The organism is Rhizobium altiplani (assembly GCF_001542405.1).
Classification (GTDB): Bacteria; Pseudomonadota; Alphaproteobacteria; order Rhizobiales; family Rhizobiaceae; genus Rhizobium; species Rhizobium altiplani.
The window spans coordinates 1-57,228 of the sequence record NZ_LNCD01000093.1 but is presented as its reverse complement, the minus strand read 5'-3'; the positions used below and the strand labels follow the sequence as shown (position 1 = coordinate 57,228).

Genomic DNA, 57,228 nt, shown 5'->3' with positions numbered 1-57,228 from the left:
CGGGTTTACGCTGAAGATGCGCGGCGTCGCCGCATCAGTGATCCGGGAGAAGGTCCAGAAACTTGCAGCCTCTCTGGAACTCGACCATGTACTTGAGAGATTTCCAGCGCAGCTCTCCGGGGGGCAGCAACAAAGAGTAGCGATCGGCCGCGCCCTCATTCGAGAGCCGCGTATCTTCTTGTTCGATGAGCCATTCTCGAACCTTGATGCTTCGCTCCGAGTAAAGATGCGCACGGAAGTCAAGCAACTACATGTGCAGCAGAACGTGACTTCGATTTTCGTGACCCATGACCAGGAAGAGGCGATGTCGATATCGGACAGGATCGCCGTCATGTATCGCGGGCGCGTTGAGCAGTTTGGCACCCCCGAGGAAATCTATGCACGACCGGCCACCCGTTACGTCGCTTCGTTTATCGGGAGCCCGCAGATCGAGCTCCTCGATGGGGTTTTAGCCGAAGCAAACGGATCTATGTTCATTCGTGCCGGCGAGCAGACGCTTCCGGTGAACGTTGCTCCACGCAATTTCAAGGTCGGCAGACCAGTGGAGTTCGGCGTTCGGCCGGAGCACGTTCGCCTCGGTGAAACCGGACTTGAAGGCCGGGTGCATATGCTTCAGCCGGTCGGGCCGGCGACCCATGTAAACATCGATACAGCGGCTGGCAAGTTCACTGCAAGCGTGCCGGGCTTCCTCCAGGCTAAAACAGGTGATGCAGTCAAAATCGATATTCAGGCGCCGCATGTGCATGTATTCGACAAGGAAACAGGTGTTCGACTTTGAAGGTCCGTTAGTTATAGATGGCGGTGGTGTCTGCGTTTCCTCGTTAACAGGAGGCCACCGGTTCTGCCCTATGTATACGCAGGCAACCGGTTGCCGCATCGGATCGTGCCGCACGCACGACTGGCCACCCCGGCGAGATCTTCGAAAGGCTTCCCGTTGGACGGAAACGTTCCGCACGCCAACGTCGATGGATTTCCTGCGTCTGCATCATCGTCGCTCACCGTCCGATCAGGAGGTCATCCAGCTTATCTCCGCTTTGCATATCAGTGACAAGCCTCCGGAAATCAATCGTGTGATTGTGGGCATGACAGGCGCCCGACGGATCGGAGCTAACGCGCCTTTCGCGTTCGTGAGGTGATCTTGCGATGATGCCAGCTATCGAGCAGCATCAACGGTTCTATAATGGAACCAGCCGGAAACGAAATCTCACCGCCATTCGGACCCCGGAGAATAGCCGAAAGTCCAACGTGGCTCCTGGCCTGGGAGGGGCATCAACGCCTGCCATTAGGTTCACTCGGCTGTTGTCGATCCCTGCTCGACGACGGCCGTTTCCCTCTCGGCTTTCTATACCGGTCGTGCCGCAGCTCGGCTTAGCGCCCATCCTCCTCGCCGGCCACGGGGTAAATCTCTAGTGGCCATTCTTCATCCCAACGCTTCGCGCGCCATAGCGAAAGTCATGAACATGCGCAGCCGCGGTCGAGAGCGAGGCCACGTGGTAGCGGCGCGAGACCTCCATGAATTCTTATAAATTGCTTGGAGAGGATGATGGCGAACACATTGCCCCTTTGCCCCCTGCAAATGAACTCGCTTCGGCGGCTGAAACAGGGCCGCACGCTTGAAGAGGTTGCCATAATCGAGGGCCGAAGTATCGGTGACATAGAGCGTTGTTTGGCCGATGCATTGGTGCTGCTCGGCGTGGCGTCGATCGAGGAAGCCATTCTCAAGATCGAACACGCTCAATCGGAGTAAGCATAATGATGCAGCTCCTAACCTGCTAAGGCTCCTGCATCACCTGCAAGAGGCTTGAACCTGCCAACGTTCGGAGGCTAATCAAACGTTCGTTCGAGGCAACTCACAGTATTGCCGTGACCGCCTGGGATTCTCAGTTGCGGCCGGAGCCACTTGCTGGCAGCCCCGGCGATGACGCATGGCTACTGGCCCGCCCCGCTTTGATCAAACGCGACCGCCTCCCCACGGCAACGTGACATCGCCTATGCACCGGCCGCTGGACGATTACGAGAACCTCAATGGTGCCATGTGCCGCAAGGAAGCCCGTACCCTGTCGCAGTCATTGACGCTGCGACAGGTGCGTCGGCTGCTGAAGCGGATACGAGCTGGAGGCGCAGCGTCAACCCGGCACAAGGCGATAGGCCGACCGTCGAACACCGGATCATGCAAAGGATTTTCGCGGCCTAACCGCGGTTTCCCGACGCGGGAACCTGAACAAGCGGAAGCGACGCAGCAACTGGAGGCTTGGCGCGCGAACCCGCCCAAGCATCCTGCGATCAGACAAAGGTGAAGTCGGAGGGGGTAAGGTGCATGTTAGCCAGGTCTGAGACGCTACCTACTTCCGACAAGTGGGCGAAGACATCCACGTGATTAGGCGAAGTAACATACGCTAAATCGACGGTCCTGGTATCGGCGTTGTGGTAGACGATGATGTCGCCGGCGCTCTCTCCGGATATAGCGCTCGTTGCGTCAGACCCGCTGGCGAAACTCTGGTCTGTGATTACCACGACGTGTTCACCGCTCGCACCCGAGGCCTTGCCCTCATAGAAGGTATCAACGGTGGAACCCGCCTGAAGGTCGGCGTGATTGATAAAGTTCGCACCACTATTATCGTTGCCCAATCCCTTCACATCGAAAGCGAAAGTATCTTGAGCCGGGTTAAAATCCAGGATCGTCGATACCGGTTCCGGGATTGGCCCAAAATAAAGCCCCGGCTCTGGAGTGCCCGGCGTCGGATTGTGGAACTGGAAAACGAACGTGTCGGAGCCTTCGCCTCCTGCCAACGAATCCCTACCGTCCCCCACGAAGAGTGTGTCATTGCCTCTTCCACCATCGATATAGTCGTCGTCGTGACTAATGATGCGCGGCTGGTCGTGCCCATTGTCGCCGGAGAGAATGTCGTTACCGTCATCGCCATGGATTTGATCGCCGCCCGGACCACCGATCACATGGTCGTCCCCCCTCCACTGAACACGCGGTCGGCGCCCGCACGAGCGTAGATCTTGTCATCGCCACCTTTGCCAACGATCATATCGTTACCATTGCTGCCCTCGATGATATCATTGGATTCTGTTCCCAAATACATGCTTCTAAAGCTCCTAATGTTACTAGGTTTGGTTATTACGGGACTCCCTATAACCGCGACCACCCACTCTGTGAAATTCTCTGTTTGAATACAAAGCATCGACGGAACGGATGATTAAGCGCACATCAAGAACAACGTTGGCCTCCCGTGGTGCCGATTAAAAAGCTCGATCCGATTCTACGGCTGGTTCTCAAATCGGGTTTGTCACGTTGGCACGATTTGTGGTCAGGTCGTGAATTGGCTCTTTGAATGCGAATGATTGTTAAGCGTCTTTTGCTCCACGCCCGGTTACTGTCTTTCCGAGGCCGTTAAGTGTGCGGCCGGGCACCCACTGGTCGACTGACAAGGTTACGGCAAATCACCGTCCGTCACTGGGACATCGGGGACTGTATTGATGGGGTTGTCTTCTCTGTTCGGCGTGGTGAGGTCAAACACCTTCTGACTGTCCGTAGCTACGGTTATTGATGTCTTCGCAGTATCGCGCTTCTCTCCGGGATCCACTGTGCGGCCCTCACACTATGGGACCAGAAGAATGAGGCGGAACAATTTAATCGGCGACCTGATCGCAAAAAACGACCGTACTAAACAACCACGCGAACTCACCATCCGTCGTCCTGCGAAGGACATCTTTCCACCGGCGGCGAAATCTTCTTGTCTCCTTTTTCTCGTTACCCTGATTGCTAACTACGCAGCAACAGGCAGCCTCTCCTGTGTCCAGCAGAATTCGGTTCCGTCACTCCACAATGCAATGCATGATCACCGCAAGCCGTCGGGCCAAGGCTACAACCGCCTTTTGCCTACCGCGGCGTTTGGCGATATTCATCGCCCACGCTTTTTAGCCACGACAATTTCTTAATGGTTACAAGCAGGACTTGCGCTGCTTCGTACAGCAGGGATCGCATCATCGCGTCACCGCAACAAGATACCCGCCCGCCCCGTTTGCTTTCACCAACTCGTTCAGTCTCGGCGCTATTATGGACGCGTCGAACGGCGGCTGGCTTTGGGTCGCCAGGTTGATGAGAGTGAGGTCGCCGCAAGGTTCAAGAACGGTCCTTTTACGAAGACCGAGAAGGAGCGAACCAACGTCAAGCGCCCATCGACAACACCGAATAGGACCGACCCCTGCAAGCTCGCCGGGTACAAACGCCCCCGACGAGCTTCGGCAACGGCGACGCTGTCTTACGGTCGATCGAAAATACCGTCCCGGGCGCTGCGCTTTTGGTCGTAGCGCTAATGGGCAGCTAGTGGGCAAGCAGAGGTGGAGCAGGGAAGTCCAGTACATTGCTCGTATAGCTTTCGACCAGCGCACTGAACGGAGTGCCGTCCTGAAGCTTCAGCACTGCATGATGTTCGAGAAGAAAGGGCGGTAGTACAAGAGATGATCCCGTTGCGGGTGTCGGTAGCTCCTTTTCTACGTCCCATCCTTCTGGAAGAGGGGACCACAGCAAATTGGAAGATAGATTTGTGCGGGTGAAATTAAGAGATTGGACGGCTCTGCCAAAGGCGACGTCGCTCGTATTCAACGCTTTATTCATGTCCATTGTCAGCCTTGCCGGAACATACCAATTGTCGGCCTCAGAAAGGACGCGATTGCCGCAAACGAGGCGGACATGTCGGTAGGCGATGGGCTCGTCGGGGCCGACCGCCAGAAGTTCTCGGATGCGGCTATCGACGGGCTTGTCTCGGCCGCGAACCCGCTGTGCAACGATCTTAGAACCTAGCGGTGCGAGCTTGTGTCCGGCACACCAGCGATCGAGCGTCAAAGTGGCGCTAGCATTACTCAGGAGATTTGCATTCAAGGTCTGCAGAATCGCAAGTGCCTCAATCCGTGCCGTTGGCGTGTTAGGCCATTGCACCGTGGTGAACGAATCCTGCGCCGATATGCTATGCGCGGCCAGCATGATCGCAGCAGCAGGTGCAAATGCGATAACCCGTATAAACTTCCAACAGTAAATTGACACGAAAAGTCATCCTTTGTGGCGAGTTTGATGAGCGTTGAGACGATTTTTATTGCCAGGGAGGCTTTCCCACAAGCCCCGCTCGAAGGGGACTCCTAGAACGCGGTGTGAGCGGACGCTAGGATGATGGGGGCCGCCTCGGACATAAACCGGCCGGTTTCCAAAGGCAGGAGTAACGTCCGTCATAATGCCTCAGCAGCCATCACTGGTGCCATGACAATCCATGACGTAAATGGGTGCGATCCAAAGAATCGATTTTTCCAATAAGTCGAGTGCCGTTAGAACGCGTTGAATTTTACTTAGCGCGACAACATGACGGTTTTGCCACGAAGTTCCGACGGAATTTTAGCTGTCATGGCGATCAAAGACTGATTGTAGCTTCGCTCACTCCAGACTGACGGGACTAGGTGAGCGCGTTGTGGCCGATATGCGAAAACGCGGAGAGTGTATGTGCGGGATTGTGGGTATTGTCGGCCATCATCCGGTTTCGGACCGGCTGATAGACGCATTGAAACGCCTTGAATATCGTGGCTACGATTCGGCGGGCGTCGCGACGATCGACGGTGGAGCGCTCCATCGCCGGCGCTGTGAGGGCAAGCTCTTCAATCTTGAGGCAAAGCTGAAAGAACAGCCTCTGGCGGGCACAATCGGCATTGCCCATACGCGCTGGGCAACCCATGGCGCGCCGACGGAACGCAATGCCCACCCCCATTTTAGCGACGGCATCGCGGTCGTCCACAATGGGATAATCGAGAATTTCACCGAATTGAAGGATGAGCTGACCGCGGCCGGCGCCGAGTTCCAAACCGACACCGACACGGAGGTCATCGCGCATCTCGTGGCAAGACTTCGCCGGGACGGCATGGGCCGGCGCGAAGCTATGCATGCGATGCTGAAGCGCGTCCGAGGCGCTTACTCGCTGGCTCTGCTTTTCGAGGAAGACCCTTCGACTATCATGGCTGCCCGTAATGGCCCGCCGCTCGCGATCGGTCACGGAAGCGGCGAAATGTTCCTCGGGTCGGACGCGATTGCGCTGGCGCCCTTAACCAACGAGATCACCTACCTGATCGACGGAGATTGGGCGGTCATCGACAAGACTGGCGTCCGTATCTTCGATATCGACGGCGAGGTCACCACCCGACCGCGGCAGATCTCGCTGGTGACGGCCCCTATGATCGACAAGGGCAACTATCGCCATTTCATGGAGAAGGAAATTTACGACCAGCCGGAGGCCATCTCCGATACCCTCAGCCATTACATCAACTTCAGCGACAATAAGGTAGTCGCGGTTTGGCGCGACACGGTCTTCGCCAACGTGCAAAGCTTGGCGATCTCCGCCTGCGGCACTGCGTACTTTGCCGGGCTGATCGGCAAATACTGGTTCGAGCACTACGCACGTCTGCCGGTCGAAATCGATGTCGCGTCAGAATTTCGGTACCGCGAAATCCCGTTCTCGCCACAGGTGGCAGCTCTCTTCATCTCACAATCGGGCGAGACGGCCGATACACTTGCTTGCCTACGCTATTGCAAGGAGCACGGCTTGAAGACCGGTGCAGTCGTCAACGCGCCCGAATCGACGATAGCACGGGAGTCCGACACTGTGTTCCCGATCTTCGCCGGTCCTGAGATTGGCGTTGCGTCTACGAAGGCCTTTACATGCCAGCTCGCCGTTTTGGCTGCGCTCGCGGTTGCTGCTGGCAGGGCGCGTGGCACCCTTACGGAGAAGGAGGAACAGACACTGGTCGGCCGGCTTGCCGAGGTGCCGCGCGTCATGGGGCAGGTGCTCAACAGCATCCGACCAAGGATCGAGCTTCTGTCGCGTGAATTGGCAAAGTGCCGCGCCGTACTCTATCTTGGCCGCGGCACGAGCTTCCCTTTGGCCATGGAAGGCGCCCTGAAATTAAAGGAGATTTCCTATATTCACGCGCAAGGTTATGCTGCCGGCGAACTGAAACACGGTCCGATTGCTCTCATCGACGAGAACATGCCGGTTGTCGTGATCGCACCGCACGACCGCTTTTTCGATAAGACCGTTTCCAACATGCAGGAGGTTGCGGCCCGCGGCGGACGGATCATCTTGATCACCGATGAGAAGGGCGCTAGCGCCTTGAAGCTCGACACGATGCAAACAATCGTTCTTCCAAATGTGGACGAGATCATAGCGCCGATGATCTTCTCGCTGCCGATCCAATTGCTCGCCTATCATACCGCCGTGTTTGCGGGCACTGACGTCGATCAGCCGCGCAACCTGGCGAAATCAGTCACCGTCGAATAGGCCGTGGTTTCCGTAAGGGACGAATGACAGAGTGTAGATGACTTATATCTGCTGAGCATTTGGAGATCGACATGCCGCAAACGAAGATAATTGGCTTCTCGGGCAACATAACACGACCGTCCACGACGCGCACATTCGTCGACCATATCGTCGGGCAATTGGCAATCAAAACGCAAGCGGTGGCGCAGTCCTTCGATGTCGATGACCTTGGACCTTCACTGTTGAAAGCCAAACGGATAGACGACCTCAGCGCTAAAGCGCGCGGGGTCGTAGACCAGATGCTAGAGGCAGACGTCCTGGTCGTAGGCTCACCCACCTACAAGGGCAGTTACACCGGCCTATTCAAGCACTATTTCGATTTGCTCGATCCAACATCGCTGAGGGGCAAGCCTATCATCATCGCTGCGACGGGCGGGGGCGAGCGTCATTCGCTTGTCGTCGAGCATCAGTTGCGTCCTCTGTTCGGGTTCTTTGAAGCGCTTGCGATGCCGACCGCAATCTATGCCACGCGTAATGACTTCGCCCACGGAGAGGTGATTTCCGAGACCATCCGCATGCGTGTAGGCCGGGCTGTCGAGGAAGCAGCATACGCAATAGGATGAGCAGACTCAGCAAACGGCGGCGCAACAGGCACTATTGTCCCACGCGAACCTTACGATGCGATTTAGCCGTATTCACCGCCTCGCAGCCGACGAAAAACTGCTGCCTTGGATGGCGCAATAGCCCGACATCACTGGTGTCCCGCTAAGATGTTTTGAATAGTTGAGTTTTGTCACCTTCGAGACCGTCAGGCATTTCAACTTTGCACCACAACAGCCGACATTTTTGACGCCACGGTTGAGCGCGGACACCCGTGAACTGCGAGGAATTGCCATTTGAGAAAACCGTGTATTCTATTCGCTGCCGTTCTTGTCTGTGCAGCACTCCAGTTTCCCTCCGCTAATAGCATGGCTGAACAGGCGGCCGCGCCTGCTCTGACCGTTTCTCTGACGGCGCCGGCAATACGGGACTGGCTGGAAACCGTTCCCGCGAGCGGCTGGCTGAAACCGTGGCAGGAAGCAATCATTGCGTCCGAAACGAGCGGCCTGCGCATCACCGACGTCCTGGTCGATGTCGGCTCGGTGGTCACGAAAGGGCAGACGCTGGCCCGGCTTTCGCAGGACAGCGTGCTGGCAGACCTTCGCAAACAGGAGGCGGCTGTCGTCATCGCCAAGGCAAAGCTGACAAAGGCCAAGGCAAATGCGGATCGTGCACGCCAGCTTCGTTCATCCGGCGCTCTTTCCGACGAGAAGATCACCGAATATTTCGCCGACGAGCAGACGGCGACGGCAAACCTGGCATCCGAGGAGGCCGCGCTCGACAGCGAAAAGATCAAGTTTGCGCAGACGACCATCACCGCCGCCGACGATGGCCTCATAACCTCGCGTTCGGGCGATCTCGGCGAAGTAGTCTCCACCGGCACCGAGCTCTTCCGCATGGTGCGCCAGCAGCGTGTCGAATGGCAGGCGGAAGTATCGGCGCGTTATCTGCCGCGGATTTCGGAGGGTTTGAGCGTTGCGATCAACGGACCGGACGGTCACGCCATTTCCGGCAAGGTGCGGCTGGTCGGCCCCTCGGTCAGCACCGACACCAGCCGTGCGATCGTCTATGTTGCGCTTCCGTCCGAGGTTCGTCCGCGCACCGGCCTTTATGTCACTGGCAATATCGAGCTGCAGACCACACCGGCGCTCACCGTCCCCGAGACGGCGATCGTGTTCCGGGATGGCATCAGCTACGTCTTCACCGCCGGCGAGGACAAGCGGGTGCGACGGGTCCGCGTGGAAACCGGCCGCCGCAACGATGGCGAGGTCGAAATCATCTCCGGCATCGACCGGTCGGCAAAGGTCGTCACGTCGGGCGGTGCATTTCTGTCGGACAATGACCTCGTGAAAATTGCGGAGAAAAACTGATGAATTTCTCCGCCTTCTCGATCCGCAATCCCATACCAGCGATATTGCTGTTTGTGATGTTTGGATTTGGCGGGCTTTGGGCATTCAAACAGCTGGCGGTTCAGTACTTTCCGGACATGGACCTTCCGACCATCAGCGTTACCGCCACGCTCGATGGGGCTGCGCCGACGCAGCTCGAGACGGAGGTTGCCCGCACCATCGAGAATAGCCTCACCTCCTTGAGCCATCTCGATCATATTCTCACAACGATTACCGATGGCACCGTCTCGACCAAGGTATCCTTCAAGCTGCAGAAAGACAGCGAAACGGCCCTCAATGAGGTCCGCAATGCCGTTGATAGCGTCAAGGCCGATCTCCCGGCACAGATGGCGACGCCGATCGTTACGAAGGCCACCGTCCAAAGCTCCGCAGTTGTCACCTATGCCGTCCGCTCGACCGCTCTCAACGAGACCGAACTGTCCTGGTTTGTCGATAACGATCTGACCAAGGCGCTGCTATCGGTCCCGGGCGTCGGCCAGGTCAACCGCATCGGCGGGATCGATCGCGAGATCCACGTCGATCTCGATCCTTCGACGATGTCGTCGTTCGGCGTCACCGCCGCGACCGTATCAGCGCAGTTGAAGGCCGTGCAAGGCGACAAGTCCGGCGGGCTCGGCGAGATCGGCGGCACGCGTCAGACATTGCGCACGCTCGGCGCCGTAGAGTCGGTCGAGGCCCTGAGGGAGCTCACTATACCGCTCGCTAACGGGCAGCAGGCCCGGCTCGACGACATCGCCTCGGTCGAGGACAGCTTCGCCGAGCGCTCCTCGATGGCCTATCTCGACGGTAAGCCGGTGATCGCCGTCGAAATCAAGCGTTCGAACGGGTTTTCCGATAGCAGTGTTTCGGCTGACGTTGACACGGCAATGAAAAATTTTGCAGCGGCGCATTCGAATGTGCAGATCCATGCAGTCTACAGCCTGATCGGATCAATTCTCGGCAATTATGACGGCTCGATGCACATGTTGTATGAGGGGGCCATCCTGGCGATTGTGGTCGTCTGGCTCTTCCTTCGGGACTGGCGCGCGACGATCCTGTCTGCTGTGGCACTGCCCTTGTCGGTCATCCCGACCTTCCTGTTCATGTATCTCGCCGGCTTTAGCCTGAACGTCGTCACCTTGCTGGCGCTGTCGCTGGTGGTCGGAATTCTCGTCGACGACGCGATCGTCGAGATCGAGAACATCGCCCGCCACCTGCAGATGGGCAAGCGGCCCCTCGATGCTGCAATGGAAGCCGCCAACGAACTCGGGCTCGCCGTCATCGCCACCACCTTCACGCTGGTCGCGGTCTTCCTACCGACGGCGTTCATGAGCGGCATACCAGGCCTCCTATTTCGTCAGTTCGGCATCACCGCCGCTGTTGCCGTCGTTGCCTCGCTTGTCGTTGCCCGTCTGCTCACCCCCATGATGGCCGCCTATTTCATGAAGGCTCATCCGTCGGAGCAGAAGGATGGCCGATTTATGCGCGCCTATATGGCGATGGCCAAGGCTGCCCTCAATCACAGGAAGACAACAGTGGCCGTGACTGCCGTCGTCGTTGCGCTTTCGCTTTCCGTTATCCCTCTCTTAAGAACGGGATACCTGCCGGCCGCTGACGACTCGCGGACGCAGATCACGCTCACCCTGCAGCCCGGCGCCACTGTCGAGCAAACCGACGCCGTAACCAGGAAGGCCGCAGATATTCTCAGTGAGTTTCCCGACGTGACGCATGTGTTTGCTGCTGTCGGCTCGGCATCCTCAGGCGGTGGTGCGACGGTCGCAAGGAGCAGTGTCGGGTCTGCCGCGATCGTCGCCACGCTGACGCCGATTGATGGGCGCGACCGCAAGCAGTCGGAGATCGAAAACGATATTCGGCAGGCGCTTTCCGTCCTCCCCGGAGTGCGTGTGGCGGTCGGTATCGGCTACGGTACCAAGCTCGAGTTCACTCTGGCCAGCGACGATGCCAATGCGCTCGATTGCGCCAGCACGGCGCTCGAGGAGCAGCTTCGGACGCTACAGGGCATCGGCGCCGTGACATCGACGGCGGCGAGGCAAGCGCCGGAAATCCAGATCACGCCCGATTTTGCCCGCGCAGCAGCGCTTGGCGTGACGTCGAATGCGATCGCCAGCGCCGTGCGTGTGGCGACGAACGGAGAATATTCTTCCGACTTGCCGAAGCTCAACCTGCCGCAGCGGCAGATACCGATCGTCGTTCGCTTCTCGCCAGAGGCGCGCACCAATCTCGACGACATTAAGAACATGCGCGTGGCCGGCACCAACGGCAATGTCGATCTCGGATCGATTGCCGATATCCGCATCGGCGGCAGTCCTTCGGAAATCGACCGTATCGACCGCATGCGCAATGTCACCGTTTCCGTCGAACTCAACGGCCGCATTCTGGGCGACGTCAACCGCGAGGCGAAGGCGCTGCCGGCTCTCCAGCATCTGCCGCCGGGCGTTACGCTGGTGGAACACGGCGAGCTTCAGCGCAGCTCCGAGCTGTTCCAGAGCTTCGCGCTTGCGATGGCAATCGGTGTGTTCTGCATCTATGCGGTGCTCGTCCTGCTGTTCCAAGATTTCCTGCAGCCGCTCACGCTTCTGATGGCCCTGCCGCTCTCGCTCGGCGGCGCGCTGGTGCCGCTGGTGGTGACGGGGACCAGCTTCTCGATGCCTGCCGTCATAGGCCTTCTCATGCTGATGGGCGTGGTAACGAAGAACTCCATCCTTCTCATCGAATACGCGATCATGTCACGTCGCCGAGGCATGTCCCGGTTCGAGGCGCTCCTCGATGCCTGCCATAAGCGCGCGCGACCGATCGTCATGACCACCCTTGCCATGGCCGCGGGCATGCTGCCGGCTGCGCTCAGCCTGATGGGCGGAGATTCGAGTTTCCGGCAGCCGATGGCGATCGTGGTGATCGGCGGCGTGATGATATCAACGCTGCTCAGCCTCATCATTATCCCGGTCATCTTCACCTTCGTCGATGACCTGCAAAATTTGCTCAAATCGTTCGGTCGCCGAGCGCTTCGACGCCACGCGACCTGCGGGCGAGAGACGGAGTTCAGTAATTTGCCAGGCGATCTCGGCGGCGATGCGGGGAAATCCCTAGAAATGGCTTCATCTCAGCACAAGGTCATCGAACCCACACCTTGATCGGGACTGCAGGCGTTTTTGACGTATGCTTTTCTTTGTCGATCAATCCCACATTGCCGCCAACCCGCGAATGGCATGTGTTCAGAATTCATCCGTTCAAGGCCCATCTTATCGTCTACCGTGTCGAGGAGGACGGAGCAATTTTCGTGATCCTAATACGCCATGGACATGAAGACTGGGCCGGCGAGAAATGAAACCCCGAATTTCCGCCGAGAACCAGCTTCTCAGTGCAAATCAAAACCTCATCCATAGATCGCGGGCGACATCATTTCCTCAATGCCTGCCCCTCCCCTACCCCGCCGCTGGTGGCGCCCGAGCACAGAACCGACCGCCTTTGAATGTGTAAACCGACCAGGAATATCGATGGTTGCCGTATAGTTGAGAGCGACCACGGGGCCGACACCATGGATCGTCGTCAATCGGCGACAAACTTCATCCTCGCGACCAAATCCAAAACCTTCTTGTGCAACTTGGTAAATTCGTCGCGCAGCATTTTGCGTGCAGCCAACAATGGCTGCATGATTTCGTGTAGATCAGGCCTGTGTTCGACCAGCTCATTGATCCGCTCCTCGAATTTGATCTTGCCGACCAATCCGACTTTCAGACTGAAGTTGCGCAACAATCCGCGAATGTCATTCGCGATGGGATGGCTTTTTCCTGCGGTCCGTCTTATTCGGTTGGCTTTCAAAAATGCTTTGGCCTGGATGCGGATCACCGGCAATCTTGCCTTGGCAAGTCCTCTGAAGCCATTGCAACGATGGTCCCTTCAAGACCGATACATTCAGTGCACAATATGTTTCATGCTGCGCTTCTCCCGTTGATGTTTGAGGCCGTTGAAAGACATGACCTCGTTTTATCATTAGACGCTGCCGGGTGATGGTGTTTCGCGGTCGACATTAGCCGCCGCATGATGGAGCTTCGCGGAACGAGCCTTCCGACTCATTCAGCTGAGACAGCGAGGCAATCCCATCAATGGAATGGCTTGGCTCACGTCCCGGCAGGGACGATTCGGATTTTCAGACGTTGAACGCTATGCGGATTTAGGTTGCGGCTCCCGCATTCGGATCAAAAACTCACCAGTCTTCAGCATTGTGTGCATGATCACCGCAAGTTTGCGCGCCACAGCCACGGCGGCTCTTTTGAAGCCTGCGTTCCCGGAGCTGAAGCCCCTATGTCCGCAGGTAACTCTCCTTTGAGATACGTGTCAGAATGACTGACGCAGCTACGTAGAGAAGCCCACGTAAATGACGGTCGCCGCGGCGACGTCACGTTGTCGGCACCTTAACGGTTGGCGGATAATTCGGTTGAGATGAACGCATCGTCCATCAGCTACAAGAACCACCGCTTTCCACCTACATTCATCGGCTCCGCGCCATGGCCCAGTGGAAAGCCGTGATCCGGCGCAGTTGCCTGAGTTCACCGGCAAGGCCCTAGTCAGCGCGTTCGCGAAACGACGTGACATCGCCCGCATCTTGAATCCGGTAGCGTTCTAAGGCTAAGTTCGGGGCCGGTTTGTCGTCGCCCGAAGACACGAACTAGATGGAGCCGCGGGTTGGTAAGCATTGGGGACGAGAAGCGCAACAGGGATCGGCAGACGATCCTATCGCGGTTGCACGAGGAGATCGATCAGCTTCCAAACGCACTCGCTCGGATCGCGAAGTACATCCTGGAAAACCCGGAGAAAGTGCTGCGCCAGTCCGTGGCAGAACTTGGCGAATTTGCGGGCAGTGGCGAAGCTAGTATCCTGCGGCTTTGCCGTCAGATCGGGTTTACCGGGTTTCGCGACTTCAAGCTTGCGCTTGCAGCGGAAGTCGGCCGACCCCAACTCGCCGTTGTCAGTTCTTCAGGTGCTGATCCCGCAATCGACAAACTGCAGCGAACACTGATCGAGAACCTGGAGGTCGCCCACAGCCATGTCGATCTTACGAGCTTGGACAGGATCGCCGAAGCGCTTGCGACCGCCCGCCGCATCGACATCTATGGTGCGGGAATGTCCGGTTTTGTCGCGGAGATGCTGGCATATCGTCTGCTTCGCGTGGGCTTGACTGCGCTCGCCTTCCGGAACTCGCATATGGCGCATGAAGTTGCTAATGGGCTTGGCGAAGGTTGCGTTGCGGTGGCATTCTCAGTCTCGGGCTTGACCGTCGAAACCGTCCAGTTCCTCAAAGGTGCGCGCGCCACTGGCGCAACGACCGTCGCGGTTACCAACCGAACGCAAAGCCCTCTGAGCAAGGCCGCGCATTATAGCCTTCAAGCCTCAGGCCTGCATGACAATCCTTTCGGCGGAACGCTGACGCCAGTGGCTGGCAAGATTTTCGTCATCGAATGTCTGATGCTTGCGCTCGACAAGCACCTGAACCGGCCAATGAAATAAAACTCCATATGTCACATTGGTGAAATAAAGCGCCAATAGAACGATGGCGTCCGCTTCTTCTCGAGGATGGCAGAATGGCGACCGTAAGAAGCCCCTTGGCGTGGCCCGTAAGCCGCACGCTTTCTTTCGAGAACGTGCACTTACGCTGGCGTTCAGCATGCTGCACCGCAGTCGAACACCTACAACATTATCCATGTGGAACCACCACGAGCTTTTCCGGAGGGCGGACGCTCTTCCCCCAAAACTCTTCCAAATAACCAGTTGCAAAAAATGAAATAAAACTCCATGATGTCATCAATGTGAAATAAAGCACCATTAAGAAAACTGCTAACCATGTGGATAGGGAATGGCAGCTTTGGAACTTCACATAGACAAAATCAGCAAGAAATTCGGCGAAGTAAATGTTCTGCGCGACGTGTCGATCAGCGTTGCCGCCGGCGAATTTGTGACCCTTCTTGGGCCTTCAGGCTGCGGTAAATCTACGCTTCTACGTATAATTGCCGGGCTCGAGCGAGCGGACCAGGGCCATGTGTTCGCGGGCGAAAAAAAGCTCGACGACGTCGCGGCAAAGGACCGAGACTTGGCATTTGTTTTTCAAAGCTATGCGCTCTATCCGCACCTTAGCGTGTACGACAATATCGCCGCGCCATTGGTAATGCGCGAACTAAGCAGCTTGGAGCGGTTGCCGATCCTTGGTGCTGCCCTGCCAGGTGCCGCCGGACGCTATCGCTCGATCGACGAGCGGGTTCGTGAAACCTCGGCGATTCTAAAACTCGATGCCCTTCTCGACAGGCGTCCACCGGCGCTTTCGGGCGGCCAGCGTCAGCGTGTGGCACTAGGACGGGCGATGGTCCGTGCACCGAGGATATTCCTCATGGATGAGCCCTTGGCAAACCTGGATGCGGCGCTGCGAATTCACACACGAGGTGAAATCGCCCGACTCCACAAGAAAATGGGAGCGACGACGGTGTTCGTCACTCACGATCAGGCTGAGGCAGCAGCAATATCTGACCGGGTCGCGGTGATGTTCCGGGGGCACGTTCGTCAGATCGCCAAGCCAGCCGATCTCTATCGTGATCCGGTCGATCTTGAGGTCGCCCGTTTTCTCGCGCAGCCTTTCCTGAATGAGGTCCGTGTTTCCGCCACAGTGGGCGGGATGGTCGCCATCGGGGGTGGCAAAATAGCACTCCGTGACGCGATCGGCTCCACCGGCCCCGGCACCTTGGCGTTTCGCCCCGAGCACGCAAGCATTGCTGCGCATGATGTGCCCGGTACCCTCCGCGTCTGCCTTTCGCGTATCGAACATTCCGGAACGGACGCAAACCTTTTTGTCGAGGCTGAGGCGGGCGCCGAATTCGTCGTTCGAGTGTCGGCGGATCAAGCGCGCTCGGTCCATCCTGGTGAGCACCTCGCTCTGACGATAGACGCGGAGAATGCCTGGTTCTTCCCCGAAAGTCGGTCTCGGCGAGAACGTGTCGAACGCGAGGCTGCTTAGATGGCTGTGCTCGACGATGTTTCTCTCGCAGCAGCCCCTGAGCGGTCAATCTACAAGTCGGACCGCGCGCAAGCCCGTGCCGGGCTGGTTCTTGCGTTGCCAGCCTCGCTGCTCCTGCTTGCCCTTTTGATCGGCCCAGCGATCCTGGTTCTGTTCCTTTCGTTTACCGACGCATCTTTGGGCCTGGTCGGTATCCGCTTTGTCGGTCTTGGCAATTATGGTCGAATGCTGACCGACCCAGGTTTCTCGAACAGCCTCCGCAATACGGCGCTCTATGTCCTTGTGGTGGTCCCAATATCGATCGGGTGGGGTCTGCTTGTTGCCTTGCTGATTTCACGGTGCACCTTTTCCGCTTTTTACAGAACGGCCTATTTCCTCCCGGTCGCCGCAACCCTTGTGGCGCTCGCGACCGCCTGGGAGGCGATCCTCCATCCTAGTCTTGGCGCCGCCAACGCGTTCCTTCACCTGCTCGGCGCCTCGCCTATACGGTTTCTCTCCGACCCGTCCATGGCGGTCTATGCCCTTGCCTGCATCGGCATTTGGCAGCTGGTCGGCTTCAACATGATCCTCTTCCTGGCCGGACTTTCCACAATTCCAGAAGAGCTCTACGAGGCGGCTGCGATCGACGGTGCAGACGGTGGTTTCAAGCGCTTCCGGCTCGTAACCTGGCCGATGCTTGCTCCGGTGACGCTGTTCGTCACCGTCATGACAGTCATCCGCGCGTTCTCGGTGTTTGAGACAGTTGCTGTGCTCACCCAGGGCGGACCGATGAAGTCGACAATGGTCGTCCTTTATACATTCTACGAAGAGGGCTTCCGGTTCTTCCGCGTCGGCTATGCATCGGCGATCGCCGTGTCTTTCTTCGTGTTCGTGACGATGCTGTCTCTGATCCAGATGCGCCTGTCGGACCCTAGGGCGTCCGGTACGAAGAACTTGAGGGGAACGCCATGATCCTTGCGAAATCTCCCGTATCGCGCATTGCCTCACACGCCGTTCTGCTCTCGGGCGCAATCATCATGGTTTTCCCATTCATCTGGATGGTGCTGGCCTCAGGTACACCGGAGAGCGAAATCTTCAATGGCGGTCTTCTGCCTGTGCCGACACTGGCCGGCACCGCGCAGAATTACGGCGCAGCACTCACCGCAATCCCGCTCTTGCGCTTCATGGCCAATGGATTTGTGGTCTGTCTCGCGATCCTGACCCTGCAAATTGCCGTGGCGATCCCGTGCGGCTATGCGCTCGCCAAGCTGTCCTTTCCAGGCAGGCCGCTCCTGCTCGGCGCAGTGCTGCTCGGGCTTCTCGTGCCAGTGCAGATCCCGACAATTCCGATCTACGTTGCGCTCGCGAAATCGGGGCTGCTCGACACCTACCCAGCGCTCATTCTGCCCTGGATCATCTCGGTCTTCGCGATCTTCCTGTTTCGACAGTTTTTCGTCACCTTCCCTGACGAAGTGCTTGATGCGGCCCGGCTTGACGGTTTCAGCGAGCTCTCGATCGCCTGGCGCATCATGGTGCCCGCCGCATGGCCAGCAGTCGCCGCTTTCTCTATTTTCTCCATCGTGGCCCATTGGAACGACCTCTACTGGCCGCTGGTGGTGACAACCAATCCCGACATGATGATGCCCTCGCTTGGCATTGCCTATTTCCGGCAAGCAGGCGACGGCGGCGGTCAGGTCGGTGCGCTGATGGCCGGGGGCGTGATCGTCACAGCGCCCCTGGCCGCCCTCTTCCTCTCAATGCAGAGGCATTTCATCAGGGGTCTGGTGGTCGGCCGACACTAGGCATCCTCAACAACCCAACCCAACCACGAACGACAGGAGAGCATCGTGAAAACGATTGCCATGATGATCGCGGCTGGCCTTGCCATGGCAGGCCTGACCGCCCCCGCCCACGCGGAAACCAAGCTCGACGTCTATTACGCCTGGGCCGAGCACGAGCCTATTCACGCAGCCGTCGCCAAGAGCTTCGAAGCGAAGTATCCCGATATCAAGATCGGGTTCAGGGCAGCGGCCCCGAGCTACGACGAAGCCGTCCAGGCGCTCATCCGCCAAAGCATGGCCGGCCAGTTGCCTGATGTCCATTATGTCGGCTTCAACGTGCTGCGCCCGCTCGTCGCCCGCGGCCTGATCGAGCCGATTGACGATCTGGTTGCCAAGGATCACCTGACCGACAAGGGCTATACCGATCAGGTTCTGTCGCTCGCCAAGATAGATGGCAAGCTCTACGGCCTGCCGTTCGCTATGTCGACGCCGGTCGTCTATTTCAATGCCGACCTTATCAAGCGGGCCGGCGGCGATCCTGAAAAGATTCCGACTGACTGGGACGGTTTCGTGGCGCTAGCCGGCAAGATCGGAGCGCTCGGCGACGGGACATCGGGCATGTTCTACGATCTCGGTTCGGACGACTGGACGACACAGAACCTGGTGCGCAATTTCGGTGGCCAGATGATGAACGACAAGGAAACCGACATCGCTTTCGACGGTCCGACCGGTCAGTCTGCCGCCAAGCTCTTCAAGCGCTTCCATACGGAAGGCACGCAGCCGGCGATAGACAGCCGTGCAGCCCGTCAGCTCTTCACCTCAGGCAAGCTCGGCTTCTTCTTCGCATCGGCTGGCAGCGTCAGCGGCCTCGAAAAAGAAATCGGCACGCGCTTCAAGCTGACGACGGCAAAACAGCCGCTGGGCTCCGAGGCCGCAACGATGCCGACGGGCGGCATGGTCGCGGTCATCCTGTCCAAGGACGAAGCCAAGCGTGCCGCAGCCTGGGAATATGTGAAGTTTGCCACCAGCGCGGACGGCCAGAGCATTGTCGTTCCGAACACCGGTTATATGCCGACGAATACCGGTGCTCTCGACAAGGATCACCTTGCCGACTTCTACAAGCAGCACCCGAACTGGTACACAAGCGTGCAGCAGACGCCGCGCGCCCGTCCGTGGTTCTCCTGGCCCGGCGAAAACGGTGTCGAGATCTCGCAGGTCATTCGCGACGACATGTCCGCAATCGCGCTTGGCAGCATGGAGCCGGATGCAGCTCTCGCCGATATGGCAGAGAAGGTTCGCGCGCTTCTCCCGAAGACCAACTAAGCCACTCCTACCAAGAGCGCCGGACCCGCTTCGGCGCTCGCTTTCATGGATCAATCAATGAAACTCATCCACCTCACCGACCTGCATCTGGTGGCTCCGGGCAAGACCCTTTACGGTTTCGATCCCGCCGCCCGTCTCCGCACTGTGATCGCGACCATTAACAACGAGCATGCGGATGCTGATCTCTGCGTCATCACCGGCGATCTGACCGATGAAGGCGACGCCGCCGCCTACCAGCTTCTGCGCGACATCCTGCAGGACCTCCGGGTGCCGCATCGCCTCTTGCTCGGGAACCACGATCATCGGGCTAATTTCCGTCGGGTTTTCCCCGACGCCGCAATCGACGCAACAGGCTTCGTCCAATCGGTCCTGGATCTGCCGGCTGGCCGCTTGATTTTCCTCGACACGCTGGTGACCGACCACGGTCATGGCTCGCTCGGCTGCGGCCGGTTCGAATGGCTTCTAGAGCGCCTTGCTGAAGAGCCAATTCGGCCAAGCTATTTGTTTTGCCATCACCCGCTGCAATCGATCGGGCTGCCGCATTTTGCGCCGCACATCACCCTGGTTCCAAGAAACGCCGTGGGGCCGCTCGTCAAGACAGGTTCGGTCCGCCACATCTTCTGCGGCCATGTCCATGTCGACGTTGGCGGCACCTGGCAAGGCGTACCGTTTAGCGCGAGCCGGGGCGTTGCGCACCAGATCATTCCGCATCTCGAGCGGCGCGATGCGCGCTTCGTCAACGATGCGCCGGCCTTTAATGTCGCCTTAGTTCGCGACGACAGCGTCCTGATCAATCAGTTCGAGGTCAGCAGCAGGGTCGTGGTCGCAATCAGCCCCGAGGAATTCATGCCGGAGGGTTTCCAATGAGCCTGACCAAACCATTCGACCTTGTCATCTTCGACTGTGACGGTGTCCTCATCGACAGCGAAAAGCTCGCTACCCAGATCGACGCCGATGAACTGGCGCGCATTGGTTTTCCGACCTCTTACGAAGACGTTGTCCGCCGATATACCGGGCTGTCTGCCGCCACGATGCGACGCATGGTCGAGGAGGAGTGGGGAAGGCCTCTGCCTCCCGATTTCGAAGAAGTGGTCGCCGCAAAGATCAAGGAGAAGTATCTGACCGAGTTGGAGGCGATCGACGGCATCGCCGAGCTTCTTGGCCAAATTGCAGTGCCGCGTTGTGTCGCCTCCAGCAGCGCGCCTGAAAAACTGCGTCTCGGTCTTGAGAGGACCGGCCTTTGGCCGTTGCTCGAACCGCATGTCTTCAGCACCGTCATGGTATCGAAGGGCAAACCCGCACCTGATCTTTTTCTGTTCGCGGCCGACCGGATGGGGGCCGATCCTGCCCGTACGGTTGTCGTGGAAGACAGCATCGCCGGCGTCCAGGCCGGTGTCGCGGCCGGGATGACGGTTATCGGCTTCACAGCCGGCGGCCATTGCCTCAACGATCACGATGAGCGGCTCCTTTCCGTCGGGGCCTCGGTAGTTACGCGTTCTGCCGCGCAGCTCAAAGCTTTGCTGTGCACAGATCAGGTCCGGCTTCGAGGCGCCGGCTAGATTGTCAATCCCCAACTTCGCGCGAATAGAGCAAAAAAAGTCGCTCTGATTCCTCACGCCGAAAACCAACCGCATGGCAGCGCCTCCCGGGCCCCCCAGGTTCTCAAAGGCATCTTTTTATGCGCAAAATACAATAGGCGGACGGAAAATGGCGCTTGGGGGCTTGCCTTTGTCGCGTTTAAGCGATGTTTGTGGCGGCAATCATCGTGGGCATCGAAGCGGAGGCGAAGAATGGGCGTGCGACAGCGGGTGGGATCGAAGTTCAAGGATGAGATAGAATTCCTGAAAGGCTGGAAGCGCGACCGAACAGCCGTCGGCGCCATAACGCCGACCTCCGTCGTGACCGCCCGGAAGATGGCGAGCGTCATTGATTCATCCTCGGGGCTTCCGGTGCTTGAACTTGGCCCGGGAACCGGCGTCATCACAAAACAGATCCTGGCGCTGGGCGTTCGGCCGAAGGATCTGGTTTCCGTTGAATACTCGCCGGAGTTTTGCCGGCATCTCAGGCAGGAGTTTCCCGAAGTCGACGTTCGATGCGGAGACGCCTTCGCGCTCGATCTTGTTCTGGGTCCTGAGCGGGGCGCAAAGTTCGACTGCGTCATTTCCGCTGTACCTCTCCTGCACTTGCCTCCAGACAAGCGCCTGTCACTGATCCTCGACCTCCTGGAACGTGTGCCGAACGGAAGGCCCGTTGTTCAGATCACCTATGGGTTGCTGTCTCCGGTCGTCGCGCTTCCCGCCGGTTACGAAGTCCGCCACCTGGCTTTCATGATGCGCAACATTCCACCGGCGCAGCTCTGGACGTACAGAAAAAGGCGATGAGCTCTCTCATCGGTCAAGAACGACATAGGTGCTTCGTCGATGGAGCGACGTGGCGCTGTTGACTTACCGCTGACCGTCAAGTTGCTTTCGGGAAGCTCTCGGCGTTACCTTCCGACGAAATCGACGTCGACGATCTTGAGATCGTCCGTGAATACACGCTTCTGCATTGAGCCGGCGGCCATGGCTACGGCGTTCCGCTTGCGAGCGGCCGCAGCAACGGAGGCTTTGCTGCGGCCGAGGCGGCCGATCCCATGATCGCGGAAATCAAATAAGCCGTACGTTTTCAGCTTTCGACTTGCCGGTTTTGCGATCCTGGCCCACCTCGTAGCTCACCTTCTGTCCCTCGCTGAGAGAGCTTCCAGCCTGCAAGGCAGACACGTGCACAAATACGTCAGCCCCCCCATTATCCGGGGTGATGAAGCCAAATCCTTTGTCTCCATTGAAAAATTTAACCATACCAGTGGCCATGAACAAAATCCTCGACGCTTTCACGGCTGATTGCCGCTTCCGGAATCTTTAAGGCGACGGAGTTTTCTTCGCAATCGGTTGCCCTCATCTTATTCGTCACTGTCGCGGCAAAATTGGTTCGTCCCAAGGATTCGGGAAGAACCTCGCGATGGATTCAAATCTCTTGGCAGTCGATGATCATTGCCGTGCTGCTGTTCTATGGCTCCCGTTTTGAAACGTCCTCGTCTGTTACCGCATAGAGATTTCCCGGTCTATCTGCCGGGTCGGCAGCCGCACCCCGTGCGTGATCCCGGGGGCACAGCTGTCACGTGGGTCCCCAGTCCCCGCAGAGATGGCGCCGCCGAACTCCGACAGTTTCGCCTGAGGCCAAGATCTCTTCAATCACGGTATTACTGGGAGGCGCACGAGGCTGGGAAGGCCTTTGGCAGGCGGCGGAACGCGGCAGCGCAATTCGTGCGTTGCTCAATGGCTGATCCTGGTGTCGGCAGCCGGTGGGAAAATACGCGAGGGTAAACACCAGGCAGCCCTTCGCCGCGCGAGGCGCGCTGCCGCGACCTTTCGCCGGTTGATGACGGTGCGGGGTTGCGACTTCAGGCCTGCACCTGGCATCTCTCTTTATTCTCGGCATTCCCGCGCGAGGAAGCGCCGGTTGACAGGCGGGCGAAGGACTCGCTCTGTGCCCTGTTAAAGTCACCATTGCGCCGGCTGAACGAAGCCTTCCCGCTCATCCGGTTCGTCGTCTGGAATGGCAATGGATTGATGATCGACATCCGGCTCTTCGCCGGAGGGGTGCAGGTCAAGTGGGCTTGATCTGGACAGGGACCGCTCGCGCAGGAGCGCGGCATACCGGCGGCGCATTTCATCGGACTCGATCGTCCCTGCCGTCCAAAGTGCGACCAGTTCCATGAAACCGGGGTCTTCATCGATCCGGATCCCTCGCGCCTTCCAACGCGCGATGACCCGTTCGGCTATGTCCCTGCGTGAATCCATTGTCACTTCCCTATGCCGCCCTGCCACCTACCCGGTGAGATACCAAGATTCTTCGCCAGTTGAAATCGGCTAATGTCACGCCGGCCGCCCGCGATCTGTTTTCAGGACCTTGCCGGCTGGAGCTATCGAGATCGCAAGATCAGGATGCATTTGGCGCAATCCATCGGCGCAGTCCAATCCCGCTCTCATTTGATGGCGTCCTGGCCCGGTTCCGGATCTTCCACGATCAACCCGCAAGGAGTCCGTGCGCAAGCTTCGGCCGCTTCTGCTTCGCGTCGCGGTGATCGCGCCCCCCGGGCCTTCTGAGGAGCCATCGAGCGGGAATTGGCCCGCTCCGAAGGGGCCTCTCACATGTCGCACGACCTCTCACTCGCCCAGTTCCACGCATTCCAGCTCTCCCGCGACCTTGTGGTTCCGATCACCCTCTTCTCGGTCGACGGCAAATACGGCATCCCGCCGTCTGACGAAAACGACGCCGACGACGATCTTGAGATCGTCCATGAATACACGCCGTGGCATTGAGCCGGCGGCACCTTAGGCGTGCCGCTTGCGAGCGGCAGGCCGCAAGGGAGGCTCCGCCGCGGCCGACCTTGCATGATTCACCAAATTGCAAGCCGCGCCCTTGCGGCCTTTGCTCTTCACGCCCGGTGAAGTGGCCGATGAATAGAACCGACGAGCAGGAGGCGATCGCTTTCGCGATCGGAGGAAGGATGGAGAGAAGAGAGATAGAGGCGCTACGCGATGCCGTAAGCTGCGCAGCTGTGCTGGAACAGGCCGGATTTGCCATTGATGTCAAGGAAAGCACCCGCCGGGCGGTAAAGTTTCGACGCAGCAGTGAGATCGTCATCGTCACACATCAAGGGCGCGGATGGTTCGACCCGCTCAGCGAGGCGAAGGGTGATGTCTTCGGGCTCGTCGAGCACCTGGATCGCGCCAGCTTTCACGAGGCCATCGAAAAGGTCGCGGCTCTGGTGGGGTTCGAAATTTCCGCGCCCGAATGGAAATCTCTAAGCGCTGCAGACAAATCCGACCTTTCCCTTACCGATCGTTGGCGAGCACGCCGCCGCCCGTGGCCTGGCTCATTGACATGGCGCTACCTGCACGACGAGCGCTGCCTTCCAACATCCCTGCTCCGCACGGCGATCAAACGCGAACTCCTCCGGGAAGGGCCGCAGGGCAGCCTATGGGCCGCTCATACGAACCATGCGGGCGACATCACAGGCTGGGAGGCGCGCGGTCCGCAATATCGTGGCTTTGCCAGCGGGGGAGCGAAGGTTCTGTTCCGCCTCGGCCCTGACGCTGCAATGCGCTTGGCCGTGACGGAAGCTGCGATCGACGCCATGAGCCTGGCGGCAATCGAGGGGTTACGTGATGGTACACTTTATCTCAGCACCGGCGGCGGCTGGTCTCCGATCACGGCCGCAGCCCTTGGCGCGCTGGCTTCACGCCCCACCGTTCAGCTTGTCGCCGCCACCGACGCCAATCCCCAAGGCGATCTGTTTGCCGAGCGATTGCGCGCGCTTGCCCATGGGGCCGGCTGCGATTGGATGCGGCTCCGCCCACCGCAAGAAGACTGGAACGAGGCCCTGAAGGCTCGCGCGAAGCGAAGGAATGAGAACAGGAAAAGCGAGGGTGGGAGGAAAGAAGAGGAGGCGTGCCGCATGCGCTCCGGCCGCGTCAACGGAGGCTTTGCCCGTGAGCCGGCCCTGGACCCCGCCGGCCGCGATGTCGGCGGCATGACCCAGGTGATCGCGGCGGTCGGCGGCAAGCGCGGCGACCACGTAGACGCGCCGCTTCCTTGTGCCGAGCCAAGAATATTCCGTCGGTTTCGTCATCAATGAGACGAAGCATGCCGCCTAGACGGCCCCTCCAGCTGCGCCGGTTGGCGCGGGAGGGCGGCGTAATGGCCAATTCCGAACGACAGCTCGGCGAGCTTGCCAGAATGGAAGCGGCACGGCGAAAGACGCAGCACCAGCTCGATCTCATCGACCGGCTAACCGCGCTCATTCCCCTGCTTGGACGGCGCCTTCCTCGAACGCTACCGCACCAATCTGGCAGTCTGACGGCCGAGCGACAGCCGGAAGTCGATGCGCTTACGCGGAATCTTGCTCGGCAGGACGCGACAATCGCCGCACTTTGAGCGCGAGCCGAATTGGATGGCCGCGTCGTCGCAACTGCGTGGAGGGCGTTGCCATGAGCACCATCGGCGACCTGGAGCGGAGAGCCGGCATCGGAGGATCGCCGGCCGAGCGAACCGCGTTCTGGCGGCAATTTCACCATTTCGAAGGCCAAGCCTTTCTGAGCGCCGGCCCGGCTGAGCTCAGGCGCCTGATTGCGGCCAGGGAAGCGGAGCCGGATGGCGGCCAAATACGCGTGTTGCCGGTTGTCGCCGTGAAGCATTGCCCGCCCTGACGGCGGAGCAGCAAGCGGCGCTTCCGGCCTACGCCGCAGGCATCGTCGACGCTGGAAATCAATCCTCAACAACGCCTGGTTGGGGCGGGCCCGCCTCATGACGGCAGCGGTCTGCTGCGCGGCCTTCGCAACTCGCACGGTCCGGCTGGCTGCAATCCTATCGCTTGCCTAAGCTGACCAAGCGATAGGCCGAGCGTTCATGTGCAGCGCGTGGGGAAGCCAGGGTTCCCCGGAAACGCCTGTTCGTTCATTCGAGGACGTCATCTTCCTCCCCACGCCGGATCGCCCTTCGGTTTTGCTGAGGTCTGAACCGGCGTCCGTGCGCTTCAAGGCCGCTGTCGCGCCGCGGCGCGGCCGGACCCCGCCGTCGTTCTCGGAGCAGGCTCGCGTGCTCCGTCGAGGGCAGCTTGCCCTCGTCGCAAGCAAACCGGCTCCGCTCGTCCAGGTGGGGCCGGACCCTGAAGCGCCCGTCTTTCCGCCGGTTCGAGGTGACCGCACCGAAGGGCAAGCCGGCATGGGCCGGAGCCGCTCCGGACGACTTCGAAAGGAAACGACATGGCCAAGCCTACACCCTCCTCCCGCCAATCCACACGCGTCGTGCAACTGCGCAAGGGCGCAACCATCGAAATGGTCCGGCTCACCTGCCCCGACGTCAGCCAGGCACTTAAGATCACCGAGAGTTTCGGAACCGCCGTCATCGACAGCGACGGCATCCGCGACTTGCACGAGCGGCTGGTCACGGAGACAGCCGATGCGCTCGGCGACGGCCTTGGCGACAAGGCCATGCAGATCCACCTGCAGCGGATCGTCGGTGCCTACGTCGGCTCGGCCCACGGCGCCGGCCAGTTCTACAGCCGCGCGGTCACCGAGGGGCGCGATGCCACGGCCAAAGCCGCCAACGATGCCCGCGACGAGGACCTGGACGGCCCCGTCGGCTTTGACAGCGCCGCTCAGCGCAAGCGCGAATTCGCCGCCGACATGGGCATACAGGTCCATGCGCTCAGAATGGCGGCCGAAGGCGCCGTCGCCGCCTATGTCCAGGTGATCGGCGAGACCTGGAAACCGTTCGACCGTCCCGTCGAACAGCCCGGCCACGCGCTCTACCGCAAGGCTACCGAAACGCAGATCTCCGCCTTCGACTGACCACTTTCGGCGGGGGCTTCGGCCCCGCCTTTCCATCAACTCGAGCCGGCCGCTTCCGTGGCGGGACCGGCCTGTTTCGTGTCGCTGACCCCGCCAGCAAGAAAAAGGAAATGAAGTCGATGGCACGCCCGTCGTGGCCCGTTCCTTCGTAGGGTCTGCAGGAGCCGCCGACGGACGCAACGCCTTCGCCGTCCTCCACTGCGTTGCGGCCGTTCCGGTGCATCCGCCGGCTAACCTGCTCCTGCTTTCGCCCTTCGTAACGGGCCGCGAGGGGCGCGGCCTTGAAACGGGGAAGTTTGAATATGAGCAACACAGAAAATCAGCGGGTCGATCTCTACAGCCGGATCACCGACAAGATCATCGAAGACCTGGCAAAGGGCGTGCGGCCTTGGATGAAACCATGGAATTCAGCGAACGCGGCAGGTCGCATTACCCGGCCGCTGCGTTACAATGGGCAACCCTATTCTGGCGTCAACGTGCTGCTTTTGTGGTCGGAGGGTGTCGCGCGAGGTTACGCGTCATCCACGTGGATGACGTTCAAGCAGTCCCTCGAATTGGGCGCCGCGGTCCGCAAAGGCGAGACGGGCACGACCGTCGTCTTCGCCAGCCGTTTCACTAAGTCCGAAACCGACGGGAACGGCGGCGAGGTCGAGCGGGAAATCCCCTTCTTAAAGGCATACAGCGTCTTCAACGTCGAACAGATCGAGGGACTCCCCGATCAGTATCATCACCGGCCGGTGTCCGTTCCGGATCCTGTCGAGCGCATCGGGCACGCGGATCGGTTCTTCCGCAACACCGGTGCTTCAATTCGTCATGGCGGCAACCAGGCCTTCTTTGCGCCAGCCGCCGATGTCGTCCAGATGCCACCATTTGAGAGCTTCAAGGATGCGGCAAGCTACTACGCGACCTTGAGTCATGAGGTCACGCATTGGACGGCGCCGGCCCATCGCCTCGGTCGCGACCTCAGCCGCTATGCCAAGGACAAATCTGAACGAGCCCGCGAGGAACTGATCGCCGAGCTCGGCAGCTGCTTCCTGTGCGCCGATCTCGGGATTGTTCCCGAGCTCGAGCCCCGCCCCGATCACGCGTCCTACCTCGATTCCTGGCTCAAGGTCCTGGCCGATGACAGACGGGCGATCTTCCAGGCGGCGGCGCATGCGCAGCGGGCCGTGACTTTCCTGCATTCGCTGCAGCCGGACGCGGCCGACAAGCGGCTCGCTGCGTAACGACTTGTCAGCGCCGGTCGTCGGCCTCGCCGGCGGCCGACAACTCTCGGCCGTCGGTCGCGGTGGGCGTGTCACGATCCGTCGCAAGGTGCAGTTTGCCGCAGATCGAGTTTTCCCGGTCTATCGGCTTGAGCTTCCGGGACGGCTTGATTTCGACGATAAAGGGCTTTGTCTGCTGATGCATGGATCCTCCAGGCGACGGCTTGCGAGGCGCGACGACAGCGCGGAGCGGGCAATGCAACGCCCCCTGCTCGTTGGTTCTGCGAGGTTTCGGTTTCGCACGTGGACAGGACCGCGGAGCGATCGTTGCAGCGTTCGGGAGCAGTCGAGGGACGAACCGCCATTGCCATATTCCTTCGACCACTGCGCCAGGCCACGACCGTCGCGGGCTCGATGAGGCATGTCTGATCGAAGACCGGCTTTGCCTCGATCGTCTTACCGCAACGGCCCTCCGAAACTTTATTCCCCTGAGCGCTGCGCGCCCATTCCTCGCGGAACAACAAAATTTCTCGTGGCCGCCCTCCATTTCATTTTGGCCTTTCAGGTGCGGTCCGATCGTCCCCGATCTTGCGACAGCCATCGAGGCCGCGATGGGCGCGGCCCGAAACAGCAAAGGAATACGACAATGGCAACCATCGGCACCTTCACCACTTCCGAAACCGGCTTCAACGGCTCGATCCGCACCCTTGCCCTCAACGTCAAGGCCCGCATCGCTCGCATCGACAATCACTCCGACAAGGGCCCGCACTTCCGCATCTACGCAGGCAACGTCGAGCTGGGTGCGGCCTGGCAGAAGCGCTCCGCCGAGACGGATCGGGACTATCTCTCGGTCAAGCTCGATGACCCGAGCTTCCCCGCTCCGATCTACGCGACGCTGACCGAGGTCGAGGGCGAGGACGGCTACCAGTTGATCTGGTCCCGCCCCCACCGCGACTGAGACCCGGACAGGGCCCCGCCGCCAAGGCGGGGCTGAACTGAATAGAGACAAGCCGGCGGCGGGCATCGAGCCTGCCGCCGGCTTTCTCGGTGCGATACGGAACCGGAATATTGTCTGCTCAGATGGAGCGATTGTGCCGGGCAGAAATGCCGGCGTCAGAGGACGCGCGGTTCCCCCAATTTTGCCTCCGCTTCGAACCTCAGCTCCAACAAAATCGGCTCCCCCATGCGCTTGCTCCGCCGGTGGCTGCCGCGCTCCCTGACCCCGTCATCTCCTCCCGCCCAGCGGTCTCGTCTTTCACGAACTCAAGGAGATGAGATGATGACGATCGGACAGCACATCGAAAAACTTCGCCTCGAATTGAAGAACGCCTGCGATGCCGCCGAGCGCCGCCAGATCGGGGGCGAGCTTGAACTTGCCCAGGCTGATCTGGTCGTGACGCTTGCCGAACAGGACGGTGCGATCAATGCCGAGCCGCCCCTTTTGAGGCGGCTCTTTTGCAGCTGGACGGGGAGCCGGTGCGCCGGATCGGGCTTCCCGGCTGTCAGGGATTTCATCCCTCGACACTCCCGCCGGCAGACGGACACGGTTGCGGTCCTTGACCCCTCTTTGCAACAGAGTGGCCGATCTCCGTTAGCAACGAAAGAGATCACAATCAATTGCAACTCTCCTTGTCAACGAGCTGTCATCTCTCATCGGGGATATTGCAGCCCGCGCGTTCGGCTGTAACCTGGCGCCGCCAGAATTTTCCCCGCCGCATTCCGCGGCTCCTCTGGAACAGGTGCCGATAAGGCATAATGGCCCGTTTCGGCGGGCCATTCTCATGTTGGCACGGAGGTGCGCGGACGATAGCCGCGTTTTCGTTTCCGTCGAAGCAGATCGAGAAACAGTTCAACTGCTTCCTCTTCCCGCCCAAAATGGTGGACCATCATCTGACCCTTTGTCCCGATGCGGCCCCACTTCCTGAGCAGGCAGACATCCCCGAACAGGTTGGGCTCGATCGACATGGCGTAGTAGCGCGCCATGTTTCTGGCGGAGTCAACGCGTTCGACATAGAGATGGTAGGGTTGCGCGATCATGAGATCAGAATCGCCGATCAGCGGAATCGCGTCCAACGAGACTTATGAATCGGTCGGCAGGGATTGATTCATATCGCTGATGGCATGCCATCGGACACGACGGGCTTGCGCGAATTTACCTGGATGCCGGTCCGTGCGGCGGGCGACCATCAATAAGGAACTTAAAGGATCTGCGCGGGGTTTCCCTTCAAGACTGGGCTTGGCACAATGAGCGTCTGCGACTGCCGCCGAATCTCGAACATCCAATGAGAGAGGTCTATTTCCGGGAGCTTCGACTGTTTCAGGCGTGCGCTGGCGCAGGTTTTTCTCTTCGCCCGGATTTCACCTCCGAGAAGATTATGGATCTCGAAAACAGCATGAGGATGTCACATGAAAGGCTATCTGCCTATGTCATCGGCGCGTTGTTGGGCGCCATCTTTGCTATCGCCGTGTCCATTTTTTTCGGCCTCCATAGGATCTTCCATCTTGCGGTTTTGGCGCTGCTGCCGGTCCTGGGTGCTGCGCTGGTCGAGCGCTTCTATTATCGCGGGTCACGAACACGCGCTGATGTGACAATCCATCGATATATGTCGGGCCTCGGTCGATCGAACGTGCAAAGCCGAAAGTCTTTGGGCGAGACGCCTGCGGCGTACGGCCCTATTCGCGATGCTCACGGTGGCCGAAAACGGTCTCCGCCCATCCAGGTGACGATCCTCTCGCAGCTCCTTACTCGCACCATAAAAGTCTTGCGCAGTCCTAGCGCCGGGCAAGACCTTCATCGATGAGGTGGTCGCCGAGCGATCGTCCCTCCCGCGTGACGTTCCGGAGTTTTCGGCCATGCTCGTTCTCGTCCCGCAAACCTGATGACAGCGAGAACTTGCCCGCGTTCAAAAGCGTGAGCAGGCGTGCCTTCGCCGCCTCGCCCTTGATCCGCTCCCCCTCGCAGCGAGGAGGGCTGAGTTCCGGCGTGTCGATATCCGCCATGCGGTTTTTTCTCCCCCCAAACCAGAAAGTGTCGCCGTCGACGACGCAGTTCATTCGCACGCTCTCGCCGCACAACGAAAAACGGCCTGCGACGTATCCGTTGTCGGTATCTTGGCAAGAGCCAGCACGCCGGAGAGATCACCAGCGCCGCCGGAGGTAAGCCAACCACCCGCTCCAATGATGATGGCTGAGATGACCCATCAGCGACTTGCGCGGGCCGTTCTGTCCCGTTCGGAATTTTCGCTCCGGCCGATATCGATCGTTCCCGCTGCTGTTTTTGCGCCGTGGTCTCATCGGAACCACATTCGATTTCGCCACGTGCCCGTCCTCTGCTGTTTGCATCAATCTACGTCGAGCCCGGTTTCATCTGTCTTTATGAACAGGTCGGCCTCAGGTGGTGTTTAGGAGTGGGGCGCAGTCGGTCCCGCCTCCCTTCGGCCGATCGGATAGATTTCAAGCTGGCAAACGAAACGCATCTTGCCGTTTTCTCTTCCGAGGGTTCTGGAAGAGCGACGGAAGGCGGTATTCGGCGTTGCGCTATGGCTCATGTACTGTCATTTGTCGCAGCCGAGTGTATGGGCGCGAAAAATATCCAAAGGTTGATCATGGACGATACGGTTCAAATTGGAAGCCGCGGCGACTTCGGTCTCTGGGCAATCGAAGTCGCCAAACAGATTGTCGGCGAGCAGGGCTTCGAGCTTGCCCAGGCCGCGCGTGACGGCACGGAGGATGATCTCCGTACTGCAGGCAATGCTCTGGGGCAGGCGATTACCAACGCGCTGCTCGAAGTCTTCGATGGGCTGCTGGACGGGCCGCCCGCCGATGCGACTTGACCGATCTTACGGCTTGTCCGCAGTATCGCGGAAGAACGCGTTCGGCTTCACACATGCCTTCATGTCCTCACGCCTAAACCAGATTGCGCGCCCACACCGGAGCGGCGCGTTTCCGGCGGTGAAGACGATCTGCTCGTCGGCACGCATGCGCAGCACCTCATGCGGCTGGATCAGAGGTCTGGCGGCAAGTTGTTTCGATCGCGTGCGCGACGATCCTTTCGACTGGACACTGCGGCTGACCTGATCGATCTCTACGGTCGTCATGCCGCAGCGGCGCGAGATGTAGTCGGCCGTCTCGGGATCGTTGATGGCGGCGAATGAAATCCAGCTTGCGCTCTCGAACCACTTGCTTGCCGCGTCTCGGCCGCCATAGGTTTCACGCATCTGGCCGATCGACTGGTAGATTGTGGTGAGCGTGATTCCATATTTGCGGCCTGCGTCACGCGCGGTTTCCAGGATGCGCATGTATCCAAGGCGCGCCACCTCATCGAGAAGGAAGAGCGCCCTGCCCGGCATCTCGCCGTTGCGGTTGTAGATGGCGTTCAGAAACGAACCGATGATGACGCGCGCCAAGCCCGCATGCGTCTCCAATGCCTTGAGATCTACGTTGATGAACACGTCCGTTTTTCCATCTGCAAGATCACCCGTCGTAAAGGTCTTGCCCGAGACCAGGGCGGCGTAGTTCGGGTAGGACAGCCAGTGGGTTTCCTTGACCGCGTTGGCGTAAACGCCCGAGAATGTTTCCGGCGTCATGTTAACGAAGGCCGCGACATTCTCCTTTACGAAATCCGAACTTGAATTGTCATAGATTTCCTGCAGCCGCTGGCGCAGCTGGGGCTCCGGCTCGGACAAGTTCTTGCGCACTTGCCGGAGTGTCTGGTCGTTTTCCGGCGTGTGGCCGGAGAGGCAAGTGTCAGCAATCAGCGCAGTGAGTAATTGCAAGGCCGAGGCGCGAAAGAAGTCGTCACGGACGCCACGCGCGCCACCGCTATCGCTCATGATCCACGACGCGACGGAGGCGATATCCTCCTCTTTGGTTCCCCCGAACCGGCCGATCCAGTCGAGCGCGTTGAAGCCGATTTCTGAGTGTTTCGGATCGAGCACGAAGACGTCGCGGTTGGCGTCGCCACGGTGCTTCGATACCATTGGCGCAACCTCGTTCGAAGGATCGAGAACAACGAGGGCGCCACCCCATTTTAGCGCCGTCGGGATCGTGACTGATGTCGTCTTGAAACCACCGGATCCGGCGAACACGATGCCGTGCGATGAGCCGAACGAGCCATCGAAGCAAAGCAGCGGCGACTTACCACCCGCTCCCCAGGTCTCGGCGCTGTCAGCGCGAAACGAGTGTGCCGCGCTGCTATCCCGGTCGACCCGGTAGCGCTCGCCGATGACGATGCCGCCGCTCTCGGCAAAAAGCTTTTCTGCTTGCGATAATTTCATCCAGTCGGCCTCGCCATGCACCGCCCGTTTTCCAACGATGCGCTTGGGCTCGGGCCTTGCGAACGCGGCGTTGCCGGCAATCGCCACCCGCGTGCCCAACAGCGCCGACATCAGCACCGTGGCGGCGCCGATCGTCGTTGCTGGATCGAGATAGTTGAAGATGGATTTGCCGGCCGGGACTTGTCCGAGAAACGCGGAGAGCCTCGATGCCTCGCGCAGGACCGCGAGGACGAGCGTCGCTGTCGCGCCCGTGACAACGCCCCATCCTGCCGTCCTGATCCGCACCGAGCCGGCGCTCGCAAACAGAAAGACGATGCCGACGATCGACGCGGCGACATAGGGCAGAGCGATGCCCGCACGGCCGAGCATCTGCCGGGCGGCATCGCTCTTGCCGAAGTGGGATAGCCAGTGTTCGATCCTGGTCATGCCGATGGCCGTCAGCATCATCAACGCGCAGGGTGCAACGAGCAGCAGGATCCTAGTCATCTCTCTCTCCGAACGCTTCAGCACCGAGTGCGGCAAGCCGTGAGCGCTCCTGTGCGTCTCCCTTCAGCCGCGCGGCGGCATCGATGAGGAGCCCAAGCAGCAGCGCCCGCTTCTCGTAGCGCAGCCCCGCCTTGACGATCAGACCGCCGAGTTCGATCTTTTCGCGTGTGTCCTTCTTGCGGGCATCTGAAGTCGTCGATCTTCGCATCCGCTCAAGCCTCGCCAGTCCTGCCCTCAGCCGCGCCAGGCGGGTTCTGCGCGGTGGGCGTGCTGCCGTCGCCTGCGCCGCCTGCCCCCTTCCCTCCGGTCGTACGGGCCTTGCCCCCGCGAAAGCGTTTCACCAGATCCTCGAATGCTGCCTGCAGTTCACCCTCGTCGATCTCGATCTCACCGAGACCGGCTTTAAGCGCGATCCGGCCGATGCGTTCGGCCTCCCGGGTTTCGGCGAGCTTCAACTGCTCCTGGAGCCTGGCGATTTCGTCGCGGATTTTCGAGGATGGCTTCTTCATGTCCGGATAGCTCCTTGGGTGCGAAAACTTGTCTCTCGGACCCCATCTTCCGGACGTCGGTGTGGAACGCACTACTGTTAATCCTACAATCGCCAAGGGCGATGCTTTCGTGGATGATCCCGGCCGCTCGGCAAGAGCGGCATCCGAAGGGCGCAATTATACGTCGCTGGCGCGACGTTCTTTTGAGAGCGCCCCGGCGGGGCCGATCTCGCTGCCGAACATGTTGATTTTGCTTGCAATCGGGAAAGAACTCCGCCGTGGCCGTGCCTCATTTCTCCGTCAGCATCGTCGCCCGCGGCTCCGGCCGCAGCGCCGTGCTGTCGGCGGCCTACCGGCATTGCGCCAAGATGGAGTACGAGCGGGAGGCCCGCACGATCGACTACACACGCAAGCAAGGCTTGCTGCACGAAGAGTTCGTGATCCCGGCTGATGCACCGAAATGGCTCCGGGCGATGATTGCCGATCGCTCCGTCTCCGGGGCGTGCGAGGCCTTCTGGAATAGCGTCGAAACTTTCGAGAAGCGTGTCGATGCCCAGCTTGCCAAGGACGTGACCGTTGGGCTGCCGGTGGAACTCTCGACCGCGCAGAATATCGAACTCGTGAGGGATTTCGTCGAGCTGCACATCACATCGAAGGGGATGGTGGCGGACTGGGTCTATCACGATGCGCCAGGCAATCCGCATGTGCACCTGATGACGACGCTTCGGCCGCTGACCGAAGACGGGTTCGGCGCCAAGAAGGTCGCAGTGACCGGCCCTGACGGCACGCCGGTGCGCAACGATGCCGGCAAGATCGTCTACGAGCTCTGGGCCGGTAGCCTCGATGATTTCAATGTCTTTCGCGACGGCTGGTTTGCCTGTCAGAACCGACACCTGGCGCGTGCCGGACTCGATCTCCGCGTCGACGGCCGTTCCTTCGAGAAGCAGGGGATCGAACTCGAGCCGACCATTCACCTCGGCGTCGGCGTCAAGGCGATCGAAAGGAAGTCGGCGGAGGCCGAGCGGGACCCTTCGCTGGAGCGGATGGAGCTGCAGGAGGGGCGCCGGGCGGAAAACGCCCGCCGCATTCAGCGCCGTCCCGAACTGGTGCTCGACCTGATCACCCGGGAGAAGAGCGTCTTCGACGAACGTGACGTTGCCAAGATCCTCCACCGCTACATTGACGACGCCGACCTCTTCCAAAATCTGATGGCAAGGATCCTGCAGAGCCCCGAGACGCTCCGGCTTGAACGCGAGCGGATCGAATTTTCAAGCGGTCTACGCGTGCCGGCGAAATACACGACGCGCGACCTCATCCGGCTAGAAGCGGAAATGGCCAGTCGGTCGATTTGGTTGGATCAACGCTCCTCTCACAGCGTGGCGGACGCGGTGCGGGACGCGGTCTTCGCCCGTCACCTGCGCCTCTCGGACGAGCAGAAGGCGGCGATCGCACATGTTACCGGAGGCGAGCGCATCGCTGCTGTGATCGGACGTGCAGGCGCGGGCAAGACGACGATGATGAAAGCCGCGCGCGAGGCCTGGGAAGCCGCCGGTTATCGCGTCGTTGGCGGGGCGCTTGCGGGCAAGGCCGCTGAGGGCCTGGAGAAGGAAGCCGGTATCGTCTCCCGCACGCTGTCATCCTGGGAACTGCGCTGGAACCAAGGTCGCAATCAGCTGGACGACAAGACAGTATTCGTTCTTGATGAAGCGGGCATGGTGTCGTCGCGGCAGATGGCGCTGTTCGTCGAAGCAGCGACGAAGTCCGGCGCCAAACTCGTCCTTGTCGGAGATCCGGAACAGCTTCAGCCGATCGAAGCGGGTGCGGCCTTCCGCGCCATTGCCGACCGCATCGGCTATGGCGAACTCGAAACCATCTATCGCCAGCGCGAGCAGTGGATGCGCGACGCCTCGCTTGATCTGGCCCGCGGCAAGGTCGGCAAGGCGGTCGACGCCTATCGCGCCAATGGCAGGGTCATCGGGTCGGATCTCAAAGCCGACGCTGTTGACAACCTCATCGCTGCCTGGGACCGCGATTACGATCCGGCGAAGACGTCGCTCATCCTCGCTCATCTGCGCCGTGACGTTCACATGCTCAACCAGGTGGCGCGCATCAAACTCATCGAACGCGGGGTTCTCGATCAGGGAACCAGGTTCAAGACCGCCGACGGCGAACGGAACTTCGCCGTCGGTGACCAGATCGTGTTCCTGAAGAACGAGGGATCGCTCGGCGTCAAGAACGGCATGCTGGCCAAGGTCGTGGAGGTTGGAGCGGGACGCATCACGGCGCGGATCGGCGATGGGGAGAATGCCCGCCTGGTGCTGGTCGAACAGCGCTTCTACAACAACCTCGATCATGGCTATGCCACGACGATCCACAAGAGCCAGGGTGCCACAGTCGACCAGGTCAAGGTGCTCGCTTCCCTTTCGCTCGACCGCCATCTCACCTATGTCGCCATGACCCGTCATCGCGAGGATCTGGCCGTCTACTACGGCCGCATATCCTTCGCGAAGAACGGCGGGTTGATCCCGATCCTGTCGCGAAAGAGTGCGAAGGAAACGACCCTGGATTACGAGAAGAGCGCCTTCTACCGCGTGGCGCTTCGCTTTGCCGAAGCCCGCGGTCTCAATCTCGTCAATGTCGCCCGCTCCCTGGTCCGCGACCGGCTGGAATGGATCGTCGGTCAGAAGCAAAAGCTTGCCAATCTCGGTGTCCGCCTTGCGGCTGTCGCCGGAAAGCTCGGGCTCGTCCGCAGCGCCGCTCAGTCCCCAACCCAAAACAACACCAAGGAGGCAAAGCCGATTGTCTCGGGCAGAACAACCTTCGCCAAATCGATCGAGCAGGCGATCGAGGATAAGGTCGAAGCCGATCCAGGATTGAAGAAGCAATGGGAGGAGGTCTCGACCCGCTTCCACCTCGTCTACGCCCAGGCGGAAAGCGCATTCAAGGCAGTTAACGTCGACGCAATGCTGAAGGACGAGAGCGTTGCGAAGTCGGCGATAGCCAAGATCGGATCGGAGCCCGAGAGCTTCGGCGCGCTGAAGGGCAAGACCGGGATCCTTGCCAGTCGGGCCGACAGAGAGGAGCGGGAAAAGGCGCAAACGAATGCGCCGGCGCTGGCCCGCAACCTCGAGCGCTATCTGCGGCAGCGGGCGGAGGCGGAGCGCAAGTTCGAGGTCGAAGAGCGCGCCGTCCGTCTGAAGGTCTCGATCGATATTCCCGCACTGTCGGCAAACGCGAAACAAGCATTGGAACACGTGCGCGATGCGATCGACCGGAACGACCTGGCCGCCGGCCTCGAATATGCGCTCGCCGACAAAATGGTGAAGGCCGAACTGGAGGGTTTTGCCAAGGCGGTATCCGAGCGTTTCGGCGAGCGGACCTTCCTGTCGCTTGCTGCGAAGGGCCCCAATGGACAGACCTTCAGTGCCGTCACGTCGGGAATGACGGCAGGACAGAAGGTCGAGATGCAAGCGGCGTGGAATTCGATGCGGACGGTGCAGCAGCTCGCCGCGCATGAGCGCACAACCGAGGCGCTGAAGCAGGCGGAGACCCTACGTCAGACGAAGAGCCAGGGGCTCTCGCTCAAATGAAAACACCCGTGTTTGCGTTCGGTACGAGAAGCGCTCGAAGGACCCATGCAGTCGTGCTCTTGGGCCTGGCGATATCCGTCGTTGGCGGCGGTGTTGCTGCCGCAATCGTCGGCGGTTTCCGAATTAACCTGACATCGAGCGAACCCCTCGGCCTCTGGCGTATCGTGGCGCTCGATCGCCCGGCAGCTCGCGGGGGTCTCGTTTTCATTTGCCCTCCGATAACGACTGTGATGCAGGAGGCAAGGGAGCGTGGTTATCTCCGCTCCGGCACCTTCCAGGGCGGCGTCGCGCCGCTCATCAAGGCCGTCGTCGCAGTCGCTGGCCAGCATGTCGAAATCGGCGCCGACGTGACGATCGATGGGCGTCCGATCGCGTCCTCCGACCTGATAGAGCGGGACGGTAAGGGCCGACCGATGAAGCCCTATCCCGGCGGCGTCGTGCCTGACGACAGCGTCTTTCTGCATTCACCATTCAGGAGCTCCTATGACTCTCGCTACTTCGGCCCCCTGCCCGCCTCAGGGATCCTCGGCCTGGCGAAACCGGTGCTCACCGATGCGCCGTGAGCCGCTCCAGCCAGTCGCATTGATTGCCGTTTCGGTCGTCGCCGGGGTGGTGGGATGGAGTGGCCACGTCCTGCTTCTCCCGGTCGCCTTCGCGTTTCCGGTTCTCTGGGCGCTTGTGCGAATGAGACTAACCGCCGCAGTTGTCTCGGTCGCCTATTTCCTGGCTGCCTCACGGGGATTACCGCAGGGTGTCGCGACCTTCTATCCCTCGGACCTGTGGCCGGGACTATTGCTTTGGCTCTGTGCGTCCGCCGGCTTCGTCATCGTGCATACCGTCCTCTGGACAAAGAAGGTGGGTGCTCGTCCGTGTCGCTATTTCCTGGCGGCGGTTCTGATGGCCATTCCGCCATTCGGCATTACCGGCTGGGCTCATCCGATCACCGCGGCGGGCGTACTGTTTCCGGGATGGGGATGGTGGGGACTGGCTGATGCGACAGCCGGCCTCATGGGCCTCGTAACCCGCATGTGGCCAACTGCCGCGATCATCCTGGCAGGCTTTTGGATCGGGTCCGCCACAACCTGGGACGAACCGAAGCTAGCTGAATCGTGGCAAGGGGTCGACCTTGAAATGGGCGCATCGCTGGGCCGCGACGTTAGCATTGAGCGTCACCGTGATTTGATTGCCATGATGAAGGATCGGGTACTGGGCGGCGCCCGCACGATTGTCCTTCCTTAAAGCTCCCTGGGTTTGGACGCCTACCGTCGAACGGTTCTGGGTGCGAGCTTTGAGAGGAACTGACGCCATGGTCATCGCCGGCGCAGCCGTCATCGATGCGGGCGTATACGATAATGTTCTGGTCGCCATCTCCGGCGATGGCGCGCGGGTTCTTTATCGCGAGCGCATGCCCGTTCCAGGTTCGATGTGGCAGCCGTGGCGCGCATTGCTCTCTCAGAGCGGCGGTGCGCGGGCGCATTTTTTCGAAAATCCGGTCGTGACGGCCGCCGGCCGTCGGATAGCGCCGCTGATCTGCTACGAGCAACTGATCGTCTGGCCGGTCCTGCACTCCATGCTCGAGGATCCCGACCTCATCGTCGCAGTCGGCAATGGCTGGTGGACGAAAGGGACATCCATCGTCGCCATTCAGCGCGCCAGCGCTCAGGCCTGGGCGCGGCTCTTTGCCAAGCCAATTGTCTTTTCCTTCAACACCTGGTTGCCCAAGGAGACGTCATGCTCGACGCGATGGCCGCCGATCGGCAGTTCACCGGAGACGATTGGTTGCTCGGTGTCAACCTCGGACTGGAGCGAATGCGCCACAGTTCCGATAATCATTTCAGCACTTGCGGACGACATTTCTTCGGCTGGTGCGACGCCATGGCCAAGCCGTTCGATGAACAGTTTGCCGTCCGGATTGAGCATGATTTCGACGAGGGTCGAATCATCGAGCACGACGCGGAGCTGATCGCCGAGCGCCTCCTGGAGCTTGCGGACGAGTGGAGGATGAGAGCGAAGCTGGTTCACGGTTTTCTCCTTATGCTGCCTGACCCAGCGGACCATTAAATTGCGAGCGATAGCTGGACGGGCGGAGCCTCAGAAATGTTTCCACGTTCGCCGGGAGCATCCATGCGATGGCTGTAGTCACGCCGATGCGGCTCGGATCGCCGATGCGCTGAAGCGGCCAGCCAACACGAACGAGGATGCGTTCGAACCGCAGGTCGGTCACCGTCACGATCTCGGTGATGCCGTTTGCGAGGCACCCACTCGATGATGCCGGCAAACATCGTCAGCGTTGCCTCATGCACCGATCCCGATCCCCTGCCCTCTTCAAGGGTCGATGTTGCTGGATGAGCTGAGCTTCGTGAACATTCCGCGGCTTGTTGAGCGCGAAAACCTGCATGAATTTCTCCGTCGTCGTTGATCGGCGGAGAAGTCAGCATGGAACGAGTTGGAGGATCCTCCAATGTTTTGCGAGTGAGTCGCACCGCAGTGGCTGCGGAGTTTGGTGAAATCAGGTCCCTTCACGCCCAACGCGGCTAGTTAGGTTTGCAGGATTCACAGATAAACAGATCGAGAACATAGCCGAACCTCTGGCATGTTAACCCCGCGATTATTAACGAAAAATCGAGGTCTATCAATTTTTCCGGCCCGGCAGTGTTAACCTTTCGTTAACCTAAAACCGCTTGCTCAAAATTCAGAATCGGCTTTAATGATTAGTGGCGGAACTTTACCAGTTTCGCGAAAAATACCGCCACTTGCAGGAAATGGGTTTTGAGATGGCGAAGACCGCCGCAAAAACAGCGCCAGTCGTTGAAGGATTGACCGCACTGATGGAGCGTCACGCCGACGCCCTCTCCAGCCAACTTCAGGCGCATCATCTCAAGGTTTTTCCGCCGACGGCCGAAAAAGGCATTCGATCCTTTGCGCCGTCAGAGGTCTCAAAACTGCTCGGTATCGGTGAGTCTTATCTTAGGCAGACTGCTTCGGAAATGCCGGAGTTGCATGTGAGCATGAGCCCTGGCGGCCGACGCACCTTTACGATCGAAGATATTCATGCAATCCGCAAGCACCTGGACCAGATCGGCCGCGGGAACCGGCGCTACCTGCCCCATCGTCGCGAGGGCGAGCAGCTTCAAGTTATCTCGGTGATGAATTTCAAAGGTGGTTCGGGCAAGACGACGACAGCCGCGCATCTGGCGCAATATCTGGCGATGCGTGGCTATCGCGTTCTGGCCATCGATCTCGATCCCCAGGCAAGCCTTTCCGCACTCTTCGGCAGTCAGCCAGAAACCGACGTCGGTCCGAATGAAACCCTTTATGGCGCCATCCGGTACGATGACGAGCAGGTTCCGATCGAGCAGGTTGTGCGAGGAACTTACATTCCGGACCTCCATCTCATTCCGGGCAATCTTGAACTGATGGAGTTCGAGCACGACACACCGCGCGCCCTGATGAACCGGAAGGAAGGCGACACGCTCTTTTACGGTCGGATCAGTCAAGTCATCGACGACATCGCAGACAACTACGATGTCGTCGTCATCGATTGCCCTCCCCAGTTGGGCTATCTCACGCTTTCGGCATTGACCGCCGCGACGTCGATCCTGGTCACTGTCCATCCGCAGATGTTGGACGTGATGTCGATGAATCAGTTCCTGGCGATGACCTCGAATCTCCTGCGCGAAATCGAGAATGCGGGCGCCCAGTTTAATTTTAATTGGATGCGCTACCTCATCACGCGCTTTGAACCGAGCGACGGGCCCCAGAACCAGATGGTTGGCTACCTTCGTTCGATCTTCGGCGAAAATGTGCTCAACTTTCCGATGCTCAAGACTACTGCTGTTTCTGACGCTGGCTTGACAAACCAGACCCTCTTCGAGGTTGAGCGTGGCCAGTTTACGCGCTCGACCTACGATCGGGCCTTGGAAGCGATGAACGCCGTCAACGACGAGATCGAGACTCTGATCAAAAAGGCATGGGGTAGAACCACATGAGTCGGAAACACCTCCTCGGCGTCTCCACAGACGCGCCCGACACCACATCAGCCGGTGACAACAGAGCGGCCAAGACTCGTTCTATGCCTCTTCTCGGCGTGGCGAGAAAAGAACGTGATCCTGCGACCAAGCTGACGGCAAATATCGGCAACGCACTGCGTGAGCAAAATGATCGTCTCGGTCGTGCCGAGGAGATTGAACGGCGACTCGCGGAAGGTCAGGCCGTCGTTGAACTGGACCCATCATCAATCGAGCCGTCGTTCGTCCAAGATCGCATGCAAGGTGATATCGACGGTCTCTCTGTGTCGATCCGGGAGCAAGGACAGCAGGTCCCGATCCTTGTGAGACCTCATCCGGAACGAGGTGGCCGATACCAGGTTGCCTTCGGCCATCGCCGCCTGCGCGCCGTGTCCGAGCTGGGACTGTCGGTCAAGGCGGTCGTTCGCGACTTGACCGACGAGCAGTTGGTCGTGGCCCAGGGTCAGGAAAACAACGAACGCGAAGACCTAACCTTTATTGAAAAGGCGCGTTTCGCGCATCAACTGAACAAGCAGTTTTCACGCGAAATCGTCATCGCTGCCATGTCGATCGACAAAAGCAACCTGTCGAAGATGCTCCTACTTGTCGACGCCCTCCCCTCCGAGCTGATCGACGCCATTGGTGCCGCTCCAGGAGTCGGTCGCCCCAGTTGGCAACAACTCGCCGAACTGCTCGAGAAAGCAGGGTCTCCAGCGGACGCCGTCAAATTTGCGAGTTCGGCAGAGGCTCAGACGCTGCCATCAGCTGACCGGTTCAAGGCGGTGATCGGACACCTGAAGCCGCATCGTATTGCGCGCGGTTTGCCGGACGTCATGTCGACCCCGGATGGGGACAGACTTGCGCAAGTGACACAGAGCAAGAGCAAGCTGGAGATCACGATCGACAGGAAGGCGACGCCTGAGTTTGCCGCCTTTGTACTCGAACATTTGCCGGCGCTTTATCAAGAGCACCGTGCAAAGCATCAACAGAAACAGGGAGAGTAACCCGCAAAAGAAAAGAGCCCCCTCAGCGTTGCCGTCGTGGAAGCCCTTCTGTCTCTTTAGCACGAACAGAATCGCATTTCCTCGAATCCTCGTCAAGAGTCTTTGGCACCGTTTCGGTGAGCGGATTTCTTTTGCCTGCTGAAAGGTGAAAGACGATGCAGACGGGAAGTGTGACGACGCCATTCGGGCGGCGACCGATGACGCTTGCGCTCGTGCGGCGCCAGGCGGCCTTGGCTGAAATAAAGCGAGGCAAGACAGCGGATAAGTGGAAGGTCTTCAGAGATGCCTCCATGGCTAGAGAGTTGCTGGGAGTTCAGTCCAATAGCCTCGCGGTTCTTGACGCACTGTTGAGTTTCTATCCCGAGAATGAGTTGCGCCAGGACGCGCAACTAATTGTCTTCCCCTCGAATGCTCAGCTCGCACTTCGCGCGCATGCAATGGCTGGCGCGACTTTGCGCAGACACATCGCCGTCCTGGTGGAAACGGGTCTCATCGTCCGGAAGGATAGCGCCAACGGGAAGCGCTACGCCCGTAAGAATGGTGATGGCGAGATCGAGAGCGCCTTCGGCTTCGACTTGTCGCCGCTACTTGCTCGGGCCGAAGAGTTGGCCATGCTGGCGCAGCAAGTGACGGCCGATAGAGCGGCGTTGCGGCGAGCCAAGGAAAGCCTGACCATTTGCCGGCGCGATGTCCGTAAGCTCATCACCGCAGCAATGGAAGAGGGCGCCGATGGAGATTGGCGATCGCTCGAGGACGTCTATGTAGCGCTTGTTGGGCGGATTCCGCGAGTACCGACGATTTCTGGCATCGCGGCTGTTCTCGATGAGATGCAAATGCTTCGCGAGGAAGTCCTCAACCGGTTGGAAATCCTCGGAAATTCTGAAAATAATAGCACCAATGATGCTCACAGCGAGCAGCACATACAGAATTCAAAACCCGAATCCTTTCGTGAATCTGAACCCAGCTCTGAAAACGAGCAGGGGGCAAAGCTGAGTTCGAGCCACCAGCCGGGGAATGAAAGGCAGAGGGTCTTCCCATTGGGATTGGTGCTAAAGGCTTGCCCGACGATCGGTGATTACGCGCCGGGCGGTGTGGGAAGCTGGCGAGATCTGATGTCCGCCGCGGTGGTTGTTCGATCTATGCTGGGGGTAAGCCCCTCCGCCTATCAGGTTGCATGCGAGGCACTGGGTCCTGAGAACGCCGCAGTGGCGGTTGCGTGCATCCTCGAGAAGGCAAATTTCATCAACTCAGCCGGAGGCTATCTGCGTGATCTGACGCGGCGCAGTGAGCGTGGGGAATTCTCGCTTGAACCGATGATAATGGCATTGCTGAGAGCCAACGGGCATGGGAATTTGAAAGCTGGATAGGTTTGGCCTCGCGTCAACCAAGCCTTCACGATTTCAGTCGTGGTCAGCTGACCACCAATCTAACAGTTTGGAGAATAACAGCTTTCTACAACGGCTTGTTTCGAATGTAGCTTGACAGGATCTGAGAAGCCAAGCTGTCGAAACCGGCCACATAAAAGGCCGGAAGGTCACAGACGGCGAGGGTAGACCAGAAACGGGGTTATCGAGGGGATGGCTGACCCAGTTGTCGGCGTCGTATTCTGCCCGAAGTGTCTGCTCAACTCTTGGCAGACCGGCGGCTGCTTTTCGGGTGCTGGTTAGATCGAGCGCGGCGCGATGGATAAAATCCGAGCTGCTCGAGTCAAACGGAAACGTGCGAGAGATCGAGAGAGGCAATGCGGTCATGGGTTAGCGATTGCTGTTCAGCGGTGTGCTCTTCCTGAAGTCGGCAGTGGCTTTAAGGTCAGACCCGAATAGCGGAGGGGAAGGCGCGCGACCGAATTGGTCTTCAATCGTTCCGTTAGTCACGGCCTGTTCACCAGGTGGGGCGGGAAATGGATCGCAGCAGCTCTACCGGGGCGCTCTTCGAGATCGTTTCCGGCGACGGTTCTATCCCGTTGAAGCTGCCGGGACGAGAAGCCTGATAAATCATGGCAGTAAAGGCTTCCCGCACGTCGCTTTTGCAGTGGTCAGCTGACCACTGACCTAATCGCTTGAAATGCAACGATCTTGGAAAATCATTGTTTTGGCAGTTGCAGAAACACAGTAGTGCCGGCTTGGTCAAGAGGGGAGAGTGAGCGGTTGATCGCCGTTCGGGCCGCGTTCGAGGCAAGAAGGGGCTGAGCGTGGTGCTTTAGCCGAAAGATAGGGCCACCTTTGGTCTCCGCGCTTGTTAAAACAGCCTAGGCAATTCTTTTGTCGGAACGTGGATTTGCGCTGCGCAAGCTTGGCGCACGCTCGTGGTTGCACCACTAACGCGAGGCTGGTTTTTAGGGGGGCGTACGCATGCCTATGCTTTTTGCAGTATCTCTTGGATGAAAAACTATGCCGGACGTGATCCCAAAGATCCGCCAAAGGGCGGCGGAGGTTTTCCTAGGTCTCAGGGCTATTGTGGTGAAGAACTCAACTTTCTCGGCTGCGAGGATGGTTGCGTTTACGGGCACTTCGAAACGAGTAAAGGCGATATTGACCGCCAGGTGAATATCCAACGGCTCGGTGCGGATAGAAGCGCCGACTTTGTCGACGAGGTCGATGTGGTATGGACCGCACCGATAGAGGGAAATGACCCCCGGTGCGTTGTCGGTTGGCATCGAAACGCGCGTTTGTATCGATATCGACAAAACTTTCAGGGCGTTTACCCTTTGGACCGGCACAGGAAAGATGAAACCGACAGTTTCCGAGTTCGGGCAAAGGTAGAAGATGCGTTCCTGATCGACATCGGTCAGCGGAATTTGAAGCTGGCGCTTGGGCGAGGCCCCGGTTGGAGCGGTCAGGCAAGCTGGTGGTATGCCGAAGACACTGAGAACCTTGAAGCACGTCGAATTGTGCGGTCAATCAGAAATCTAATAAGCGGCAAGGAAATCGTCCCCGGTACAAAGCCGAAAGACGGCCGAAAAAAGGCCGAGCCGGCGAAGCTGCGGCACATGAATATTGCCGATATGTGCGTGCGTACGAGGCGATTGTAAGCCCACGGCACAGCAAGCTGCAGAAGCGCTTCGTCGACGATCTGAAGGGAGCGGTTCCCGGCGTGTCCTTTCCGCCAAGTTTTCGTGACGACCTGCGCTATGTGGATGGTAGGGGCCGGGCAACGATGGCATAGATAAAGCCGACAGATGCGTTGACGGTGCGGTTCGCAATACGGGCCGCGATCGGACAACTTCTTGATTACCGACAACACCAGCAGTGGTCGGAACGATAGTTGATTGTCGTCGAATCCGAAGTGGTCAGCGCTGATGACAAGGCGCTTGCGCTCGACAATGGATTCGGGTTGGCATGGCCCACTGGCGAGACAGGGTTCATCACCATTTGGCCCCGCTAACACGGCTATTGATCTTAGCCGCGGTCACCCAAGCGCCCAGCGCATAGTCGGCCGCCCGTCACTTGAGGAAGATCAGGGGAGCAGGCGCGGGAAGAACTGGCGCCGTATTCCAGGCTGAAAGCACTCAGCCGAAGCTGCAAATCGATGGCGAATACCGTCGCTTGCAGATCCTCGAGCTACGTCTGGAAGTCTATACATCGGACAGCTCCGCCGCCAGGTGAGCCGTGCTCTCAACTGCGGACAAGGCCAAATCGGTGGGCTTGGTCCAGCAGGTCTCGGACGGAGGAGGGCTACCATTTTTTGCCGCCTCGCGCAGGCCGCTCTCCCATCTGGTCCCGCTGAGCGGCAATGTCGCGAAGCGACAGATCGGGATCGGCAATGGCGATCGCTGCTATCAGCTTCATCAGAGGTCCTCCGGCGCGCGGCGAGGGGACCGGCCCAACAGTTCGTTTTCCGCGAGCTTTTCGCGGACCAGGCGATGAACGGCGCGACGAAGGCGCTCGACCGTCCAGTCGTGACCGCGGCGATTGAGCACCCGCACGACATTGTCCCAGCTATGTTGCGGGCGCAGCTGTCGCACCACCGGCAGCCATGTCTGCGCCGAGACAATAAGATCATCGAGATAGCGTTTCTCCCGCGCTTGCGAGACTGCTTTGATTGCCTCCGGTCGTCTTTCTCGCAGACCCGGGTTCCCGGGAAGTTTGCCGCGAGCCTTCGCGGCCTTGATGCCAGCTTTGCTACGTTCGGCGATCAGCGCTCTCTCAAGCTGCGCGATTGCACCGAGCACCTGGAGGGAAAACGTGCCCTGTGGCGTCGAAGTATCGATCGGGTCACGTATCGACCCGAAATGCACGCCCCGCTCCTCGAGGTCCTCCATCACGGCTAAAAGATGGCTAGCCGATCAAGCCAGAGGACGTCGCCTGGATCCGCGCAGATCGTTGGCTGGAAACAGCCGATGCGAGGGCTGCGTTGGTGCGGCTTGAGGATCTGCTCTCCTATCCGCCACGGGATCGAATGCCTTGTCTGCTTCTCTACGGCGATACCGGTATGGGAAAGACAAAAGTCATCCGGAAGTTTCTTCTCGATCACGAGCCTATTTTCGATCGAGGAACCGGGGTGACGAGCATGCCGGTCGTGGCGATGCAGATGCCGGCCGAACCCGTTGAACGCGATGTCTACGGTGAACTCCTCAATGCAATGAGTGCATCGGGTCCAAGCGGAGACGCGACCTTCCGACTGAAGACCACTTGCCTGACCCTCATGCGCAGGATGGGTGTGAGGATGCTGATCATCGATGAGATCCATACCATGTTGACGGGGACATATCGGCAGCAACGGGTCTTCCTCAACGTCATCCGCTTTCTGGCGAACGATCTGAAAGTCCCTCTAATCTGCGCCGGTACCGATCTCGCCCGACAGGCTTTATTGACGGATCCGCAGCTTGCGGAGAGGTTTGAGGCCTTCCACCTGAAGCTCTGGTCCAACACGCAGCAACTCGCCCAATTGCTTGCAAGTCTCGGGAGCCTCCTGCCTCTGCGCGAGCAATCACAGCTTGGGACCGCAGCGGTGCGCCGCAAGGTGCTGGAGATGACCGACGGCGTCACGGTGCGTATTTTTCGCTTGATCGAGACAGTCGCGGTCGAAGCCGTCCGAAGTGGAAAAGAGGCGATCACGTTGGAGAGCTTCGACAATGGCAGCCTTGTCCTACCGCTTGTGGCGATGGCGCGACTTAGCGAAGGCCGCCTGCAGCGACATGCATCGCCAGTGAGACCGGTACGGCTGCTGGCTATCGCCCCGCGGCCCTTTGAGGATGAGCTTCTCAACTGTTGGCGTTGGCGAGTGGCGAGCCATTACTCCAGCTCGCCCCGGCAGGTTGAGTCTTGGGTATGTGGCGCTTCGGGAGCCTCGAACCCGCATCTCTTCAGTAATGACATTCCTACCGGACAGTCTGCGACCCGTTTATGGGCGCTTGCCTGTCGTCTGAAGCAAGCAGATGTCGAGCGACTGTCTCTGCAAAATACCGGGCGCAGCAGGGCGTCATTCGTGAGCGATCCCGCCCATCGAGGCGTTTGTCCGTCATGCCTGGATGAAAATGTCGAGGAGGGGAGGGATCATTATTGCCGACGATGTTGGGCATGCGTCGAAGCAGTGGTCTGCCCCCGGCACAAGATTGGCCTCGAGATTAAGTGCGCTGTTTGTTTCCGCACCGGTCTGTTTCAGTTCCGGTCGACACCTGCCGGCGTCGCGAGACTGTTTTGCCGTCATTGCGATGTGGTTGTCTCGGCGCGGAAGTTTCAGCGCCGCGATCAGACAGCCTTGCTGCAGGTTGCCTCGTTGATAGGCGAGGCCATCGGCAAGGTCGGGTCTGAGCGTGAGCGCATCGAGACGGCAAGCCGCTTCTTCTGGTCGCTACGTCCGGAAGGAATGCCGTACATCACCACGCTGGGCTTACCACTGCCTTATGGGCAACGGCCGCCGCCCACTGCAGGTAACGCGCCGCTGACCAGCCTTCCACCGGCATGGCGAGCCTTGACCATGACGGCCATCGCAGACCTTATCTTTGAGGACACTTGCAAGACGGCTCGATTCTCTGCCTCTGTTCGCGAGGCTTTTCGGCAATTCGAGCGTGGACCAGTCCCCGAGTATCATCAGGTGTCTCTACGAACTCGGGCGGCTTCAGTCCTAAATCTCCGTGCGGAATCCGAGTACCGGCAGTTGGCCCGCGGCATTGTCGAAAGCGAAGGCTGGAAATCTCTACCATCCAAAACAGGGCGCGCGAGTAGCCGGGCAATCGGCAAGCTGATGCTCCGCGCCCTCAATGACGAATGAGGCCAAACCGATGTGCCTCATCCAGCAGGTGACGAACAGAAGAGGGCTGCCATTTTCGCCCACCGCGCGCAGGTCGCTCACCCATTTGATCCAGTTGGGCGGCAATATCGCGCAGCGACAGACCGGGATCAGCAATGGCAATCGCTGCAACGAGCTTCATCAGGTGATCTTCTGGGGCACGACGGGGCGAGCGCGCCAAAAGTTCGGGGTCGGCAAGCTTCTCCCGGACCATCCGGTGCACCGCGCGGCGCAGGCGTTCTACCGTCCAGTCATGGCCTCTGCGATTGAGCACCCGGACGACATTGTCCCAGCTATGCTGGGGGCGAAGCTGCCGGACCATTGGTAGCCAAGTCTGGGCGGACGAGATCATCTCGTCGAGATAGAGTTTGTCTCGCGCCTTCGATACCGCCTTGATCGCTTCTGGTCGTCGCTCTCGAAGTCCGGGATTGCCCGGCAGCTTGCCACGCGCTTTTGCCGCCTTGATGCCAGTTCTGGTTCGTTCGGCGATCAAAGCCCGTTCGAGCTGCGCGACAGCTCCGAGGACCTGAAGAGAAAACATTCCCTGTGGCGTGGACGTGTCGATGGGATCGCGGATGGACCTGAAATGGACGCCGCGTTCTTCCAAGTCCTCGATCACTTGCAACAGATGGCTGACCGAACGGGCGAGGCGATCCAGCCGGACGACGACAAGCACATCGCCGGCAGTCAGGTCGCCGAGCAATCTTGTCAGCACCGGTCGGGCTCGTGACGCGCCGGATCCGTGCTCCTGATAAATCCGCTCGCAGCCGGCGGCGCGCAACTCGTCCATCTGCGCGTCGTGGACCTGATCGTCGGTCGAGACGCGCGCATAGCCGATGAGACGTTTTGGGGCCGGCGACGGATTGGCGACTTGCCGTTTTGCCATGGTTTTCTCGCGCGCTTTTCGGGTGCCTTGTACAGATAAGGAATGCGTGACAAAACGAACAGTTGCAAGCGTGTTTTATGGTCTGAATAGCGGGCCCCCAGACTCAAATCATAACCCGAGACGAACAACGGAGCGTCCACTAGGTAAGCGCGTGCCAGCGGGCTTCTGTGGCGGAAATGCGGGAAGCGCGGGGGGCTTGGGGACTGCTGTGGAAGCAAGAGCCCGCTGCCAGGCCCGGGAAGCTCAATTCCGCAGAAGAGGAGGGACCTGTGCGCGGCCAGCGACCGTCGAATTCTGCTTCGGGGAGTCCGGCATCCCGGCCGAAATCGCCCTAGAAGACCGGAAAACCGGGTATTTCCGGTGATCCAGGACGGCCGACATCGCTGATTTGCGGCTTCAAATCAATCACTACCGATAAGCATTACTTATCGATGGTTTAAACATCAACTCCCAATCATACGCAGTGACGAACAGTAAAGCGCAGATAGCATTCGTTTAGCAAATCATTTACCATTATTTCAATGTCTTACGATCTCGTGAAGTTGCCCATATCGAGCCTGATAGGACCGGCTTTTGAGGCCGGCTGTGGCTTTTGCTTCCCGATTTCAATTGAAGCGCTAAGCTGAAAATCCGGCACGCAATTTTGACCTAACGATTTCATGCCGGGCGAGGGGAGGGGCCTCTTAAAGCCCTGACGCCTTTGTCAGATTGGTGCGGAAGCGGTCGCGCCGCCGCTGATATTTACGCGTCATCTCCGCCGAGGCGTGACCCAGCTGTTTCTGAACATACCGCTCCTCGATGTCGGCTGAGGAGGCAAGGCCGGCGCGCAGCGAGTGGCCTGAGAACAGCAACGCACGTTCCCCTTCCGTAAGATCGGAACGGACGCCTGCGGCGAGTGCGGTCTGCTTGACCAGACGGGCGACATGTTTGTCGGAAAGCCGCTCGACGTCGACCGTCTTGTTGTCCTTGAAGATGCGGCGGAAGAGGGGGCCGCGCGCAATCCGGCCGAAGCGGATCCAGCTCTCGAGGGCTGCCACGGGGCAGGTCTCGCTGGAGGCGCCGCGGCCGACCTCGACCTCGCGCCATCCGGTTTTGCCGCGCAGCGTCACCAGGACGCCTTGGTCGGGAAAAATCTCGATCCAGCCATGGCCATCGCTCTTGTCGTCGCGGACAGCGTCGAGGCCGGCGATCTCGGAGCGCCGCAGGCCGCCGGCGAAGCCCAGGAGCAGGATGGCCCGGTCACGCAGGCCCCTCAGATCGTGGCCGAGGGTGTTGACCATCGCCTTGATGTCGTCGCCAAGCACGGCCTCCTTCTGTCGCGGCGGCTTGGCGTGCTTGCGGCGAATGCCGGCGAGCACCGTCGCAATATGCCGGTCGGTGCGATCCATCGGCACGCCGCGCTGGGTAAAATTCCAGGCGAGGCCGGAGAGACGTCGCTCGATCGTCGCCACCGAGAGGGCAGGGGCACTGCGTTTCGGGTTTTCGGCAGAGATGCCCGAAGCACAGGCGCCGATATAGAGGCCGATCACCTGGCTTGAGGGGGGCAGCGGTTCAAAACCTTCGCGGCGGCACCAGGCGGTGAAATGCCGCCAGTCCTTGGCGTAGGCATCGCGGGTGTTTTCGGAACTGGCGGCGTTGGCATAAGCTGTCGCGGTCTCGACCAAGGCTTCCAGCCGCGCCGGGACACGGGGTGTCGGCCCGGGGGCGGGAGGTGAAGCGCCCAATTCGCTGCCGGGATCGACGACGTTGGTGCTAGAATCGTCGATTTTGGGCGTGTTTGCCGGGGGATTTTCCATGGTTCGGGATGCTATCACTTTATGTCCGGTAATGGAAGGTTACCGGACATAAAACAGTGTTGACGGGCCGTGCGGTTTCGGCAGAACCGCATGGCATAAACTGCACGCTTCGATTATGCTCGGCAGCATGGATTCGCGCTCCCGCTCGCCTCTCGTCACCCCAGTTCCGCCCACGGCCGTGCCGCCCCTGCCGGCCTGGGTTTTGCCGCGCGGCGGCGAGCTGGGTGAGGCGGACGCCGCCTTCGCCGCCGGCATCGCCCTGAAATCCTTGGACGATCTGGTGCGCACCGAACCCGCTTGGGCCGGCTGCTGGCGTCAACGGCTGGCGCTCAGATGCGCGCAATCGGCGGTGCAGCTGATCGGCCGCACCGAGAGCGAACCGGCCTTGCGCGATGCGCTGCTGCTCACCACACCCGACGACGATCCCGGACCGGCCGGCACAATGGTTTTGGCCTTCCAAAGGCTGGCGGCGAAGAAGCGGACGATCGGCAGCAAGGTTCTGCAGGGGTTGGCGGCACTGATCGGCTTGCGCCGCGACGGCCTGGACGAGCTCGCCGATCTGTTCGACGCCGCGCTGCAGTCGCCGCGCACAGCACCCTTCGCCGTCGCCGAGCTGGTGGCGAAAATCTGCGCCGCCCGGCCCGACGCTGAAATCCTCGCCTGGTGGTTGGCCGATCGGCTGTTGGCGGAAAAACTCGGCTGGGCGTGCGGCGTGCCGCTGCTGATGGCCGAACGCTATGGCGCCGCATTTAAGACGATCGGCGGCCGCGGACGGGTGCGGTCCGGCGAGCCTGGCTTTGCGCGGGCAGTGTGCCTGGCGCTCGTGTCAGGGACGACCGAGGCCCTGCGGCAGGCCAATGACATCGGCCGGCGCGCCGAGGCATTGCTGGCGGCGGCGCCGAAGGTGCGGACGAAGGGCGCCGGTGTCGTCTTCGAAAAGCTGCTCGACGAGGATGCCGTGCCGGCTTCCGCGCCCGGCAGCGATCTTTCCCGCTGGGCGGCGACGCGGCTGTTCGAGCGGCTCGAGAGTTTTGGCGCGGTGCGCGAACTCTCCGGCCGCACGTCCTTCCGGATTTTTGGATTGTGACGATGACCGGATCGGGGGCAACCAGGACACATCGAGGAAGGAAATCGAGGTCGGAGGATGAAATCCTCTATGACCGGGAACTTGAGGATCTACCGCCGGAGCTGCGCTGGCGCGAATGGATGCTGAGGGTGGAGGCGGTCATTTTTGCCGCCGTGGAACCGGTTAGCCGCGAGACGCTGGCGCGGGTGGTCGGAAAGAGCTGCAGCATCGAGCTGCTCATCGATGATCTGCGCGAGGACCTGCGGTCGCGTCCTTATGACATCGTTACGGTCGCCGGCGGCTGGCAGCACCGAAGCCGCTCGGCCTATGCGGCCGCGATCCGCGCGTCGCAGGCGCCGACGCGGTCGTCTCCGGTGTCGCTGTCCGAGCACGAAGCCGCGGTGCTGGCGGCCATCGCCTACCTGCAACCGGTGACCCGCGGCGAGCTGTCGAAGATGTTCGGCAAAGAGGTGAGCCGCGACACGATCGCCAGTTTGCGCGACGCCGGCTTTCTTGGCTCCGGGCCGCGCAGCCCGACACCCGGCGCGCCCTATACTTATGTGACCACCAGGCATTTCCTGTCGGCGTTCGGCCTCGAGACGCTACGCGATCTTCCCGACCTCGAACGGTTGGAGGACGCGGGACTGCTCAGCCGGCAGGCGCTCGAGGGGGATGCACTGCCGATGCGCGAGAGCGAAGCATCGGAGAACGACTGATTCATCCAAGAGCTATGTTTCGGCCTGTCTCACGCCGATCGACGACGTCGACCACGCTCCATCACACGCGCATACGCTCCGAGCAGGGCGGCCACGTCCACGGGCTTTGGCTGGACAGTCGTCTTAGCCTGGCGTTCCCGGAGTTCTCTTCGTTTCTCGAGGCAGTCCGCAAAACGCTCGATGAGCCTCCGGTGGCCCTTCGCCGCCAAGATCAGAAGTCGCCACTGCGCGGCTGCCGTTTCGTCGCCGGCCGTCAGCCAGTCGTCGTCCGGTCGGTTTGCTGCCCACGCAATGCAGTGCGCCCGTGCCGCCGTGGACAGGCTGATCAGGTTCGCCGTCGAATAGATGCCATCGGGCAGGTTCAAAAGGCGTCGAATGAGCGAACGGCTGGATGGCGTATTTCTCATCCCTTCCAATCGACAGATGTCGTCGATGCAGCGATCGAGTTGTCTTGCCGCTGGACTGATGCCAATTCTCGATGCGCGACGCAGGTCGTAGCCACAGCGGGCACAGTAATGTTGCGGCACCAGTTCAGCTTGGTCAAAGACCGCGATGCAGCTTTGGCAGGACGGACATCGGTCGCGCAATCGACAGCTATGTTTCGAGCATGAAACCCGGGTTGCCAGTCGCCATCTCCGCCGAAAATAGGGCTGTGCATCCTCGGCGAGACAGTAAGAACAAAACTGCAGCCAGGTTGACTCTGTCCGATGTCCGCCGTTGCGAAGCGGCAGCAGAAGCTGCCTCGGCAGGGCGTGCGGCAACATCATCGCCGCCAGCTCATCGGGCGCGATACCGGTGTTGGCGCTCAGCAGCTTTGCGATTTCACCCGGCAGCCGGAAATCAAGGGCTGGCGACCACATTACCGCATTGCGCCGGAGCACGCGAGCGAAGGCTCGCGGCGGAACACCATTGGCATGTGCAAGCCGGTGTAGCCAGCTCGACAGCAACTCGTCTGCCTGGGGCACGACGGTGACCGGCCAGCGGTCGGACGCGACGTCACGATAGTGTTCACGGATGCTGATCGTCGGTGCAGGCGCGTCGACCGTCGTCATAGAAGGCTCTCGCGCAGAGCCGCGTTGCGCCGCTTAGAAACCGGCACGTGGCGGAGCTCGTCGATGCTGGCCTTGCTGATGCGTTCGGTTCCGGATCCAATCGCCGCGACGGCCGCCTTGGTGACGATGGTGACGATCTCGCCGATCAAGCCTTCCGAGAGGCTGAATATCCGACGCGCCAACGGCTCGTTCGACAAATCGGAGCTTTTGGCCAGCGGCAATGCGGCCTCGAGACTGTCGAGCAGCATGAGATAGTTTTCGTCATACTGCCAGCGTGGGACCGCGACCAGCTCGAAGCGGCTCGCCATCTCGCTGGTGGCGTTGATGAAATCGCAGACGGCCACCTCGCCGATCAGCACCGGCGAGATGTCGTACTGGCGGCCGATCCGCCGCAGGAAGGCAAAGACGGCTTCGACGTCGCGGGCACGGCCCCGCAGCGCATTGTGGAACTCGTCGAGAATCAGCACCTTCGGCTTGAGGCTCTCCAGCAAGTGGTCGAGTTGCTCCGCCTTGCGACCGACATCCCACATATCGCCGCCGGGAGCGCGCAGCGCCTGCAGAATACTGGCATAGAAATGGCCGAGGCCGGCGCCTTCGCGTGTCTGGACCATCCAGACTTTTTGCGCGGGCGCGGCTCTCAGGTGCTCGACGGCGAAGCGTTCGGCGATCATCGTCTTGCCGTTGGCGTAGGGGCCGACCAACATCAGCCCCTGGGTTCGCAAAGACGGAGGTCGTTCCAGGAGCTCGGCCAGCCGCCGATGGCTGTCCTGGGCGACATGATGCCCGATCCAACGGGGTGCGCGGATATAGGCGATCCGCTCTTCCCGATCACGGCCGAGATATGGCCGGACATGCTCGAGCAAATGATCCGACATGGCTACCAATCCTCGACCGGCAACCGGCTCTTTTGGCGCGGCGGATGCTCTGCCGGTAGAGGCGCCGGCGGCCGCATGACCGCATAAGGCTTGTCCGCTGTGGCGGCATGTGCGCTGCGGACAGCGTCGCGCAACTGGCGCTTGGAAGCCTTTGCGGTCTCCGCTATGGCTGCGATCTCGCGGCGGACCGCCACCTTCTCGACGTTTGAGCGTCGATTGGTTGTGCGCCGACGGGTGCGCTCGGCCGCATGTTCCCATAGGGTCACTGGCGACAACTGGCCATCGCGTCGCTCGACCGGCCGAAACTGTCTTGTTTCCGGGTCGCGGACATAGACATGACTGATGTCGCGGGGATCGTATCGCACCTCGAGCTTTCCGAGCCGGTCCCGCTCTGGAACGAAGACGCCCAGCCACGCCGAATAATAGTGCAGGGCGAACATGCTGATCCCTTGCGGCGACAATTGCCTCTCCGTTCTTGGTAGAAACGACAGCAGCACGCGTTGCGGATCGTCGCCGAAGACCGGCAATGCCGAACCGTTGCGTTGCCATTCGGTCAGCGGCACCTTCAGGGTCTTGGAATTTTCCTGCAGATTGTGATCGATCACGGCCAGCGCGACGCAGCGCTCGAGATCGGCGAAGCTCAGGCAGGCGCGCCGCTCGGATGGATATTCATCGCGGTGGGCGACGGAACGCCCCGAGGAGCCCGGATAGGTAGCGAGAACTCCGTTGACTTTGCCCAACAGCCGTTCAACCACGCCGCCGTGATGGACCCTGCCACGATCGCGGGGGCGGATCCGAATGCCGTAATCCTCACAGCCTTGTTGGAATGCATGCCCCTTGAACTCCATCGCCGAGTCCGCGACCAGCAGCCGCGGTCGACCGAACATCGGCCAGGCGTGATTGAGATTGCGCGCGGCAAGCCATGCGTCTTTCGGACACATGGCCTGGGCGAGGCATAGCGCGACAGACAGCACCGACGGCTTCTCCAAGGTGAGGCAGAAGCCGAGGATGGATCGTGTCGCCACGTCGGTGATGACAGTCAGGTAAGGGCGGCCGACGAACACACCAGCCCCGTCAACAACCTCCACGAAATTGATATCGGTCGGCGTATGGTCGATTTGGCAGACGGCGAGCGGGTGCGGCGCATGGATATAGCCGGGTCGCGGCTTCAGCCGCAAAAAGTGCTTCGGATTGGCCGAACGCTTCTTGGCGATCTCTTCAGGCGAAAACAAGACCGGGATGCGTCGAGCGACCGTCACATAGGACGGCACGGCAAGACCGGCTTCCTCGCAGCGCGCGCGGATCTCGTCGACCACGGGAGCAAGTCCGGTCGGCTCGAGCGTCAGCCACTTCTCCCGAAGTGTGGTCGCGATGATCTCCTCGATCTGTTCCGACAGCCGTTTGCGCCGACTGACCGCAGTGCGAGGCAGCAGGGCCGTCACCGTCCGATCGGCGCGATATCGGGCGAGGAGATTGTAGATTTGCCGTGTGGTTAGGCGCAGTTCAGCCGCCGCGCGCGTGATGGTAGCCTGCCTCGGGCCGCGACCGTCGAGGATCTTGTCCAACTCGCGGGCAATGCGACGCGCCATCGACCACTGCTCGTCCGAGATCGGGCGATCCGCCGGCAAGGTTCGATCGTGAAATCGCTTTGGCAAGGGGCTTCATTTGAAATCGTTAGCGAAAAATCGACACCGATTTAGCGTCTAAACCTAACGCCTGTATGACATTTTCCGATTTGAAATCCGAAAGTAAAAGCCACA

52 protein-coding genes and 6 pseudogenes (1 of these 58 only partly in view) are annotated in these 57,228 nt (G+C 60.0%); 34 read left to right on the top strand and 24 right to left on the bottom strand.

Annotated features, from left to right (window positions below; genetic code table 11):
- From AS026_RS22835 to AS026_RS22830, 3 genes are all read left to right on the top strand, one after another.
- Positions 1–778, top strand: the 3' portion of a protein-coding gene (locus tag AS026_RS22835) for an ABC transporter ATP-binding protein (protein WP_007539684.1). Its footprint begins 287 nt before the window's first position; only the last 778 of its 1,065 coding nucleotides appear in the window; its start codon lies beyond the left edge, outside the window; the stop codon is at positions 776–778.
- On the top strand, positions 708–1,136 hold the full coding sequence (locus AS026_RS40350) for an MFS transporter (RefSeq protein ID WP_341872177.1): 429 nt from the start codon (positions 708–710) through the stop codon (positions 1,134–1,136). Before AS026_RS22835 ends, AS026_RS40350 begins: the two co-directional genes overlap by 71 nt.
- 407 nt (positions 1,137–1,543) lie before the next feature.
- Positions 1,544–1,747, top strand: a complete 204-nt coding sequence (locus tag AS026_RS22830; RefSeq protein WP_062368635.1) for a hypothetical protein — start codon at positions 1,544–1,546, stop codon at positions 1,745–1,747.
- 536 nt (positions 1,748–2,283) lie between these two features.
- Here the strand turns inward: AS026_RS22830 and AS026_RS22825 are convergent.
- From AS026_RS22825 to AS026_RS22820, 4 genes and pseudogenes are all read right to left on the bottom strand, one after another.
- Entirely contained in the window at positions 2,284–2,955 is a 672-nt protein-coding gene (locus AS026_RS22825) for a calcium-binding protein (protein WP_007539680.1), read from the bottom strand.
- Entirely contained in the window at positions 2,952–3,092 is a 141-nt protein-coding gene (locus tag AS026_RS44270; RefSeq protein ID WP_328285769.1) for a hypothetical protein, read from the bottom strand. Before AS026_RS44270 ends, AS026_RS22825 begins: the two co-directional genes overlap by 4 nt.
- Positions 3,093–3,776: 684 nt before the next feature.
- Positions 3,777–4,042, bottom strand: a pseudogene (locus AS026_RS40340) (transposase); the annotation flags it as partial.
- Positions 4,043–4,333: 291 nt separating this feature from the next.
- The gene (locus AS026_RS22820; RefSeq protein ID WP_007539676.1) at positions 4,334–5,053 is read right to left on the bottom strand and encodes a hypothetical protein; all 720 of its coding nucleotides are present in this window, start codon (positions 5,051–5,053) and stop codon (positions 4,334–4,336) included.
- A gap of 445 nt (positions 5,054–5,498) precedes the next feature.
- Here AS026_RS22820 and glmS point away from each other — a divergent pair, with 445 nt between their 5' ends.
- From glmS to AS026_RS43560, 5 genes are all read left to right on the top strand, one after another.
- Positions 5,499–7,325 carry a glutamine--fructose-6-phosphate transaminase (isomerizing) gene (glmS, locus tag AS026_RS22815; protein WP_007539674.1) on the top strand — a complete coding sequence of 609 codons (1,827 nt, stop codon included), beginning with the start codon at positions 5,499–5,501 and terminating at the stop codon, positions 7,323–7,325.
- A gap of 71 nt (positions 7,326–7,396) precedes the next feature.
- A complete protein-coding gene (msuE, locus tag AS026_RS22810; RefSeq protein WP_007539672.1) occupies positions 7,397–7,927 on the top strand; it encodes an FMN reductase in 531 nt (176 codons plus the stop codon).
- A 273-nt stretch (positions 7,928–8,200) separates the two neighbouring features.
- The gene (locus AS026_RS22805) at positions 8,201–9,274 is read left to right on the top strand and encodes an efflux RND transporter periplasmic adaptor subunit (protein ID WP_007539669.1); all 1,074 of its coding nucleotides are present in this window, start codon (positions 8,201–8,203) and stop codon (positions 9,272–9,274) included.
- Positions 9,274–12,444, top strand: a complete 3,171-nt coding sequence (locus AS026_RS22800; protein WP_028747008.1) for an efflux RND transporter permease subunit — start codon at positions 9,274–9,276, stop codon at positions 12,442–12,444. The genes AS026_RS22805 and AS026_RS22800 overlap by 1 nt, the downstream gene beginning before the upstream one ends.
- The gene (locus tag AS026_RS43560) at positions 12,393–12,638 is read left to right on the top strand and encodes a type II toxin-antitoxin system RelE/ParE family toxin (RefSeq protein ID WP_081593648.1); all 246 of its coding nucleotides are present in this window, start codon (positions 12,393–12,395) and stop codon (positions 12,636–12,638) included. Before AS026_RS22800 ends, AS026_RS43560 begins: the two co-directional genes overlap by 52 nt.
- A gap of 48 nt (positions 12,639–12,686) precedes the next feature.
- Here the strand turns inward: AS026_RS43560 and AS026_RS44625 are convergent, their stop codons facing one another.
- From AS026_RS44625 to AS026_RS40320, 3 genes and pseudogenes are all read right to left on the bottom strand, one after another.
- Complete coding sequence (locus AS026_RS44625; protein WP_412770328.1) at positions 12,687–12,836, bottom strand: hypothetical protein; 150 nt, start codon at positions 12,834–12,836, stop codon at positions 12,687–12,689.
- Positions 12,837–12,859: 23 nt separating this feature from the next.
- Positions 12,860–13,159, bottom strand: a complete 300-nt coding sequence (locus AS026_RS22790) for a hypothetical protein (RefSeq protein ID WP_028747009.1) — start codon at positions 13,157–13,159, stop codon at positions 12,860–12,862.
- Positions 13,160–13,474: 315 nt separating this feature from the next.
- Positions 13,475–13,706: pseudogene (locus AS026_RS40320) on the bottom strand (IS110 family transposase); the annotation flags it as partial.
- 290 nt (positions 13,707–13,996) lie between these two features.
- Here AS026_RS40320 and AS026_RS22785 point away from each other — a divergent pair.
- From AS026_RS22785 to pmtA, 8 genes are all read left to right on the top strand, one after another.
- Positions 13,997–14,818 (top strand): MurR/RpiR family transcriptional regulator, encoded by an 822-nt coding sequence (locus tag AS026_RS22785; RefSeq protein WP_007539659.1) that lies wholly within the window; start codon positions 13,997–13,999, stop codon positions 14,816–14,818.
- 346 nt (positions 14,819–15,164) lie between these two features.
- Positions 15,165–16,313, top strand: coding sequence for an ABC transporter ATP-binding protein (locus tag AS026_RS22780; RefSeq protein WP_007539657.1), 1,149 nt, complete (start codon positions 15,165–15,167; stop codon positions 16,311–16,313).
- Complete coding sequence (locus AS026_RS22775) at positions 16,314–17,264, top strand: carbohydrate ABC transporter permease (protein WP_007539655.1); 951 nt, start codon at positions 16,314–16,316, stop codon at positions 17,262–17,264.
- Complete coding sequence (locus AS026_RS22770; protein WP_007539654.1) at positions 17,261–18,094, top strand: carbohydrate ABC transporter permease; 834 nt, start codon at positions 17,261–17,263, stop codon at positions 18,092–18,094. The genes AS026_RS22775 and AS026_RS22770 overlap by 4 nt, the downstream gene beginning before the upstream one ends.
- 45 nt (positions 18,095–18,139) lie before the next feature.
- Complete coding sequence (locus AS026_RS22765) at positions 18,140–19,396, top strand: ABC transporter substrate-binding protein (RefSeq protein ID WP_028747010.1); 1,257 nt, start codon at positions 18,140–18,142, stop codon at positions 19,394–19,396.
- A 57-nt stretch (positions 19,397–19,453) separates the two neighbouring features.
- The gene (locus AS026_RS22760; protein WP_007539652.1) at positions 19,454–20,263 is read left to right on the top strand and encodes a phosphodiesterase; all 810 of its coding nucleotides are present in this window, start codon (positions 19,454–19,456) and stop codon (positions 20,261–20,263) included.
- Positions 20,260–20,955: an HAD family hydrolase gene (locus tag AS026_RS22755; protein WP_007539651.1), complete on the top strand. Its 696-nt coding sequence runs from the start codon at positions 20,260–20,262 to the stop codon at positions 20,953–20,955. Before AS026_RS22760 ends, AS026_RS22755 begins: the two co-directional genes overlap by 4 nt.
- 231 nt (positions 20,956–21,186) lie before the next feature.
- Complete coding sequence (gene pmtA / locus AS026_RS22750) at positions 21,187–21,777, top strand: phospholipid N-methyltransferase PmtA (protein WP_007539650.1); 591 nt, start codon at positions 21,187–21,189, stop codon at positions 21,775–21,777.
- Between the two features lie 264 nt (positions 21,778–22,041).
- Here the strand turns inward: pmtA and AS026_RS22745 are convergent, their stop codons facing one another.
- Both AS026_RS22745 and AS026_RS22740 read right to left on the bottom strand, forming a co-directional pair.
- The gene (locus tag AS026_RS22745; RefSeq protein WP_007539649.1) at positions 22,042–22,245 is read right to left on the bottom strand and encodes a cold-shock protein; all 204 of its coding nucleotides are present in this window, start codon (positions 22,243–22,245) and stop codon (positions 22,042–22,044) included.
- A gap of 690 nt (positions 22,246–22,935) precedes the next feature.
- Positions 22,936–23,235, bottom strand: coding sequence for a hypothetical protein (locus AS026_RS22740; RefSeq protein WP_007539648.1), 300 nt, complete (start codon positions 23,233–23,235; stop codon positions 22,936–22,938).
- Between the two features lie 351 nt (positions 23,236–23,586).
- Here AS026_RS22740 and AS026_RS42430 point away from each other — a divergent pair, with 351 nt between their 5' ends.
- From AS026_RS42430 to AS026_RS22710, 6 genes are all read left to right on the top strand, one after another.
- Positions 23,587–23,757, top strand: a complete 171-nt coding sequence (locus tag AS026_RS42430; RefSeq protein ID WP_007539647.1) for a hypothetical protein — start codon at positions 23,587–23,589, stop codon at positions 23,755–23,757.
- 137 nt (positions 23,758–23,894) lie between these two features.
- Complete coding sequence (locus AS026_RS22730; protein ID WP_007539646.1) at positions 23,895–25,076, top strand: DUF3991 and toprim domain-containing protein; 1,182 nt, start codon at positions 23,895–23,897, stop codon at positions 25,074–25,076.
- 62 nt (positions 25,077–25,138) lie between these two features.
- Positions 25,139–25,375: a hypothetical protein gene (locus AS026_RS22725; protein WP_051177341.1), complete on the top strand. Its 237-nt coding sequence runs from the start codon at positions 25,139–25,141 to the stop codon at positions 25,373–25,375.
- Positions 25,376–25,428: 53 nt separating this feature from the next.
- A complete protein-coding gene (locus AS026_RS43555; RefSeq protein ID WP_007539644.1) occupies positions 25,429–25,647 on the top strand; it encodes a hypothetical protein in 219 nt (72 codons plus the stop codon).
- A 555-nt stretch (positions 25,648–26,202) separates the two neighbouring features.
- Positions 26,203–26,790 carry a hypothetical protein gene (locus AS026_RS22715; RefSeq protein ID WP_007539642.1) on the top strand — a complete coding sequence of 196 codons (588 nt, stop codon included), beginning with the start codon at positions 26,203–26,205 and terminating at the stop codon, positions 26,788–26,790.
- A 302-nt stretch (positions 26,791–27,092) separates the two neighbouring features.
- A complete protein-coding gene (locus AS026_RS22710) occupies positions 27,093–28,016 on the top strand; it encodes an ArdC family protein (RefSeq protein WP_007539640.1) in 924 nt (307 codons plus the stop codon).
- Positions 28,017–28,023: 7 nt separating this feature from the next.
- Here AS026_RS22710 and AS026_RS42790 read toward each other — a convergent pair whose 3' ends face one another.
- Positions 28,024–28,200 (bottom strand): hypothetical protein, encoded by a 177-nt coding sequence (locus AS026_RS42790; RefSeq protein WP_202902590.1) that lies wholly within the window; start codon positions 28,198–28,200, stop codon positions 28,024–28,026.
- 441 nt (positions 28,201–28,641) lie between these two features.
- Between AS026_RS42790 and AS026_RS22705 the strand changes: the two genes are divergently transcribed.
- Positions 28,642–28,953: a DUF736 domain-containing protein gene (locus AS026_RS22705; protein WP_007539638.1), complete on the top strand. Its 312-nt coding sequence runs from the start codon at positions 28,642–28,644 to the stop codon at positions 28,951–28,953.
- Between the two features lie 297 nt (positions 28,954–29,250).
- Here the strand turns inward: AS026_RS22705 and AS026_RS42100 are convergent, their stop codons facing one another.
- The 3 genes from AS026_RS42100 to AS026_RS44260 form a co-directional block, all read right to left on the bottom strand.
- A complete protein-coding gene (locus tag AS026_RS42100; RefSeq protein WP_007539635.1) occupies positions 29,251–29,568 on the bottom strand; it encodes a hypothetical protein in 318 nt (105 codons plus the stop codon).
- 206 nt (positions 29,569–29,774) lie between these two features.
- On the bottom strand, positions 29,775–30,032 hold the full coding sequence (locus AS026_RS22695) for a WGR domain-containing protein (protein WP_037075330.1): 258 nt from the start codon (positions 30,030–30,032) through the stop codon (positions 29,775–29,777).
- A gap of 735 nt (positions 30,033–30,767) precedes the next feature.
- Positions 30,768–30,995 carry a thermonuclease family protein gene (locus AS026_RS44260; RefSeq protein WP_328285770.1) on the bottom strand — a complete coding sequence of 76 codons (228 nt, stop codon included), beginning with the start codon at positions 30,993–30,995 and terminating at the stop codon, positions 30,768–30,770.
- 605 nt (positions 30,996–31,600) lie between these two features.
- Between AS026_RS44260 and AS026_RS22685 the strand changes: the two genes are divergently transcribed.
- Positions 31,601–31,828, top strand: coding sequence for a hypothetical protein (locus tag AS026_RS22685; protein ID WP_028747014.1), 228 nt, complete (start codon positions 31,601–31,603; stop codon positions 31,826–31,828).
- Between the two features lie 6 nt (positions 31,829–31,834).
- Here AS026_RS22685 and traG read toward each other — a convergent pair whose 3' ends face one another.
- Genes traG through traC form a run of 3 tightly spaced genes read right to left on the bottom strand, consistent with a single transcriptional unit; the run spans position 31,835 to position 34,266 of the window.
- On the bottom strand, positions 31,835–33,757 hold the full coding sequence (gene traG, locus AS026_RS22680; protein WP_062368636.1) for a Ti-type conjugative transfer system protein TraG: 1,923 nt from the start codon (positions 33,755–33,757) through the stop codon (positions 31,835–31,837).
- Complete coding sequence (gene traD, locus AS026_RS22675; RefSeq protein WP_028749705.1) at positions 33,750–33,965, bottom strand: type IV conjugative transfer system coupling protein TraD; 216 nt, start codon at positions 33,963–33,965, stop codon at positions 33,750–33,752. Before traD ends, traG begins: the two co-directional genes overlap by 8 nt.
- A gap of 4 nt (positions 33,966–33,969) precedes the next feature.
- Positions 33,970–34,266 (bottom strand): conjugal transfer protein TraC, encoded by a 297-nt coding sequence (gene traC / locus AS026_RS22670; protein WP_028749704.1) that lies wholly within the window; start codon positions 34,264–34,266, stop codon positions 33,970–33,972.
- A 257-nt stretch (positions 34,267–34,523) separates the two neighbouring features.
- On the opposite strand from traC, the gene traA reads away from it, so the two are divergent.
- From traA to AS026_RS22655, 3 genes and pseudogenes are all read left to right on the top strand, one after another.
- Positions 34,524–37,835 carry a Ti-type conjugative transfer relaxase TraA gene (gene traA, locus AS026_RS22665; protein ID WP_062371847.1) on the top strand — a complete coding sequence of 1,104 codons (3,312 nt, stop codon included), beginning with the start codon at positions 34,524–34,526 and terminating at the stop codon, positions 37,833–37,835.
- Complete coding sequence (traF, locus tag AS026_RS22660; RefSeq protein ID WP_028749260.1) at positions 37,832–38,398, top strand: conjugative transfer signal peptidase TraF; 567 nt, start codon at positions 37,832–37,834, stop codon at positions 38,396–38,398. Before traA ends, traF begins: the two co-directional genes overlap by 4 nt.
- Positions 38,388–39,546, top strand: a pseudogene (locus AS026_RS22655) (conjugal transfer protein TraB); the annotation flags it as partial. The gene traF and the pseudogene AS026_RS22655, both read left to right, overlap by 11 nt.
- Positions 39,547–39,569: 23 nt before the next feature.
- Here AS026_RS22655 and AS026_RS40295 read toward each other — a convergent pair.
- Positions 39,570–39,857: pseudogene (locus tag AS026_RS40295) on the bottom strand (P-type conjugative transfer ATPase TrbB); the annotation flags it as partial.
- Between the two features lie 10 nt (positions 39,858–39,867).
- Positions 39,868–40,171: pseudogene (locus tag AS026_RS22650) on the bottom strand (acyl-homoserine-lactone synthase); the annotation flags it as partial.
- Positions 40,172–40,609: 438 nt separating this feature from the next.
- On the opposite strand from AS026_RS22650, the gene repA reads away from it, so the two are divergent.
- The 4 genes from repA (at position 40,610) to AS026_RS41345 (ending at position 45,877) form a co-directional block, all read left to right on the top strand.
- Positions 40,610–41,824 (top strand): plasmid partitioning protein RepA, encoded by a 1,215-nt coding sequence (gene repA, locus AS026_RS22645; protein WP_007538730.1) that lies wholly within the window; start codon positions 40,610–40,612, stop codon positions 41,822–41,824.
- Positions 41,821–42,846: a plasmid partitioning protein RepB gene (repB, locus tag AS026_RS22640; protein ID WP_007538728.1), complete on the top strand. Its 1,026-nt coding sequence runs from the start codon at positions 41,821–41,823 to the stop codon at positions 42,844–42,846. Before repA ends, repB begins: the two co-directional genes overlap by 4 nt.
- A gap of 155 nt (positions 42,847–43,001) precedes the next feature.
- On the top strand, positions 43,002–44,213 hold the full coding sequence (repC, locus tag AS026_RS22635; RefSeq protein ID WP_007538726.1) for a plasmid replication protein RepC: 1,212 nt from the start codon (positions 43,002–43,004) through the stop codon (positions 44,211–44,213).
- A gap of 1,013 nt (positions 44,214–45,226) precedes the next feature.
- Entirely contained in the window at positions 45,227–45,877 is a 651-nt protein-coding gene (locus AS026_RS41345; RefSeq protein WP_037076293.1) for a hypothetical protein, read from the top strand.
- 643 nt (positions 45,878–46,520) lie between these two features.
- Here AS026_RS41345 and AS026_RS22625 read toward each other — a convergent pair.
- A pseudogene (locus tag AS026_RS22625) lies at positions 46,521–47,131 on the bottom strand (recombinase family protein); the annotation flags it as partial.
- On the opposite strand from AS026_RS22625, the gene AS026_RS40285 reads away from it, so the two are divergent.
- Positions 47,131–49,059, top strand: coding sequence for a TniB family NTP-binding protein (locus AS026_RS40285; RefSeq protein WP_425349826.1), 1,929 nt, complete (start codon positions 47,131–47,133; stop codon positions 49,057–49,059). The pseudogene AS026_RS22625 and the gene AS026_RS40285 sit on opposite strands and share 1 nt — an antisense overlap.
- Here AS026_RS40285 and AS026_RS22615 read toward each other — a convergent pair.
- Positions 49,046–49,963: a recombinase family protein gene (locus tag AS026_RS22615; protein ID WP_007538718.1), complete on the bottom strand. Its 918-nt coding sequence runs from the start codon at positions 49,961–49,963 to the stop codon at positions 49,046–49,048. The genes AS026_RS40285 and AS026_RS22615 overlap by 14 nt on opposite strands.
- A 683-nt stretch (positions 49,964–50,646) precedes the next feature.
- On the bottom strand, positions 50,647–51,759 hold the full coding sequence (locus AS026_RS22610; protein ID WP_028748910.1) for a tyrosine-type recombinase/integrase: 1,113 nt from the start codon (positions 51,757–51,759) through the stop codon (positions 50,647–50,649).
- A 127-nt stretch (positions 51,760–51,886) separates the two neighbouring features.
- Between AS026_RS22610 and AS026_RS22605 the strand changes: the two genes are divergently transcribed.
- Both AS026_RS22605 and scpB read left to right on the top strand, forming a co-directional pair.
- Complete coding sequence (locus AS026_RS22605; protein ID WP_028748909.1) at positions 51,887–52,846, top strand: DUF1403 family protein; 960 nt, start codon at positions 51,887–51,889, stop codon at positions 52,844–52,846.
- Between the two features lie 2 nt (positions 52,847–52,848).
- Entirely contained in the window at positions 52,849–53,541 is a 693-nt protein-coding gene (scpB, locus tag AS026_RS22600) for an SMC-Scp complex subunit ScpB (protein ID WP_051321166.1), read from the top strand.
- A 29-nt stretch (positions 53,542–53,570) separates the two neighbouring features.
- Here scpB and AS026_RS22595 read toward each other — a convergent pair whose 3' ends face one another.
- Genes AS026_RS22595 through AS026_RS22585 form a run of 3 tightly spaced genes read right to left on the bottom strand, consistent with a single transcriptional unit; the run spans position 53,571 to position 57,057 of the window.
- Positions 53,571–54,593 (bottom strand): TniQ family protein, encoded by a 1,023-nt coding sequence (locus AS026_RS22595; protein ID WP_028746974.1) that lies wholly within the window; start codon positions 54,591–54,593, stop codon positions 53,571–53,573.
- Positions 54,590–55,468: a TniB family NTP-binding protein gene (locus AS026_RS22590; protein WP_028746973.1), complete on the bottom strand. Its 879-nt coding sequence runs from the start codon at positions 55,466–55,468 to the stop codon at positions 54,590–54,592. Before AS026_RS22590 ends, AS026_RS22595 begins: the two co-directional genes overlap by 4 nt.
- Before the next feature lie 2 nt (positions 55,469–55,470).
- Positions 55,471–57,057, bottom strand: coding sequence for a Mu transposase C-terminal domain-containing protein (locus tag AS026_RS22585; RefSeq protein ID WP_235777076.1), 1,587 nt, complete (start codon positions 57,055–57,057; stop codon positions 55,471–55,473).
- Positions 57,058–57,228: the final 171 nt, after the last annotated feature.

Coding starts and splice junctions, on each gene's coding strand:
- AS026_RS22725 (WP_051177341.1), top strand. CDS start 25,139: ATGGCCAATTCCGAACGACAGCTCGGCGAGCTTGCCAGAATGGAAGCG.
- AS026_RS22615 (WP_007538718.1), bottom strand. CDS start 49,963: ATGGCAAAACGGCAAGTCGCCAATCCGTCGCCGGCCCCAAAACGTCTC.
- pmtA (WP_007539650.1), top strand. CDS start 21,187: ATGGGCGTGCGACAGCGGGTGGGATCGAAGTTCAAGGATGAGATAGAA.
- AS026_RS43555 (WP_007539644.1), top strand. CDS start 25,429: ATGAGCACCATCGGCGACCTGGAGCGGAGAGCCGGCATCGGAGGATCG.
- AS026_RS22710 (WP_007539640.1), top strand. CDS start 27,093: ATGAGCAACACAGAAAATCAGCGGGTCGATCTCTACAGCCGGATCACC.
- AS026_RS22800 (WP_028747008.1), top strand. CDS start 9,274: ATGAATTTCTCCGCCTTCTCGATCCGCAATCCCATACCAGCGATATTG.
- AS026_RS40350 (WP_341872177.1), top strand. CDS start 708: ATGCAGTCAAAATCGATATTCAGGCGCCGCATGTGCATGTATTCGACA.
- AS026_RS22740 (WP_007539648.1), bottom strand. CDS start 23,235: ATGGATTCACGCAGGGACATAGCCGAACGGGTCATCGCGCGTTGGAAG.
- traG (WP_062368636.1), bottom strand. CDS start 33,757: ATGACTAGGATCCTGCTGCTCGTTGCACCCTGCGCGTTGATGATGCTG.
- msuE (WP_007539672.1), top strand. CDS start 7,397: ATGCCGCAAACGAAGATAATTGGCTTCTCGGGCAACATAACACGACCG.
- scpB (WP_051321166.1), top strand. CDS start 52,849: ATGACCGGATCGGGGGCAACCAGGACACATCGAGGAAGGAAATCGAGG.
- AS026_RS22770 (WP_007539654.1), top strand. CDS start 17,261: ATGATCCTTGCGAAATCTCCCGTATCGCGCATTGCCTCACACGCCGTT.
- AS026_RS22760 (WP_007539652.1), top strand. CDS start 19,454: ATGAAACTCATCCACCTCACCGACCTGCATCTGGTGGCTCCGGGCAAG.
- AS026_RS22715 (WP_007539642.1), top strand. CDS start 26,203: ATGGCCAAGCCTACACCCTCCTCCCGCCAATCCACACGCGTCGTGCAA.
- traF (WP_028749260.1), top strand. CDS start 37,832: ATGAAAACACCCGTGTTTGCGTTCGGTACGAGAAGCGCTCGAAGGACC.
- AS026_RS44270 (WP_328285769.1), bottom strand. CDS start 3,092: ATGTATTTGGGAACAGAATCCAATGATATCATCGAGGGCAGCAATGGT.
- AS026_RS22705 (WP_007539638.1), top strand. CDS start 28,642: ATGGCAACCATCGGCACCTTCACCACTTCCGAAACCGGCTTCAACGGC.
- AS026_RS22755 (WP_007539651.1), top strand. CDS start 20,260: ATGAGCCTGACCAAACCATTCGACCTTGTCATCTTCGACTGTGACGGT.
- AS026_RS22780 (WP_007539657.1), top strand. CDS start 15,165: ATGGCAGCTTTGGAACTTCACATAGACAAAATCAGCAAGAAATTCGGC.
- AS026_RS22605 (WP_028748909.1), top strand. CDS start 51,887: ATGGATTCGCGCTCCCGCTCGCCTCTCGTCACCCCAGTTCCGCCCACG.
- AS026_RS22610 (WP_028748910.1), bottom strand. CDS start 51,759: ATGGAAAATCCCCCGGCAAACACGCCCAAAATCGACGATTCTAGCACC.
- glmS (WP_007539674.1), top strand. CDS start 5,499: ATGTGCGGGATTGTGGGTATTGTCGGCCATCATCCGGTTTCGGACCGG.
- AS026_RS22595 (WP_028746974.1), bottom strand. CDS start 54,593: ATGACGACGGTCGACGCGCCTGCACCGACGATCAGCATCCGTGAACAC.
- AS026_RS41345 (WP_037076293.1), top strand. CDS start 45,227: ATGAAAAACTATGCCGGACGTGATCCCAAAGATCCGCCAAAGGGCGGC.
- AS026_RS22590 (WP_028746973.1), bottom strand. CDS start 55,468: ATGTCGGATCATTTGCTCGAGCATGTCCGGCCATATCTCGGCCGTGAT.
- AS026_RS22585 (WP_235777076.1), bottom strand. CDS start 57,057: ATGGCGCGTCGCATTGCCCGCGAGTTGGACAAGATCCTCGACGGTCGC.
- repC (WP_007538726.1), top strand. CDS start 43,002: ATGCAGACGGGAAGTGTGACGACGCCATTCGGGCGGCGACCGATGACG.
- AS026_RS22775 (WP_007539655.1), top strand. CDS start 16,314: ATGGCTGTGCTCGACGATGTTTCTCTCGCAGCAGCCCCTGAGCGGTCA.
- AS026_RS22745 (WP_007539649.1), bottom strand. CDS start 22,245: ATGGCCACTGGTATGGTTAAATTTTTCAATGGAGACAAAGGATTTGGC.
- AS026_RS22830 (WP_062368635.1), top strand. CDS start 1,544: ATGGCGAACACATTGCCCCTTTGCCCCCTGCAAATGAACTCGCTTCGG.
- AS026_RS42790 (WP_202902590.1), bottom strand. CDS start 28,200: ATGCATCAGCAGACAAAGCCCTTTATCGTCGAAATCAAGCCGTCCCGG.
- AS026_RS44260 (WP_328285770.1), bottom strand. CDS start 30,995: ATGGCGGATATCGACACGCCGGAACTCAGCCCTCCTCGCTGCGAGGGG.
- repA (WP_007538730.1), top strand. CDS start 40,610: ATGGCGAAGACCGCCGCAAAAACAGCGCCAGTCGTTGAAGGATTGACC.
- repB (WP_007538728.1), top strand. CDS start 41,821: ATGAGTCGGAAACACCTCCTCGGCGTCTCCACAGACGCGCCCGACACC.
- AS026_RS22685 (WP_028747014.1), top strand. CDS start 31,601: ATGGACGATACGGTTCAAATTGGAAGCCGCGGCGACTTCGGTCTCTGG.
- AS026_RS22695 (WP_037075330.1), bottom strand. CDS start 30,032: ATGATCGCGCAACCCTACCATCTCTATGTCGAACGCGTTGACTCCGCC.
- traD (WP_028749705.1), bottom strand. CDS start 33,965: ATGCGAAGATCGACGACTTCAGATGCCCGCAAGAAGGACACACGCGAA.
- traC (WP_028749704.1), bottom strand. CDS start 34,266: ATGAAGAAGCCATCCTCGAAAATCCGCGACGAAATCGCCAGGCTCCAG.
- AS026_RS42430 (WP_007539647.1), top strand. CDS start 23,587: ATGTCGCACGACCTCTCACTCGCCCAGTTCCACGCATTCCAGCTCTCC.
- AS026_RS22730 (WP_007539646.1), top strand. CDS start 23,895: ATGAATAGAACCGACGAGCAGGAGGCGATCGCTTTCGCGATCGGAGGA.